General features: G+C 70.4%; 51 protein-coding genes and 1 riboswitch (1 of these 52 cut by a window edge). Of the genes, 14 read left to right on the forward strand and 37 right to left on the reverse strand.

Annotated elements, in window-relative coordinates; all coding sequences use genetic code 11:
• Positions 1-83: 83 nt before the first annotated feature.
• The 9 genes from ABD366_RS30230 to ABD366_RS30270 form a co-directional block, all read right to left on the reverse strand.
• Positions 84-845, reverse strand: coding sequence for a DUF3159 domain-containing protein (locus tag ABD366_RS30230; protein ID WP_324769178.1), 762 nt, complete (start codon positions 843-845; stop codon positions 84-86).
• 3 nt (positions 846-848) lie between these two features.
• Positions 849-1259: an OB-fold nucleic acid binding domain-containing protein gene (locus tag ABD366_RS30235; RefSeq protein WP_324769177.1), complete on the reverse strand. Its 411-nt coding sequence runs from the start codon at positions 1257-1259 to the stop codon at positions 849-851.
• Positions 1260-1334: 75 nt separating this feature from the next.
• Entirely contained in the window at positions 1335-2018 is a 684-nt protein-coding gene (locus ABD366_RS30240; RefSeq protein ID WP_324769175.1) for a response regulator, read from the reverse strand.
• The gene (locus ABD366_RS30245; protein ID WP_324769174.1) at positions 2015-4627 is read right to left on the reverse strand and encodes a sensor histidine kinase KdpD; all 2613 of its coding nucleotides are present in this window, start codon (positions 4625-4627) and stop codon (positions 2015-2017) included. Before ABD366_RS30245 ends, ABD366_RS30240 begins: the two co-directional genes overlap by 4 nt.
• A gap of 92 nt (positions 4628-4719) precedes the next feature.
• Positions 4720-5448 (reverse strand): ABC transporter ATP-binding protein, encoded by a 729-nt coding sequence (locus ABD366_RS30250; RefSeq protein WP_324769173.1) that lies wholly within the window; start codon positions 5446-5448, stop codon positions 4720-4722.
• Between the two features lie 89 nt (positions 5449-5537).
• Positions 5538-6758 (reverse strand): alginate lyase family protein, encoded by a 1221-nt coding sequence (locus ABD366_RS30255; RefSeq protein ID WP_324769171.1) that lies wholly within the window; start codon positions 6756-6758, stop codon positions 5538-5540.
• 215 nt (positions 6759-6973) lie between these two features.
• Complete coding sequence (locus tag ABD366_RS30260; RefSeq protein ID WP_324769170.1) at positions 6974-7756, reverse strand: DUF3710 domain-containing protein; 783 nt, start codon at positions 7754-7756, stop codon at positions 6974-6976.
• A 1-nt stretch (position 7757) separates the two neighbouring features.
• Positions 7758-8276, reverse strand: coding sequence for a dUTP diphosphatase (gene dut / locus ABD366_RS30265; protein ID WP_324769169.1), 519 nt, complete (start codon positions 8274-8276; stop codon positions 7758-7760).
• Entirely contained in the window at positions 8273-8857 is a 585-nt protein-coding gene (locus ABD366_RS30270; RefSeq protein WP_324769168.1) for a PaaI family thioesterase, read from the reverse strand. The genes dut and ABD366_RS30270 overlap by 4 nt, the downstream gene beginning before the upstream one ends.
• Before the next feature lie 113 nt (positions 8858-8970).
• Between ABD366_RS30270 and ABD366_RS30275 the strand changes: the two genes are divergently transcribed.
• A complete protein-coding gene (locus ABD366_RS30275; RefSeq protein WP_324769167.1) occupies positions 8971-9417 on the forward strand; it encodes a DUF3093 domain-containing protein in 447 nt (148 codons plus the stop codon).
• A gap of 51 nt (positions 9418-9468) precedes the next feature.
• Here the strand turns inward: ABD366_RS30275 and ABD366_RS30280 are convergent, their stop codons facing one another.
• From ABD366_RS30280 to ABD366_RS30295, 4 genes are all read right to left on the reverse strand, one after another.
• Complete coding sequence (locus ABD366_RS30280; protein WP_324769165.1) at positions 9469-10494, reverse strand: hypothetical protein; 1026 nt, start codon at positions 10492-10494, stop codon at positions 9469-9471.
• A 13-nt stretch (positions 10495-10507) separates the two neighbouring features.
• Complete coding sequence (locus tag ABD366_RS30285) at positions 10508-10804, reverse strand: DUF4193 domain-containing protein (RefSeq protein ID WP_018535993.1); 297 nt, start codon at positions 10802-10804, stop codon at positions 10508-10510.
• A gap of 427 nt (positions 10805-11231) precedes the next feature.
• Positions 11232-12467: a sensor histidine kinase gene (locus ABD366_RS30290; RefSeq protein WP_324769163.1), complete on the reverse strand. Its 1236-nt coding sequence runs from the start codon at positions 12465-12467 to the stop codon at positions 11232-11234.
• Between the two features lie 7 nt (positions 12468-12474).
• Positions 12475-13128, reverse strand: coding sequence for a response regulator transcription factor (locus ABD366_RS30295; RefSeq protein WP_018535991.1), 654 nt, complete (start codon positions 13126-13128; stop codon positions 12475-12477).
• Between the two features lie 326 nt (positions 13129-13454).
• On the opposite strand from ABD366_RS30295, the gene ABD366_RS30300 reads away from it, so the two are divergent.
• Complete coding sequence (locus ABD366_RS30300) at positions 13455-13628, forward strand: hypothetical protein (RefSeq protein ID WP_324769162.1); 174 nt, start codon at positions 13455-13457, stop codon at positions 13626-13628.
• Positions 13629-13828: 200 nt separating this feature from the next.
• Here the strand turns inward: ABD366_RS30300 and ABD366_RS30305 are convergent, their stop codons facing one another.
• Entirely contained in the window at positions 13829-14626 is a 798-nt protein-coding gene (locus ABD366_RS30305) for an inositol monophosphatase family protein (RefSeq protein ID WP_324769161.1), read from the reverse strand.
• Between the two features lie 10 nt (positions 14627-14636).
• Positions 14637-15776 (reverse strand): ferrochelatase, encoded by a 1140-nt coding sequence (locus tag ABD366_RS30310; RefSeq protein ID WP_324769160.1) that lies wholly within the window; start codon positions 15774-15776, stop codon positions 14637-14639.
• Between the two features lie 133 nt (positions 15777-15909).
• Here ABD366_RS30310 and ABD366_RS30315 point away from each other — a divergent pair, with 133 nt between their 5' ends.
• Positions 15910-17166, forward strand: a complete 1257-nt coding sequence (locus tag ABD366_RS30315; RefSeq protein WP_324769159.1) for an MFS transporter — start codon at positions 15910-15912, stop codon at positions 17164-17166.
• Positions 17114-18445 (forward strand): D-arabinono-1,4-lactone oxidase, encoded by a 1332-nt coding sequence (locus ABD366_RS30320; protein ID WP_324769158.1) that lies wholly within the window; start codon positions 17114-17116, stop codon positions 18443-18445. The genes ABD366_RS30315 and ABD366_RS30320 overlap by 53 nt, the downstream gene beginning before the upstream one ends.
• Before the next feature lie 10 nt (positions 18446-18455).
• Here ABD366_RS30320 and ABD366_RS30325 read toward each other — a convergent pair whose 3' ends face one another.
• Positions 18456-19670: a hypothetical protein gene (locus ABD366_RS30325; RefSeq protein WP_324769157.1), complete on the reverse strand. Its 1215-nt coding sequence runs from the start codon at positions 19668-19670 to the stop codon at positions 18456-18458.
• A 529-nt stretch (positions 19671-20199) separates the two neighbouring features.
• On the opposite strand from ABD366_RS30325, the gene sepH reads away from it, so the two are divergent.
• The gene (gene sepH / locus ABD366_RS30330) at positions 20200-21297 is read left to right on the forward strand and encodes a septation protein SepH (RefSeq protein ID WP_324769156.1); all 1098 of its coding nucleotides are present in this window, start codon (positions 20200-20202) and stop codon (positions 21295-21297) included.
• Positions 21298-21366: 69 nt separating this feature from the next.
• Here sepH and ABD366_RS30335 read toward each other — a convergent pair whose 3' ends face one another.
• The gene (locus tag ABD366_RS30335; protein ID WP_324769155.1) at positions 21367-22224 is read right to left on the reverse strand and encodes a sulfurtransferase; all 858 of its coding nucleotides are present in this window, start codon (positions 22222-22224) and stop codon (positions 21367-21369) included.
• Positions 22225-22541: 317 nt separating this feature from the next.
• On the opposite strand from ABD366_RS30335, the gene ABD366_RS30340 reads away from it, so the two are divergent.
• Positions 22542-23318, forward strand: coding sequence for a VOC family protein (locus ABD366_RS30340; protein WP_324769154.1), 777 nt, complete (start codon positions 22542-22544; stop codon positions 23316-23318).
• Here ABD366_RS30340 and ABD366_RS30345 read toward each other — a convergent pair whose 3' ends face one another.
• The 4 genes from ABD366_RS30345 to ABD366_RS30360 form a co-directional block, all read right to left on the reverse strand.
• Entirely contained in the window at positions 23319-23963 is a 645-nt protein-coding gene (locus ABD366_RS30345) for a thymidine kinase (protein ID WP_324769153.1), read from the reverse strand.
• Positions 23964-24012: 49 nt separating this feature from the next.
• A complete protein-coding gene (locus ABD366_RS30350; protein ID WP_324769152.1) occupies positions 24013-25200 on the reverse strand; it encodes an alkaline phosphatase family protein in 1188 nt (395 codons plus the stop codon).
• Positions 25200-25787 (reverse strand): DUF5998 family protein, encoded by a 588-nt coding sequence (locus tag ABD366_RS30355; RefSeq protein ID WP_324769151.1) that lies wholly within the window; start codon positions 25785-25787, stop codon positions 25200-25202. Before ABD366_RS30355 ends, ABD366_RS30350 begins: the two co-directional genes overlap by 1 nt.
• Before the next feature lie 81 nt (positions 25788-25868).
• Positions 25869-28697, reverse strand: a complete 2829-nt coding sequence (locus ABD366_RS30360; protein WP_324769150.1) for a bifunctional acetate--CoA ligase family protein/GNAT family N-acetyltransferase — start codon at positions 28695-28697, stop codon at positions 25869-25871.
• 179 nt (positions 28698-28876) lie between these two features.
• Here ABD366_RS30360 and ABD366_RS30365 point away from each other — a divergent pair, with 179 nt between their 5' ends.
• Entirely contained in the window at positions 28877-29158 is a 282-nt protein-coding gene (locus tag ABD366_RS30365; RefSeq protein ID WP_324769149.1) for an HPr family phosphocarrier protein, read from the forward strand.
• A 206-nt stretch (positions 29159-29364) separates the two neighbouring features.
• Here ABD366_RS30365 and ABD366_RS30370 read toward each other — a convergent pair whose 3' ends face one another.
• The 4 genes from ABD366_RS30370 to ABD366_RS30385 all read right to left on the reverse strand — a co-directional run bounded on the left by ABD366_RS30370 (position 29365) and on the right by ABD366_RS30385 (position 34218).
• Positions 29365-30051 (reverse strand): GntR family transcriptional regulator, encoded by a 687-nt coding sequence (locus tag ABD366_RS30370; protein WP_324769148.1) that lies wholly within the window; start codon positions 30049-30051, stop codon positions 29365-29367.
• Between the two features lie 220 nt (positions 30052-30271).
• Positions 30272-31063 carry a M23 family metallopeptidase gene (locus ABD366_RS30375; protein WP_324769147.1) on the reverse strand — a complete coding sequence of 264 codons (792 nt, stop codon included), beginning with the start codon at positions 31061-31063 and terminating at the stop codon, positions 30272-30274.
• Between the two features lie 12 nt (positions 31064-31075).
• A riboswitch (cyclic di-AMP (ydaO/yuaA leader) is annotated at positions 31076-31240 on the reverse strand.
• Between the two features lie 237 nt (positions 31241-31477).
• On the reverse strand, positions 31478-32845 hold the full coding sequence (locus ABD366_RS30380) for a M16 family metallopeptidase (protein ID WP_324769263.1): 1368 nt from the start codon (positions 32843-32845) through the stop codon (positions 31478-31480).
• 17 nt (positions 32846-32862) lie between these two features.
• On the reverse strand, positions 32863-34218 hold the full coding sequence (locus ABD366_RS30385; RefSeq protein ID WP_324769146.1) for a M16 family metallopeptidase: 1356 nt from the start codon (positions 34216-34218) through the stop codon (positions 32863-32865).
• A 316-nt stretch (positions 34219-34534) separates the two neighbouring features.
• Between ABD366_RS30385 and ABD366_RS30390 the strand changes: the two genes are divergently transcribed.
• The gene (locus ABD366_RS30390) at positions 34535-36991 is read left to right on the forward strand and encodes a DNA gyrase/topoisomerase IV subunit A (RefSeq protein WP_324769145.1); all 2457 of its coding nucleotides are present in this window, start codon (positions 34535-34537) and stop codon (positions 36989-36991) included.
• Here the strand turns inward: ABD366_RS30390 and ABD366_RS30395 are convergent.
• A complete protein-coding gene (locus tag ABD366_RS30395) occupies positions 36988-38157 on the reverse strand; it encodes a CobW family GTP-binding protein (RefSeq protein ID WP_324769143.1) in 1170 nt (389 codons plus the stop codon). The two genes, ABD366_RS30390 and ABD366_RS30395, sit on opposite strands and share 4 nt — an antisense overlap.
• 351 nt (positions 38158-38508) lie before the next feature.
• Here ABD366_RS30395 and ABD366_RS30400 point away from each other — a divergent pair, with 351 nt between their 5' ends.
• The 5 genes from ABD366_RS30400 (at position 38509) to ABD366_RS30420 (ending at position 42980) form a co-directional block, all read left to right on the forward strand.
• Complete coding sequence (locus ABD366_RS30400) at positions 38509-39006, forward strand: DUF6082 family protein (RefSeq protein ID WP_324769142.1); 498 nt, start codon at positions 38509-38511, stop codon at positions 39004-39006.
• 147 nt (positions 39007-39153) lie between these two features.
• Positions 39154-39390, forward strand: coding sequence for a hypothetical protein (locus tag ABD366_RS30405; protein ID WP_324769141.1), 237 nt, complete (start codon positions 39154-39156; stop codon positions 39388-39390).
• A 181-nt stretch (positions 39391-39571) separates the two neighbouring features.
• Positions 39572-40492, forward strand: a complete 921-nt coding sequence (locus ABD366_RS30410) for a ferredoxin family protein (RefSeq protein ID WP_324769140.1) — start codon at positions 39572-39574, stop codon at positions 40490-40492.
• Positions 40493-40620: 128 nt separating this feature from the next.
• Positions 40621-42306, forward strand: coding sequence for a sensor histidine kinase (locus ABD366_RS30415; protein ID WP_324769138.1), 1686 nt, complete (start codon positions 40621-40623; stop codon positions 42304-42306).
• On the forward strand, positions 42303-42980 hold the full coding sequence (locus tag ABD366_RS30420) for a response regulator (RefSeq protein ID WP_324769137.1): 678 nt from the start codon (positions 42303-42305) through the stop codon (positions 42978-42980). Before ABD366_RS30415 ends, ABD366_RS30420 begins: the two co-directional genes overlap by 4 nt.
• An 82-nt stretch (positions 42981-43062) precedes the next feature.
• Here the strand turns inward: ABD366_RS30420 and ABD366_RS30425 are convergent, their stop codons facing one another.
• From ABD366_RS30425 to ABD366_RS30450, 6 genes are all read right to left on the reverse strand, one after another.
• Positions 43063-44655 carry a solute symporter family protein gene (locus ABD366_RS30425; RefSeq protein WP_324769136.1) on the reverse strand — a complete coding sequence of 531 codons (1593 nt, stop codon included), beginning with the start codon at positions 44653-44655 and terminating at the stop codon, positions 43063-43065.
• Positions 44652-45185, reverse strand: coding sequence for a DUF485 domain-containing protein (locus ABD366_RS30430; RefSeq protein ID WP_324769135.1), 534 nt, complete (start codon positions 45183-45185; stop codon positions 44652-44654). Before ABD366_RS30430 ends, ABD366_RS30425 begins: the two co-directional genes overlap by 4 nt.
• 203 nt (positions 45186-45388) lie before the next feature.
• Positions 45389-46102 carry a response regulator transcription factor gene (locus ABD366_RS30435; RefSeq protein ID WP_324769134.1) on the reverse strand — a complete coding sequence of 238 codons (714 nt, stop codon included), beginning with the start codon at positions 46100-46102 and terminating at the stop codon, positions 45389-45391.
• Complete coding sequence (locus ABD366_RS30440) at positions 46099-47256, reverse strand: sensor histidine kinase (protein WP_324769133.1); 1158 nt, start codon at positions 47254-47256, stop codon at positions 46099-46101. Before ABD366_RS30440 ends, ABD366_RS30435 begins: the two co-directional genes overlap by 4 nt.
• On the reverse strand, positions 47253-47759 hold the full coding sequence (locus ABD366_RS30445) for a DUF1453 domain-containing protein (RefSeq protein WP_324769131.1): 507 nt from the start codon (positions 47757-47759) through the stop codon (positions 47253-47255). Before ABD366_RS30445 ends, ABD366_RS30440 begins: the two co-directional genes overlap by 4 nt.
• Before the next feature lie 138 nt (positions 47760-47897).
• Positions 47898-50021, reverse strand: coding sequence for a DNA gyrase/topoisomerase IV subunit B (locus tag ABD366_RS30450; RefSeq protein ID WP_324769130.1), 2124 nt, complete (start codon positions 50019-50021; stop codon positions 47898-47900).
• A 441-nt stretch (positions 50022-50462) separates the two neighbouring features.
• On the opposite strand from ABD366_RS30450, the gene ABD366_RS30455 reads away from it, so the two are divergent.
• Positions 50463-50693 (forward strand): DUF7455 domain-containing protein, encoded by a 231-nt coding sequence (locus tag ABD366_RS30455; RefSeq protein WP_324769128.1) that lies wholly within the window; start codon positions 50463-50465, stop codon positions 50691-50693.
• Between the two features lie 95 nt (positions 50694-50788).
• Here the strand turns inward: ABD366_RS30455 and ABD366_RS30460 are convergent, their stop codons facing one another.
• From ABD366_RS30460 to ABD366_RS30480, 5 genes are all read right to left on the reverse strand, one after another.
• The gene (locus ABD366_RS30460) at positions 50789-51619 is read right to left on the reverse strand and encodes a serine protease (RefSeq protein WP_324769127.1); all 831 of its coding nucleotides are present in this window, start codon (positions 51617-51619) and stop codon (positions 50789-50791) included.
• Positions 51620-51779: 160 nt separating this feature from the next.
• The gene (locus ABD366_RS30465) at positions 51780-53315 is read right to left on the reverse strand and encodes an RNA polymerase sigma factor (RefSeq protein WP_324769126.1); all 1536 of its coding nucleotides are present in this window, start codon (positions 53313-53315) and stop codon (positions 51780-51782) included.
• A gap of 456 nt (positions 53316-53771) precedes the next feature.
• Positions 53772-54656, reverse strand: coding sequence for a FadR/GntR family transcriptional regulator (locus ABD366_RS30470; RefSeq protein WP_324769125.1), 885 nt, complete (start codon positions 54654-54656; stop codon positions 53772-53774).
• A 163-nt stretch (positions 54657-54819) separates the two neighbouring features.
• Positions 54820-56868 carry an ABC transporter ATP-binding protein gene (locus ABD366_RS30475; RefSeq protein WP_324769123.1) on the reverse strand — a complete coding sequence of 683 codons (2049 nt, stop codon included), beginning with the start codon at positions 56866-56868 and terminating at the stop codon, positions 54820-54822.
• Between the two features lie 343 nt (positions 56869-57211).
• A protein-coding gene (locus ABD366_RS30480) for an NUDIX hydrolase (RefSeq protein WP_324769121.1) crosses the window boundary here: on the reverse strand, positions 57212-57671 show its 3' portion. The gene runs 302 nt beyond the window's last position; 460 of the gene's 762 nt are visible here — the last part of the coding sequence; its start codon lies beyond the right edge, outside the window — the gene reads right to left on this strand; the stop codon is at positions 57212-57214.

The following is a 57671-nucleotide window of genomic DNA, read 5'->3' on the forward strand; positions in this document are numbered from 1 at the left end:
AGCTCGCCGGGCCACCCTTTTGCCTTCAGGGGCGCGGGGAACTGCGCGCTCAGCCCCCACCGACCGGCGGCCGCGCCACGACCTCAGGCCTCTCGCCGATGCCGCGCACCGTCACCGGAGGCAGCCTCGGCCTCCGCCTTCTCGGCCGCTTCCATCTCGGCAAACACGTCAATAGGCGCGGGCGCCTTCGCCAGGAACACCCACGTCAGCCACACCGCCAGCAGGAACGGCGGGATCTTCAACGCGATCAGCACCCAGCTGAACTGCGTCGTGGCCGAGTCCGTGTCCGCCCAGAAGTACAGCGGGAACAGAATGGCGCACTTGGCGAGGAGGATGAGCCCCCAAGCCCAACTCGCCTTCGCATAGGCCTTCTTGCGCCCCGGGTTACGCGTCCGCCACGACAGGTTCTCCTTGAACACCGGCCCGAGGATGAGCCCGATCAGGGGAACCCCGCACAGCGTCGTCACGATGTACGCGAGCGCGAGCCCCAGCGTGTAGAGCATGCCCGGCAGGTAGAAGTCCTTGGCGTTGCCCGTGAACATCGCGAAGACGACACCGAACGCGACACCGAAGACGCCGCTGAAGGCGTGCTTGACGGTGTCCTTCATGACCAGCCGCACCACGACCAGGACCAGGGACACGGCGAGGGCCGCGATGGCCGCCACGTGCAGGTCCTTGTTGATCGTGAAGATGGTCACGAAGAGGAGGCCGGGCACGACGGTCTCCACCATGCCCCGCACGCCGCCGAAGGCGTCGAAGAGCGCGGCCTCGGTCACCGCCTTCGAAGCGGTGGAGCCCTGGTCGGCTTCCTGTTCGCGGTCGGTCGGCTTGTCGAGGGACGTCACCGGCTACTCCCGTCCGAGCGGTCTGAGTTCGTACTTCGGGTTGAAGAGCACCCTACGGCCCCGGCTCATCGAGATCCGCCCCGAAGCGATCAACTTGCGGCCGGGTTCGATTCCGAGGATCGAACGCCTGCCGAGCCACACCACGTCGAGCGCGGCCGAGCCGTCGAACAACTCCGCCTCCAGGGCCGGAACTCCGGCGCGTGGTCGCAGGGTTACCGTGCGCAACGTACCAGTTACCTGAACGACCTGTCGGTCCTGGCAGTCACCGATGCGTGTACAGCCCGTGGTCTCCGAGTCCTCGCGCAGCTCCTCCGACTCCAGGTCCTCCTGGGACGTGGACAGTCGGTCGAGCATGCGCCGGAATCGGCCCGCCGGCTTCTCGGACGCCCTGTCGGAACGAGGAACAGCACTCATATAGGAAGCGTACCCGTGGCCGGTGACTCGGTCGTGTCTCGGTCGTACTCGCTGGTGTACCCCGTTTCCGGGCCCTTATTTCTCGAAGCGGTAACCCATGCCGGGCTCCGTGATGAAGTGCCGGGGGTGCGAGGGGTCGGTCTCCAGCTTGCGGCGCAGCTGTGCCATGTACACGCGCAGGTAGTTGGTCTCCGTGCCGTACGAGGGGCCCCACACCTCCTGAAGCAGCTGCTTCTGGCTGACCAGGCGTCCCGTGTTGCGCACGAGCACCTCGAGGAGGTGCCACTCGGTGGGGGTGAGCCGCACGTCGCGTCCGCCCCGGTGGACCTTCTTGGCGGCCATGTCGACGGTGAAGTCGTCGGTCTCCACGATCCCTTCGTCCTCGGTGCCACCGGTGGGCTCGGCGCGCCGCACGGCCGCCCGCAGCCGCGCGAGCAGCTCGTCCATGCCGAAGGGTTTCGTCACGTAGTCGTCGGCGCCCGCGTCGAGCGCCTCGACCTTCTCGTCCGAGGAGTGCCGGGCGGACAGGACGAGGATGGGTACGCGGGTCCAGCCGCGCAGCCCCTTGATCACCTCGACGCCGTCCATGTCGGGCAGACCGAGGTCGAGGACGACCACGTCGGGGTGGCGGGCGGCGGCGAGTTGCAGCGCCTGCGCACCGTCGGCGGCGGCGTCCACCTCGTACTTGCGCGCCTTCAGGTTGATGACGAGGGCGCGGACGATTCCCGGCTCGTCGTCGACCACGAGCACCCTGGTCATGCGTGCCTGCCTCTCTGCGGTACTGCGTTGTCGGCTGATGCTGCTTCCGGTCCGGCTGCTGCCGGTGCCGTACGGGTCGACGGCCGGCCCGGTGGTCCGGGCGCCGGGCCCGCCGCCCGCAGGGTGAGCACCATCGTGAGCCCGCCCCCAGGAGTGTCCTCCGCACCGAGTGTGCCGCCCATGGCTTCGACGAAGCCGCGCGCCACGGCGAGGCCGAGCCCCACGCCCGCGCCCCGCGGCGCGTCGCCGTAGCGCTGGAAGGGGGCGAAGATGCGCTCCTTGGCCTCGTCCGGCACGCCGGGGCCGCGGTCCACCACGCGCAGTTCGACGCGTTCGCCGAGCGTGCTGGCGGAGACCAGGACGGGTTCGTCGGGCGGGCTGTACTTGACGGCGTTCTCGACGATGTTCGCGACGGCCCGCTCGAGGAGGCCCTTGTCGACGGTCACCATCGGCAGCGACTCGGGGATGTCCAGGTCGACGCTGAGGTCCGGGTCCGGTACGCCGACCAGCGCCATCGGCACCACCTCGTCGAGGTCGATCTCCCGGATGAGCGGGGTGACGGTGCCGGTCTGGAGGCGGGACATGTCGAGCAGGTTCCCCACGAGGTGGTCGAGCCGGTCGGCGCCCGCCTCGATCCCGGCGAGCAGTTCCGCCTGGTCCTCGGGCGACCAGTCGACGTCCTCGGAGCGCAGGGAGGAGACGGCGGCCTTGATGCCGGCGAGTGGGGTGCGCAGGTCGTGGCTGACGGCGGCGAGCAGCGCGGTGCGGATGCGGTTGCCCTCGGCGAGGGTGCGGGCCTGCTCGGCCTGCGACTGAAGCCGCCTGCGGTCCACGACGACGGCGGCCTGCGCGCCGAAGGCTGCCAGCACCCGGCGGTCCTCGGCGGGCAGGACGCGCCCGGTCAGGGCGAGCGCCATGTGGTCGCCCACGGGCACGTCCACGTCGGCGTCCTCGGGCCGTCCGTCGGGGTGCGGCCCGACGCTGCCCGCGCAGGTCCACGGGGAGGTGTCGCTCTCCCTTTCGAGCAGCGCCACGGACTCCATCGCGAAGGTCTCCCGTACGCGTTCGAGCAGCGCTTCCAGGCTGGTGTCGCCGCGCAGCACGCTGCCCGCGAGGAAGGAGAGGATCTCGGACTCGGCGCGCAGGCGTGCGGCCTGGTGGGTGCGGCGGGCGGCCAGGTCGACGACCGAGGCGACCGAGACGGCGACGCCGAAGAAGATGACGATGGCGACGAGGTTCTTGGGGTCGGCGACCGTGAACAGGTGCCGCGGCGGGGTGAAGTAGTAGTTCAGGAGCAGCGAGCCGAACGCCGCCGCGGCGAGCGCCGGAAGCAGGCCGCCGACCAGTGCCGCCGCCACGGTGAGCGTCAGGAACAGCAGCATGTCGTTGGCGAGGCCGAGGTCGGAGTCGACGTGGGTGAGCAGGAGTGCGAGGAGCGCCGGTCCGCCGACGCCGACGAGCCAGCCGCCGAGGATCCGGGAGCGGCCGAGCCGGGCCCCGCGGGCGACGGGCAGGCCGCGCCCCTTGGCCGCCTCCTCGTGCGTGACGATGTGGACGTCGAGGTCGGGCCCGGACTCGCGGGCGACGGTGGCGCCGACGCCGGGTCCGAAGATGTACTGCCAGGTCTTGCGGCGGGAGGAGCCGAGGACGATCTGGGTGGCGTTGACGCCGCGGGCGAACTCCAGGAGCGCCGAGGGGACGTCGTCGCCGATGACGTGGTGGAAGGTGCCGCCGAGGTCCTCGACCAGGGTGCGCTGGACAGCCAGTTCCTTGGGCGAGGCGGCGGTCAGTCCGTCGCTGCGGGCGATGTAGACCGCGAGGACCTCGCCGCCGGCGCCCTTCTCCGCGAGCCGCGCCGCGCGCCTGATCAACGTACGGCCTTCGGGACCGCCGGTGAGGCCGACGACGATGCGTTCGCGGGCTTGCCAGGTGGAGCGGATGTTGTGCTCGCCGCGGTACTGCTGGAGGTACTCGTCCGCGCGGTCGGCGACCCACAGGAGGGCCAGTTCACGCAGGGCGGTGAGGTTCCCGGGGCGGAAGTAGTTGGAGAGGGCCGCGTCGACCTTGTCCGGTTTGTAGATGTTGCCGTGGGCCATGCGGCGGCGCAGCGCCTGGGGCGACATGTCGACCAGCTCGATCTGGTCCGCGCGGCGCACGACCTCGTCGGGCACGGTTTCCCGCTGGCGCACGCCGGTGATCGCCTCGACCACGTCACCGAGGGATTCGAGGTGCTGGATGTTGACGGTCGAGACGACGTCGATGCCCGCGGCGAGCAGGTCCTCGACGTCCTGCCAGCGCTTGGCGTGGCGCGAGCCCGGCACGTTCGTGTGCGCCAGCTCGTCGACGAGGGCGACGGCCGGGGCCCGGGTGAGGACCGCGTCGACGTCCATCTCCTGGAAGACGGACCCGCGGTACTCGATCTCCCCCCGCGGGACCTGCTCCAGGCCGTGCAGCATGACCTCGGTCCGCGGCCGCTTGTGGTGTTCGACGAACGCGACCACGCAGTCGGTGCCGCGCTCGATGCGGCGGTGCGCTTCGGCCAGCATCGCGTACGTCTTGCCGACGCCCGGTGCGGAACCGAGATAGATCCGAAGCTTGCCGCGTCCCATGGCGTCGACCTTACGGTCAGGAAGTCCGGCAAAGGGGCCACGGGCCTGGTGAGCGGGCGTCTTTGACAGAACCCTGATGCGCTGCGGGCGGCTCAGCGCTGCTCGACGATCTCGCCGTCGCTGAGTTCCAGGACCCGGTCGGCGAGGTCGAGGAGCGCCGGGTCGTGCGTGGCGACCAGCGCGGTGACGTGCTCGCTGCGGACGACGGCGCGCAGCAGTTCCATCACGGCGAGGCCGGTCTCCGCGTCGAGCTGCCCGGTAGGTTCGTCGGCGATGAGCAGGGCCGGCTTGTTGGCGAGGGCGCGGGCGATGGCGACGCGCTGCTGCTGGCCGCCGGAGAGCTCGCCGGGCCGCTGCTTGGCGTGCCCTTCCAGGCCGACGAGGCCCAGCAGCAGTTCGACGCGCGCCTCGCGTTCGCGCACCGGCGTCCTGCGCAGCCGCATCGGCACGCCGACGTTCTCGGCGGCGGAGAGGATCCGGATGAGCCCGAAGGACTGGAAGATGAAGCCGATCCGGTCCCGGCGAAGCTCCAGGAGCCCGTTCTCACCGAGGTCCGCGAGGCCGAGTCCGTCGACCTCGATCCGCCCGCTGTCCGGTTCGTCGAGGCCGCCCACCAGGTTGAGCAGGGTCGTTTTGCCGGATCCCGAGCGTCCCTTGAGGGCGACGAGTTCGCCGCGCGGCACCTCGAAGGAGACCCCGCGCAGGGCGTGGACGGCGGCGGCGCCGCTGCCGTAGGAGCGGTGCAGGTCCCGCACGGCGACCATCGGCCCGCCGCCGTCCTGGTCGAGGACGGCGGTCCCCGCCTCGGTGCTCTCGGTCATGCCCCGCGCTCCCCCGTACGTACGTTCCCGGCCGGGCGCCAGTATGGTCACGTGGCGCCCGGCCGGGCAATGGCCGGGCGGGTCGCCCGTCAGCTCGGGTTCTCGGCGTGGGTCAGGGTCTCCCAGGCGACGAAGAGGTTGTTGGAGGCGGCCGGGCGCTGCTGCTCGGTGAGCTTCTGGGTGCTGGTCATGGCGGTGCCGAGGCGGGTGTGCAGGGCGTTGTAGCCGACCTCGGTGACGGGGCCGAGCCCGCGCGTGACGCTGCCGCCGCACAGCCAGCTCGGCGGCGCCTCGCCGAGCTGGTACTTGGCGTGGAAGCCGAGTGCCTGCCGCAGCCGCTCGCCGACGTCCGTGCCGTACAGGTCCTGGCCCTGGATGCGGCTGGTCTCGGCGATGTGCGAGATGGCGGAGATGCCGTAGCCGGTGTGCGTGAAGTCCCGGCAGGTCTCCTGCGTCAGACCGGTCACGAACGTGGACTGGCCCTGCCAGTAGTTGACGATCTTGGCCTTGGTGTCCAGGTTCTGGCTCGGCACGGTCTTGGGCAGCGCGCCGTCCGAGGACAGATAGACGTACGCGGCCGTACGCGTCCGGAACTTCGCCATCGCCTTGTCGTACGACGCCTTGTCCTCCAGGAAGACGGAGATGCCGACGGCGGCCTCCATCATCGACAGCTCCCAGTTCCCGTTGGAGTTGGAGCCGTTGATGATCTTCGGCAGGTACACATCGCGCAGCATGGTCCGGAACCGGCCCTCGTTCGCCCAGCCGCCGCTGTACGTGTACTTGATGATCTCGGCTGCCTTGGGCCAGGAGGAGCCGGCCCAGCCGGTCTGGAGGGGCCCGTTGCTGTTCGTGTGCTCCTTGATGGTCCCGGACCAGGCGTCCATGAGCGCGATCGACTTCTTCGCGTACCGCTCGTCGCGCGTGAAGTACCAGGCGAGCGCGGAGGTGTAGGCGGCTATCGCGTCCTCGCGCTCGTCCGTGCAGCCGTAGTTGGGGTTGGAGTACGAGCCGCACTCGACGGTGGCGCGGGGCTTGGGCGTGCGGTTCAGATCGGCGTACTTGCTGGCGATCATCTGGTCGAAGGCGCCCTTCCAGGGGCTCGCCCCGGCGTCGACCTTGGCCTTGGCGAAGTCCAGTTGCCCCTTGGAGACGGTGACTCCGGGGTGGGCGAACGTGGCGGGCGCGGCCTCGGCGCGGTCGGTCGCGGGCCAGGCGACGACGCCGGCGACCAACGCCGTGACGGCGGTGGCGAGGGTGGCAAGCAGGGCGGGACGCGATCTTCTGTGACGAGCCTGCATGGTGGGGGCCATCCGTTCTCGTATGTGAACGTGAGGCGCTGATGTGAACCACAGCGCTGGCCGGTGACCCTAGGTACGGACCAGCCTTCCGTCAAGTACTGAGAAAAGAACGGCAGTTGAGAGGCGCGACCCCGACGGGCTCGGCAGGCGTGCGTACGCACGACAAAGGCCGGGGCCGCGCACCCCTGAGGGATGCGCGGCCCCGGCCTACGGTCGAGCCGGTTCGGTCAACGGACCTCGGTGATCTCCGGACCACGGGCCAGCTGACCCATGCCGCCGGAGAAGCGCGAGCCGTCCGCGGCATCCTGACCGGCGCCCTCGGCGACCATCTGCGCGTCGTCCGGAAGCTTCAGGACGATCGGGTCGCGCGGGGCCATCGGACCGTCACCGCGGACCACGACGGTGTCCCGGAAGATCTGCTCGAGCAGCCCGGCCGCCTGCGGCGCCACCGCGCCCTGGCCCGAGATGACACCGCGCAGGAACCAGCGCGGGCCGTCCACGCCGATGAAGCGCACGACCTGGAAACCACCCGTGCCGTCCGGCAGCTGCACCGGCACCTGGGCCCGCAGCTCCCAGCCGAGCGGCCCCTCGACCTCGTCGATCACGCCACCCTGCTGAGTGATACCCGTGGCGATCTCCTCGCGGACCTCGCCCCAGATGCCCTCCTTCCGGGGAGCGGCGAAAGCCTGGAGCTGGACCGCGCTGTCCTGGAGGACGACGGTCGCCGCGACGATCGCGTCACCCGCGACCTCCACCCGCAGCTCCATGCCCTCCACACCGGGGACGAAGAGTCCGCCCAGGTCGACACGGCCCTCGCCGGGCTCGCGCACCTCTGCGGAGTCCCAGGGGCCGTCGGGACGCGGCTCCGGCTCGAGCCGGACGCGATCCGACTTTCCCTCGGCGTCCGTGCCGGCACTGTCGACACCGTCGACACCGTCGACCTGCTCGGCCTCGCCCGCCGCGTCCACTGCGTCTTCAGCGGAGCTGTTCTTCTTGCGACGTCCGAACACGTCACTGTCCTTCCCGGTCGGATACGACCGATGCGTATCGATTCCCACCCTGTTGACCGTCCGGACCCACGGAGGCATGCCCTCCCGTGGACCCGAAGCCCCCCTCGGCCCGCGCGGAGTCGGGAAGCTGCGCCACCTCGTGGAAGCGCACCCTCTCGACCTGCTGGACGACCAGTTGGGCAATCCGGTCGAAGCGCTCGAACCGCACCTTCTCGCGCGGGTCGAGATTCACCACGATCACCTTGATCTCCCCACGGTACCCGGCATCCACCGTCCCCGGGGCATTCACCAGAGCGACACCGCAGCGCGCTGCGAGCCCGGATCGCGGGTGCACGAAGGCCGCGTACCCCTCGGGCAGCGCGACAGACACTCCGGTGGGCAGTACGACGCGCTCGCCCGGGGCGAGTGTGCACGCTTCGGTGGTCCGCAGATCGGCGCCCGCGTCGCCCGGGTGCTCGTACGCGGGCAGCGGTACGTCGGGGTCGACACGCCGGATGAGCACGTCCAGCGGCTGGTTCACGGGTTCACCTCGAAAGCACGGGCGCGCCGGACCTGGTCCGGGTCGCTCATGGCCGCCTCGATCTCCGCCGGGCGGCCGTTGTCGATGAAGTGGTCGACCTTGACCTCGATGAAGAGAGCGTCGGCCCGGACGGCGACGGGCCCGTCGGGGCCGCCGATCCGGCCGGTCGCGGTCGAGTAGATCTTGCGCCCGGCGACGGCCGTGACCTCGGCGGACAGATGCAGCACGGTGTCCACGGGGACGGGGCGCACGAAGTCCGTCTCGAGCCGGCCGGTCACGGCGATGACGCGCAGCAGCCAGTTCAGCGAACCGAGCGTCTCGTCGAGAGCGGTGGCGAGGATGCCGCCGTGCGCGAGGCCGGGCGCCCCCTGATGGGCGGCGCGCACGGTGAACTCGGCGGTGACGCTCACGCCGTCACCGGCCCGCGCCTCCAGGTGCAGTCCGTGCGGCTGCTCGCCGCCACAGCCGAAACAGTGGCCGTAGTGCGCGCCGAGAAGCTCCCCGGGGGCGGGAGCGTCGGGGTGCCGTACCGGCGTTATGGCGTCGGCGGGGGGCGTCAGAGCTGCTGAAGTACCACTCACAGGCGCAGACCTTACCCGCCCGCCCGTCACCCACCGCCACCCTGCCGGACAGTGCTGCGCACTGGCTGCCCCCGTTCCCCTGTGCAGTCATGCATCGTGCCAAGCTTGGCCCCATGGAGCTCTCGACGACGCCTTACGAAGAACGCCTCACCGCACCCCGCTCGTGGTGGCTCGTCACCTTCCTCGTGGGGGTCGCCTGCGGCCTCACCCTGCTGCCCTTCGGCACGCTCCCGCTGCTCGGCGGGTTCGTCGGCGGCCTGCTGGTGGCGGCCGTGATCACCAGCCAGTACGGCTCGGTCCGGATCCGTGTCGTGGCGGACTCGCTGGTCGCGGGGGACGCGAGGATCCCGCTGTCGGCACTGGGTGCCGTGGAGATCCTGGACGCGGAGGAGGCGCTTGCCTGGCGCACGTACAAGGCGGACCCGCGCGCCTTCATGCTCCTGCGCAGTTACGTCCGTACGGCGGTCCGCGCGGAGATCACGGACCCCTCGGACCCGACGCCGTACGTCTACCTGTCGACGCGCGAACCCGAAACTCTGGCTAAGGCCCTGGGTGCCTGACGCGTCCTGACCCGGTTCGGTCGGGCCGGCTCGGCCCGGCCCGGCCCGGGCTCAGTCCTCGATCTGCAGGGCGTCCTCGGGCGTGGCCAGCGGCGGCAGCTCCGGCAGCGCGTCCCACGGCACCTGGAAGCGGCGCAGGTCGGTACGGACCCGCTCGGCCAGCTTCTTCGTGTCCCGGCGGTTCATGGCCGCCCCGACCGCCGCGCCGACCAAAAACGGCATCAGAGTCGGAAGATTGCGGACTGTCCGCTTCATGATCTGCTGTCGCAGCTCGCGCTTCATCTGACCGCCGAGCGCCACGTTCATGGTCGACGGCTTCGAGACGTCGATCCCTCGCTCCTGCGACCACGAGGTCAGATAGGCGCTGCTGCGGTCCTTCAGGCCGCCCGCGGGGCGGACCCCGTAGACCTCGTGCAGTTCGGCGATGAGCTTCAGCTCGATCGCCGCGACGCCGGTGACCTCCGCGGCCAGTTCGGTGGTCATCGCGGGCGGTACCGGCAGCATCGCCGCCGCTCCGACTCCGGCGCCCACCGTGGACGAGGCGGCCGCCGCACCGGCGACCAGCTTGTCCGCGAGCTGCTCGGGCCCGAGGCCGGGGAAGTGTGCGCGCAGGGTCGCGAGGTCCCGGACGGGCACGCGCGGTGCGATGTCGATGATCCGGTCGGCGAGATAGCCGACCGCGGCCCTGGCGGCGCTGCCGCCCTTGGCCATACCTGTTCTCGCGGCGCTGCCGCCCTTGACGAGTCCGGTTCTCGCGGCGCTGCCGCCCTTCACCATTCCCGTTCTGGCGACGCTGCCGCTCTTGCGGACGCCGTCCTTCATGGCGTCCGTCCGGCGTCGGGCCTGCTGCACCTCGGCGCCCGGCGCCTCGACTGCGTCGGCGTCGTGTCGTTCCACGACGCCGGCCGCCGTCGGGTCGCCCGTCACTTCGCTCCTGTGCGCCGCTTCGAGCGAGGCGTCTTCACTGGTGGAAGAGCCCCGCCCGTCGTCGTCACGCACGGCCTCTGACGGGCCTTCTGCCGCATCCCAGCGCTTGATGCGGATGCGGCGCTTCCAGGGCGGGGTCGAGCCACTCATGCCCGACCCCACCTCAGTCGCAGTCGCGGCAGATCGGCTGGCCGTTCTTCTCCCGCGCGAGCTGGCTGCGGTGGTGCACCAGGAAGCAGCTCATGCAGGTGAACTCGTCCTGCTGCTTGGGCAGGACACGGACGGCCAGCTCCTCGTTCGAGAGGTCGGCGCCCGGAAGTTCCAGACCCTCGGCCGCCTCGAACTCGTCCACGTCGACGTTGGACGCGGACTTGTCGTTCCTCCGGGACTTCAGCTCTTCGATGCTGTCCTCGTTGAGGTCGTCATCGGTCTTGCGTGGGGTGTCGTAATCCGTTGCCATGTCGCGCTCTCCCCCTCTGGGTGTATGCGGTGTCTCAGCGCACGTAACGCATGAGAGGCCGGACTTGTGCCCGACCTGAGGCGGAGATTTTGCCTCACATCAAGGTCTGTTACTCAATCGACACCCAACCGGACCCCTCTTGAGTGATCGGCTTGGGTGGCGAACGGGACCGTACACGGTCCGATTTCGCACCGCACGGGCGCCACCCCGTGTACTTCCCGTGATCAAGCTGCCCGAAAACTCGGATTTTCCGGCTTTCTGGCAGCTTTTGCGATCACGGAGAGTAGGAGACGGGGAATTCGCCCTTGTGATCGATCACACACGACCTTCTCGGGCGCAGGTCCCGAAAATTCCGCTATAAGCGAACTCCTCCAGCGCGTCGGCGGAAGCATGTCAGATCCCTCCGCGTATCGCACGTCGAACCGGCTCAGATCGGCAGGGTGACGCGCATCACGAGACCACCGCCTTCGCGGGGTACGGCAGTGATCCGGCCACCGTGGGCACGCGCCACCGACCGGGCGATGGAGAGGCCGAGACCCACGCCCTTGTCGCTGCCGGTGCGCTCGGTGCGCAGCCGCCGGAACGGTTCGAAGAGGTTGTCGATCTCGTACGCGGGGACCACAGGGCCCGTGTTGGCGACGAGCAGAACGGCCTGGCCGTGCTGCGCCTCGGTGTGCACCTCGACCCAGCCGCCCTCCGCCACGTTGTACCGGATCGCGTTCTGTACGAGGTTCAGCGCGATGCGCTCCAGGAGGACGCCGTTGCCCTGGACGACCGCCTCCTTGCGCTCGCCACGGATCTCCACGCCCTTGTCGTCGGCCTCGGATCTGGCCTGATCGAGCGCCTGGCCGGCGACCTCGGCCAGGTCCACGGGCTTGCGCTCCACGATCTGGTTGTCGCTGCGGGCGAGCAGCAGCAGACCCTCCACGAGCTGCTCGCTGCGCTCGTTCGTGGCGAGCAGTGTCTTGCCGAGCTGCTGCAACTCCACCGGGGCGCCCGGATCCGAGAGGTGGACCTCCAGGAGGGTGCGGTTGATGGCGAGCGGGGTGCGCAGTTCGTGCGAGGCGTTGCCCACGAAACGCTGCTGCGCCGTGAACGCCCGCTCCAGGCGGTCGAGCATCTCGTCGAAGGTGTCCGACAGCTCCTTGAGCTCGTCGTCCGGGCCGTCCAGCTCGATACGGCGCGTCAGGTCCGAGCCGGCCACGCGGCGCGCGGTGCGCGTGATGCGGCCGAGCGGGGACAGGACGCGGCCCGCCATCGCGTAACCGAAGGCGAAGGCGATGATCGCCAGGCCGAGCAGCGCCATGAGGGAGCGGCTCAGCAGGACGTCCAGGGCGTGCTGGCGCTGCCGGTTGACGCAGTCGTTCAGGGCGTCGTTGAGCTGGTTGTCCGTCGGGTCGGACGGGAAGGTGCAGACGGAGCTGACGAGGTTGTGGTTGATGATCTTGAAGGGCAGCTCGCTGCCCACGTTGAGCGCCTGCGCCGCGAGCATGTAGATGATCGACAGCAGCAGGATGCCCGCGATGAGGAACATGCCGCCGTACAGCAGCGTGAGCCGTATGCGGATGGTGGGGCGGAGCCAGGGGAAGGGCGGTTCGACCTTCGCGCCGGGCTTCCAGGTCGGTTTCGGCGGCGCGGTGGGGGGCGCTGGGGCGGCGGCCATGGAGGGATCAGATCCGGTAGCCGGAGCCGGGCACGGTGACGATGACCGCGGGTTCGCCCAGCTTGCGGCGCAGGGTCATCACGGTGACGCGCACGACGTTCGTGAACGGGTCCGTGTTCTCGTCCCAGGCCTTCTCCAGGAGCTGCTCGGCGGAGACGACGGCGCCCTCGCTGCGCAGCAGCACCTCGAGGACGGCGAACTCCTTGGGCGCGAGCTGGATCTCCTTGCCGTCCCGGAACACCTCGCGCCGGTTCGGGTCGAGTTTGATCCCGGCGCGCTCCAGGACGGGCGGCAGGGGCACGCTCGTACGGCGTCCGAGGGCGCGGACGCGGGCCGTCAGCTCGCTGAACGCGAAGGGCTTGGGGAGGTAGTCGTCGGCGCCCAGCTCCAGGCCCTCGACGCGGTCGCTGACGTCGCCGGAGGCGGTCAGCATCAGGATGCGGGTGGGCATGCCCAGCTCGACGATCTTGCGGGCGACGTCGTCACCGTGCACGAGCGGGAGGTCCCGGTCGAGCACGACCACGTCGTAGTCGTTGACGCCGATGCGCTCGAGGGCGGCCGCACCGTCGTACACGACGTCGACGGCCATGGCCTCCCGGCGCAGTCCGGTGGCCACCGCATCGGCGAGCAGTTGCTCGTCCTCGACGACGAGTACGCGCACGTCGCTGTCCTTCCTCTGGCCACCCGCGGGCAGGTTCGAGCGCACGCGGGCAGGGTCCGTTTCATGGGATGTGAGCCTCCATCCTGCCCCTTTCGGCCATAAACCGGCTGTAAGGCGGCGGGGCGGAGGGGGAATGCCGGTTTTTCTCCGGGGGTTGAGGTTTCCGCGGAAGGGAGCGGGGGGAGGACGGGTTTACACCCGCGATCACGCTTTGTATGTGGCGTGCCACGAGCTGCTTATCCAGGGCGGCTCGAGTCGTGATCGCCCCTTCCACAGGGCACACCCCCGTGCCACCGACCCACGACCCAGGACGAGGGGGCGCAACCATGGACGCTTTCACCGCAGGACTGCTGCAGCGCATAAAGGCGGCCGAGTCCGACCTGACGCTGGCGCGCGAGACCGGCGACGACTTCCTTGCCGAGGTCGAGCAAGGCGAGCTGGACGACCTTCACCGTCTCGCCGCCGAGCACGGCGTGGAGATTCACGCCACGAGCGCCTGACCACGGCCTGACCACCGCCTGACGGCCGTCAGACGGCCCTGTGCCCGCCGTCCGGCACCGTCCGGCATCCGTTCCACATCCGCCCGGCGTTCGTCCGGCATCCGTCCGAACAGACACAGCGAAGGGCCCCGGCGCCTGGTCCGATCCAGGCAGGCGCCGGGGCCCTTCGTCGTGTGCGGGCGGGCGGGGGCGGGGCCCCGTCAGTCGTGCCAGGCGCCAAGCTCTTCGAGCCAGTTCTGCAGTGGCTCGAAGAGGCCGGGCGGCGCGGCGATCGTCAGCTCCGGCGACACGGGCTCGCCCGGGCGGCCTCCGGTCAGGGCGCCCGCCTCACGCGCGATGAGGTCGCCGGCCGCGTAGTCCCAGGGGTTCAGGCCGCGTTCGTAATACGCGTCCAGGCGGCCGAGCGCGACGTCACAGAGGTCGATCGCGGCCGAGCCCCCGCGCCGGATGTCACGCACCCGGGGCACCAACTCCCGTACGACATCGGCCTGATGGGCCCGCCGCGTCTCCAGGTAGCCGAAGCCGGTGCCGACCAGGGCCTGCGCGAAGGGGGGTGCCACGCGCGCGTGGGTGGGCCGGTCGTTCACGTGGGCGCCCTCCCCCAGGACGGCGCGGTAGGTCTCGCCGCGCATCGGCGCCGCGACGACGCCGATCAGCGTCTCGCCGTCCTTGCGGGCCGCGATGGAGACGGACCAATCGGGGCGCCCGTACAGGTAGTTCACGGTCCCGTCGATGGGGTCGATCACCCACTGGACGCCGCTGGTGCCCTCGCTGGACGCGCCTTCCTCACCGAGCACGCCGTCGTCCGGGCGGCGCTCGGCCAGGAAGTCCGTGATGAGCTTCTCGGACGCGATGTCCATCTCGGTGACCACGTCGACCGCGCTGGTCTTGGTGGCGGCGACGCCGAGGTCGGCGGGGCGCCCGTCGCGCAGGAAGGCGCCCGCGCGGGCGGCCGCTTCCAGGGCGACTTCGAGGAGTTCGGCCTTGAGGTCGGTCACGTCAACGTCCTTACGCGTACGGGCTGTCGGCGCCCGCGGCGGCGGGCTTGGGGGCACGGGCCGGGCAGCAGCCCACCGGACACAGGTCGTGGCTCGGGCCGAGCGCTCCCAGGGCGCACGGCGTGACGTTCCTGCCGCTCTCATCTGCGGCTCGCTCCAGGATCAACTCCCTTACGGCGGCGGCGAAGCGCGGGTCCGCGCCCACGGTCGCCGAGCGGCGTACCGGCAGGCCAAGCTCCGCCGCCTTGTCCGTGGCCTCGGTGTCGAGGTCGTACAGGACCTCCATGTGGTCCGAGACGAACCCGATGGGGGCCATGACGACTGCGGGCACCCCGGCGGCGTGCCGCTCCTCCAGGTGGTCGCAGATGTCGGGCTCCAGCCACGGGATGTGCGGGGCGCCGGAGCGCGACTGGTAGACGAGCTGCCAGGGGTGGTCGACGCCGGTCTCCTCACGCACGGCGTCGGCGATCAGCCGGGCCACGTCCAGGTGCTGCTTCACGTACGCGCCACCGTCGCCGTGGTCCTCCAGGGGGCCCGAGGTGTCGGCCGCCGTGGTCGGGATGGAGTGCGTGCTGAACGCGATGTGGGCGCCGTCCCGTACGTCCTCGGGGAGGTCGGCGAGGGACTTCAGGACCCCGTCGACCATGGGCCGGACGAAGCCGGGGTGGTTGAAGTAGTGGCGCAGCTTGTCGATCTTCGGCAGCTCCAGGCCCTCGGCCGCGAGGGCGGCCAGCGACTCCGCGAGGTTCTCGCGGTACTGGCGGCAGCCCGAGTACGAGGCGTACGCGCTGGTGGCGAGTACGAGGATGCGGCGGTGCCCGTCGGTGACCATCTCGCGCAGGGTGTCGGTCAGGTACGGCGCCCAGTTCCTGTTGCCCCAGTAGACCGGCAGGTCCAGGCCGTGCTCGGCGAAATCCTTGCGCAGGGCGTCGAGCAGCGCACGGTTCTGGTCGTTGATCGGGCTGACCCCGCCGAACAGGAAGTAGTGCTGACCGACTTCCTTGAGCCGCTCCTTGGGGATGCCGCGGCCCCGCGTCACGTTCTCCAGGAACGGGACGACGTCGTCGGGCCCCTCGGGGCCGCCGAAGGAGAGCAGCAGCAGGGCGTCGTAGGGGTGGGCATCAAGGCTGGCAGCGTGCGCGTCTGGCATGTGTTCGATCCTGCCACCCGCCACTGACAGGCGGAAAACTGCCATGCCGACCGACTCATGACACGCGTAAGCTGTATCGGTCGCATATGCGACTTACCCCTTACGTCTGCCTTTCACGTCCGCCGGAGTCCCGTTGCCCAGCCCCTACCGCGCCATATTCGCCCTGCCCGGCACCAAGAGCTTCTCGGTGGCCGGGTTCCTGGGCCGGATGCCCCTGTCGATGATGGGCATCGGGATCGTCACCATGGTCTCGCAACTGACCGGGCGCTATGGGCTCGCGGGCGCCCTGTCGGCGACGGTGGCCCTGTCCGCCGCGGCGATCGGGCCGCAGATCTCCCGCCTGGTCGACCGGTACGGCCAGCGGCGGGTGCTGCGTCCGGCCACGCTGGTCTCGCTCGCCGCGGTCAGCGGGATGCTGCTGTGCGCGAAGTACGAGGCCGCGGACTGGACGCTGTTCCTGTGTGCCGCGTTCATCGGGTGCGTGCCGAGCGTCGGTTCGATGATCCGCGCGCGGTGGGCGGTCCTGTACCGGGACACCCCTCGGCAGTTGCACACGGCGTACTCGTTCGAGTCCGTGATCGACGAGGTGTGCTTCATCTTCGGGCCGATCATCTCGATCGGTCTGTCCACGGCATGGTTCCCGGAGGCCGGGCCCCTCCTTGCGGGCTGTTTCCTCGCGGTGGGCGTCTTCTGGCTGACCGGACAGCGGGCCACCGAACCGGCGCCGCACTCGCGTGAGCAGCACGGCGGCGGGTCGGCGCTCCGCGCGCGTGGGTTGCAGGTTCTGGTGGCCACGTTCGTGGCGACGGGCGCGATCTTCGGGGCGGTCGACGTGGTGACGGTGGCCTTCGCGGAGGACCAGGGGCACAAGTCCCTGGCCAGTGTGGTGCTCGCCGTGTACGCGTCCGGGTCCTGTGTCGCGGGCGCCGTGTTCGGCCTGCTGCACTTCAAGGGGGCGCCCGCGCGCAGGTGGCTGGTGGGGGTCGTCGCGATGGGCCTGAGTATGATCCCCCTCCAACTGGTCGGGAACCTGTCGTTTCTGGCCGTGGCGCTCTTCGTTGCGGGCCTGTCCATCGCACCGACGATGATCACGACGATGGCCCTCGTCGAGCAGCACGTACCACGCGCGAAACTGACCGAGGGCATGACCTGGGTGAGCACCGGACTCGCGGTCGGGGTCGCGCTCGGCTCCTCCGTGGCCGGCTGGGTGATCGACGCCGCCGGTGCGAAGGCCGGGTACGGGGTGCCGGGAGTCGCCGGCGCCGTCGCGGTCGTGGTCGCGTTCCTCGGCTACCGCCGGCTGAAGCAGCCGGTTCCGCGGCGGGGAGGAACTACCGATGAGCACGGCGCAGACGGCCACCGGCACGAAGAGCGGCGAAGCGTGGCGTAACTGGGCGGGGAACGTCACCGCACGTCCCGTACGGGAGGTGACGCCCGCCTCCGTGGAGGAGCTGTCCGCGGCCGTACGCAAAGCGGCGGAGGACGGCCTGAAGGTGAAGGCCGTCGGCACGGGCCACTCCTTCACGGCGGCCGCCGCCACCGACGGTGTGCTGATACGTCCTCAGCTGCTGACCGGCATCCGGGACATCGACCGCGCCAACGGGACGGTCACGGTGGAGGCCGGCACCCCGCTCAAGCGGCTCAACCTGGCTCTGGCCCGTGAGGGTCTGTCGCTCACGAACATGGGCGACATCATGGAGCAGACCGTCTCCGGCGCCACCAGCACCGGCACGCACGGCACGGGCCGCGACTCCGCCTCCATCGCCGCGCAGATCAAGGGCCTCGAGCTGGTGACGGCGAGCGGCGAGCTCCTCACGTGCTCCGAGAAGGAGAACCCGGAGGTCTTCGCGGCCGCCCGTATCGGCCTGGGCGCGCTCGGCGTCATCACGGCCCTCACCTTCGCCGTGGAGCCGCTCTTCCTGCTCACCGCGCGGGAGGAGCCGATGAGCTTCGACCGGGTCACCGCCGACTTCGACGAGCTGTACGCCGAGAACGAGCACTTCGAGTTCTACTGGTTCCCGCACACCGGCAACTGCAACACCAAGCGCAACAACCGCAGCGCCGGGCCCGAGGCCCCGGTGTCCCGGTTCAGCGGCTTCGTCGACGACGAGGTGCTCTCCAACGGCCTGTTCCAGGTGGTCAATACGCTCGGCCGGGCGGTGCCCGCCACGATCCCGGCGATCGCCAAGATCTCCAGCAAGGCGCTGTCCGCACGGACGTACACCGACATCCCCTACAAGGTCTTCACATCTCCGCGCCGGGTCCGCTTCGTAGAAATGGAGTACGCCGTTCCGCGCGCGGCTCTCGTGGAGACGCTGCGCGAGCTGAAGGCCATGGTGGACCGCTCGAACCTGCGCATCAGCTTCCCGGTGGAGGTCCGCACCGCCCCCGCCGACGACATCACGCTGTCCACGGCGTCCGGCCGCGACAGCGCCTACATCGCGGTCCACATGTACAAGGGCACCCCGTACCAGCGGTACTTCACGGCCGCCGAGCAGATCTTCACCGCCCACGAGGGGCGTCCGCACTGGGGCAAGGTGCACACGCGCGACGCCGAGTACTTCGCGGCGGCCTATCCGCGCTTCGGTGAGTTCACGCGGCTGCGCGACCGCCTGGACCCGGACCGGCTCTTCGGCAACGCCTATCTGCGGCGGATCCTCGGCGACTGATCACGGCTGCTCACGGCTGTTCGGTGGGGCTCTGCCGGCCGGAGTCGGCGCCCGACCCGGTTCCCGCGCCCGAGCTTCCCGAGGGGGTCGGCGTGGGCGTCGGGGTCGGCGTCGTCTTGCCGTCGCCCGTATCCGAACCGCTGTCCGAGCCGTTGTCCGCGTCCGAGTCGGAGCCGGTGTCCGAACCGGTGTCCGACCCGTTGCTGTCGCTCGGCGTCGGGCTGGGCGTCGTATTCCCGTCCGTGGACGAGTCGTCGCCGTTCTGCCGCGAGTCGCTGTCGGACGCGGTGCTGCTGTCGTCGGAGGGCTCCGGCGTGCTGGGGGCGGGGTCGCTGTCGCCGGAGGATTTGTGGCCGCTGAAGGCGTCCCGGAACGTGGTGCTGCCGCTGTCACCGCTGAAGCTGTGCCCGGCGACGATCTCGTAGGTCGTGATGCCGCCCATGGTCACGCCGAAGACGACGGCGGCGGCGATCAGCGGCCGTTTCCAGCGCTTGACGCGGGCCCTGTGCACGGTCCCGTCGGTGAAGTCCTCCTCGCCCCCCTCCGCCGGCGCCGGCTGGTGCGGCAGCTCCGTCGCGGGCCGCAGCATCCGGGTGGCGTCGTCGACCGCGCCGGCCCTGAGCAGCTGCGTCTTCTCCGGATCGGCCGTGCCGAGAAGCTGGGTCTCGGCGGCTTCGTCCGGCCATAGATCGGCGACCGCGCCGGTGTCCAGCACCTGGGTCATGTCGTCGTCGGCCGGGCTCTGCGGCAGCACCGTCGTCGCCTCGGCGTCGGCCGCCGACGGCGTCCCCCACGTCGTGGTCGTCGGCAGCGCGCCTACGGCCTTCGTGACGCCCGCGATCTTTGTGACGCCCAGGGTCCCTGTGGCCCGCGCGCCCGTGGTGGCGTCCATGGACTCGTCCGAGCGGAAGGTGCGCGGTACGGGACGGCCCTCAGCCGTGACCGGTATTCGCCGCCCCTTCGGCTTCGTCTGCACCGCGGCGTCACGTATCTGCTCACCGGTACGGCTGAAGAAGTGCTGGAAGACGGTGCCGCCGCAGGTGGCGATGGCGCTGACCACGCCCGCGCCCAGGATCGTCCCGTAGACGCCGAAACTGGAGGCGAGCTTCGCGGCCACGACAGCGGCGACGGCGCTGCCCGCCACCTGAGGCACGCTCAGATCCACCCGCTTCTTCCCCTTGGGCCTGCTCTGCTCGTCCTGGGAGTTGTCCGGCGTCACGCCCATTTCCGTTCCTTACCTGCCTTTCCCACCTTCTCGGCATATCAGCCATTTCACGGCGAAGCTCCCGAGGCTACGCGAACTTCCTGTGCCGCATGAGAAAGGGACGTATGGCCGAAGCCTCTAGTTCCACTTCTGGAGATTCCGTGAAGCACGCCACGCGCATCCATCGCGAATCGGGCACGCGCCGGGGGCGCTCCGCGCTCAACTCCCGCCCCCCGTGAGAAGTTCGGTGGCGAGCCGATCCACGTGGGTGGCCCGAATGGAGTACTGTTGCGAGCCCTGGGTCCGGTCTCCCGCCAGGGGTGTCCGGGGCCTTCCAGGACCGCCGAGAGGGGGCTCGTTGCACAGGGTGACGACTTCGGTCACTTAGCGTTGCGAACAGGTAACCGTGCCATAACGGCGCTCTCGGGTCGTTGCCCGACACGCCGGGCAACTCGGCAAGGTTGTGGCAGGCTGCACCCGGGCAGGCCACACTCGACTAGCGGAAGCAGCGACGCACGTGACGTCGGCAGGCACCACCCGGGAGGTCCCCATGCCCGAACTGCGTGTCGTGGCCGTCTCTAACGACGGCACACGGCTGGTGCTGAAGGCTGCGGACAGCACGGAGTACACGCTTCCGATCGACGAGCGCCTCCGGGCCGCCGTGCGCGGCGATCGTCCGCGTCTCGGCCAGATCGAGATCGAGGTGGAGAGCCACCTCCGCCCTCGCGACATCCAGGCGCGTATACGGGCAGGCGCCTCCGCCGAGGAGGTCGCCCAGTTCGCGGGCATCCCGGTGGACCGGGTGCGCCGCTTCGAGGGCCCCGTGCTCGCGGAGCGCGCCTTCATGGCCGAGCGGGCCAGGAAGACCCCCGTGCGCCGCCCCGGCGAGAACGCCGGGCCGCAGCTCGGTGAAGCGGTGCAGGAGCGGCTCCTGCTGCGCGGCGCCGACAAGGAAACCGTCCAATGGGACTCCTGGCGCCGCGACGACGGCACCTGGGAAGTCCTGCTCGTCTACCGGGTCGCGGGCGAACCGCACTCGGCGAGCTGGACGTACGACCCGCCCCGCAGGCTCGTCCAGGCCGTCGACGACGAGGCGCGCTCGCTGATCGGCGAGTCCGACGACATCGGTACGCCCGAACCCACGTTCCCCTTCGTGCCGCGCATCGCCCGGCTACCCAGGGACCGTCCGCTCGATCGCGCCCTCGACCGCCCGCTGGACCGCGCCCTGGACCGGCAGTTGGAGCGCCCGGTGCCGCCGCCGGAGCCGCCCGCCGAGGAGAACCTGCCGGCGATCGCGTCCTCCTCGGAGCGCGACTCGCTGACCAGCCTCCTGGAGGCCGTGCCCAGCTACCGCGGCGACATCGTGGTGCCCGACCGTCCGACGACGGCGCCCGAACCGCCGCAGGAGGAGCCGGAGCCGCTCGTCGCCGCCGAGCTGGAGGAGCCCCAGGCGCCCGCCGCGTCGGCCGGGGCCGGATCCGCGTACGCGGACGTCCTCATGCCACGCAGCGTCGCGGGCCACCGGGACCGTCTCACGGGCACCACCGACCGTCAGGCCGAGGCCGACGGGGTGCGTCCCGGGCGCCGGGCCGCGGTGCCGAGCTGGGACGAGATCGTCTTCGGCACGCGCCGCAAGAAGCAGGACTGAGCACCGCTCCTACGTGAAGGGGCCCGCGCCGATCCGTCGGCGCGGGCCCCTTCACGTACAGGCGAGCGGTTACTGCGGGTCCGGTCCCGTCGCCACCGGGCGGGACTCGTCCGCGGACCACTCCGACCACGAGCCGACGTACAGCTGCGCGTCGATGCCTGCCACCGCGAGCGCCAGGACCTCGTGGGCGCCGGAGACGCCCGAGCCGCAGTAGACACCGACCTGGCCCGGATCGCCGGTCGCGCCAAGGGATGTGAAACGCCCGGCGAGTTCGGCGGCCGGACGGAAGCGGCCGTCCGCGGCGACGTTCTCCGTGGTCGGCGCGGAGACGGCACCCGGGATGTGGCCGCCGACGCGGTCGATGGGCTCCACATCGCCGCGATAGCGCTCGGCGGCGCGCGCGTCCAGGAGAAGGCCGGACCGGGCCAGAGCGGCGGCGGCAGAGGCGTCCAGGAGGCCCGTGGCACCCGGTGCAGGGGTGAAGGTGCCGGGTTCCGGCGTGACGGCACCGGTCTCGAGGGGGCCGTCCCAGGTGGCGAGGCCGCCGTCGAGGACCCGCACGGACGGGTGCCCCGTCCAGCGCAGCAGCCACCAGGCGCGCGCCGCGGCCCAGCCCTGTCCGCCGTCGTACACGACGACGTCGCGGTCGGCCGAGACGCCCGCCGCGCGCATCGCCGCACCGAAATCGGCCAGATCGGGCATGGGGTGCCGGCCGCCGCCCGCACCCGCGTGGCCCGCGAGTTCCGCGTCGAGGTCGACGAAGACCGCGCCGGGGAGATGGCCCGCGACGTACTCGGCACGGCCGTCGAACGCGGGTTCCCCCGCGGACTTCGCGGTGCTGAGCTGCCAGCGGATGTCGAGCAGCACGGGCGGCTCCTGGCCCGCCAGCTCGCTCGCGAGTTCAGATGCGGTGATGATGGCATTCATGAGGGTCATCCTTGCTCATGGTCTGGCCCGAGGGCCCACGTTCGGATAGCGTGCTCGATCGACTACCGAGCGTCATCCGGCCGGACACGGGCGGGTCGTGGCGCGGAAACGCCCCAGAAACACCGTTTCGGGCATCCTCTGTGCGGAGCCCGACGGATTCGGCGCGGCCAGGGAGCGCCGCGCGGCACGGAGTGCCACCATCAGCACGAGCGTGGTGCGACACGTGGGTTCCCGACACGTGAGTTCCGACATGTGGGTTTTCGACATGTGGTTCCGATCGCGGGCCCTGAGGGGTCCGCTCCGAGGAGAGAGTGACGATGACCGAGGCAGCAGCCGGGCGCGCGCCGGGAACACCCTGCTGGGTGAGCCTGATGGTGCACGACATGGCCGCGACCCAGGAGTTCTACGGAGCACTGTTCGGCTGGGAGTTCAGGCCGGGGCCGGGGCAGCTCGGCCCGTACGCGCGGGCGCTCCTCGACGGCAAGGAGGTGGCCGGCATCGGCCTGCTGCCGTCCGAGCGTCAACTGCCGATCGCCTGGACCCCCTATCTGGCCTCGGACGATGTGGACGCGACGGCCGCTACGGTGCGGCACTGCGGCGGCACGGTGGGCGTCGGCCCGCTGGACGCCGGAGAGGCGGGAAGGATGGCCATCGGCTCCGATCCGTCGGGCGCGGTGTTCGGCGTCTGGCAGGCGGCGGAGCATCTGGGCATGGCGGTGACCGGCGTACCGGGGGCGGTGGCGTGGAACGAGCTGGTGACGCGGGAGACCGCGAGCGTCGCGAAGTTCTACCAGATGGTCTTCGGCTACACCGAGGAGGCCGTCGTCTCCGCGGATTTCGACTGCCTGACGCTGCTCCTCGAGAACCGTCCGGTGGCTTCCGTGCACGGCGTCGGGCACGCGCTGCCGCCCGACCGGGGATCGCACTGGATGACGTACTTCGAGGTCACGGACGTGGACGAGGCCGTGGAGCGGGTTGCCGACCTGGGCGGTCACGCCGTCAAGGCCGCACGGGACGGCGCCCGGGGCCGGGTGGCGACGGTGGCGGATCCCGAAGGGGCTCAGTTCGCGCTGGTGACGTCGGCGCCGTCGTGACTACGCGACGGGAAGCACATCGGGTGACAGGGTCCCGGCGTGCGCCGTCGCACTGGTCGTGCGCTTGCGGTGATGCCGCCTGCACAACACCTCGTAGCCGATCTCGTCCTCGGCGTGGTTGACGTCGCCGACGACGACCTGGGCGCCCTCGACGACCATCTCGCCGTTGATGGTGCGCGCGTTGTGCGTGGCGCGCGCACCGCACCAGCACAACGCCTCGACCTGCAACACCTCGACGCGGTCCGCGAGTTCGACCAGACGCTGTGAGCCGGGGAACAGCTTGGAGCGGAAGTCGGTGGTGATGCCGAAGGCGAAGACGTCGAGGTCGAGGTCGTCGACGACACGCGCGAGCTGGTCGATCTGCCCGGGCGCGAGGAACTGTGCCTCGTCCGCGATCACGTAGTCCACCTTGCCGCCCTGCGAGAGACGGTCGACGACATACGCGTACACGTCGAGGTCGTCGGCGACCTCCACGGCGTCGGTGACCAGGCCGAGGCGCGAGGAGAGCTTTCCGGCGCCCGCCCGGTCGTCCCGGGTGAAGATCATCCCCTGTAGTCCGCGGGCCGAGCGGTTGTGCTCGATCTGCAGAGCCAGGGTGCTCTTTCCGCAGTCCATGGTTCCGGAGAAGAACACCAGCTCGGGCATGGGGAGTCGAGCACCTTTCGCGTGACGGGAGGAGGAAGGGGACGCGGTCTCAGGAGCGTACTTCGAGAAGCGGTACGAGCTGTTCCGCCGGGGTCATGGAGCCGTGGTTGCCGACCATCAGGGACTCCTTCGGCTCGCTGCGCGAAGCGGTGATCAGCACGTCGTCGCGGGCGGCGGCGATGACGTCCCCGAGCCGGTCGCGGACCCGCTGATCGACCTGGGGGCCGAACCAGCCCGCGTCGATCGCCTCGTCGCGGCTCGCGATCCAGAACTGCTCACCGAGGACCTCACGCCACACGGCCAGAACATCGCCCTGCGCGCCCGGCACCGCGTAGACGTGGCGCGCGCGGCCTTCGCCGCCCAGGAGGGCAACGCCCGCGCTCAGTTCCCAGTCGTCGTCGAAGTCGATACGGGACTGCTCGTCGAAGGGGATGTCGAGCATGCCGTGGTCGGCGGTCACGTACAGGGCGCTGCGCGGCGGCAGTTGCTCTGCGAGGCGCTGGGCGAGCCGGTCGACGTACATGAGCTGGCCGCGCCAGGGGTCGGAGTCGACGCCGAAGCGGTGCCCCTTGCCGTCGACCTCGCTGTAGTACGTGTACACCAGCGACCGGTCGCCGCCGGCCAGCTGAGCGGCGGCGAGGTCCATACGGTCCTCGCCGGAGAGGCGGCCGTGGAAGGTGCCACCGCTGAGGGCGATCTTGGTGAGGGGCGTCGACTGGAAGGCGGGGGCGGAAACCTGCGCCGTGTGCACACCCGCCTCGTGCGCGCGCTGGAAGATCGTCGGGTACGGCTGCCAGGTCCCCGGCTTCGTCCACGGGATCCAGCGGAGCTGGTTCATCAGCTCGCCGGTGGCGGGGTTGCGCACCGTGTAACCCGGCAGGCCGTGGGCGCCGGGCGGCAGGCCCGTGCCGACCGAGGCGAGGGAGGTCGCGGTGGTGGCCGGGTATCCGGCGGTGATGGGGCGGCCGGTGCCGCCGCGCGAGGAGGCTATGAGCGAGCTCAGGAAGGGCGCCTCGTCCGGGTGGGCCTTCAACTGCTCCCAGCCGAGGCCGTCGATGAGGAAGACACAGGCGCGGTCCACGGGTGCGAGCTCCGGGATCGCGGCCTCGCAGCCGGGAACGCCCAGGTGGGCGCCGAGGGTGGGCAGCAGATCGGCCAGCGATCCGGTGCCGTACGCCGGGACGGGCGCGGAGTGGACGGGCAGCGGCTCTACGTCGTCCCAGGCGGCCTGCGTCATCAGCGTCCCGCGTCCGCGGTTGCCTCGGAGAGGGACTGGGCGAAGGCGAGGGCCTGGCGCACGGTCTCGGGTCCGTCGCCCGCCTCGCTGACGCGCAGGCTCAGGTCGTCCGCGGTCGAGCTGCCCGTGTACCCGTGGTCCGCCTCGCAGTTGGGGTCGCCGCAGGCGGCGGGCTCCAGGTCGATACGGGCGACGGCGCCCCAGCCGATGGTGAGCACGACCTCGCGGGGCAGCGTGCCCGGGACGTACTTCTCCGGATTGGCGACGACGCGGCTGAGCACGACCGAGGAGATCCGGTCGAGCTTCACGGACTCCGTGGACGTCGTGGCGTACGGCGTCGGGGAGGTGGTGTCGGCCGCCTGCTCGTCCGTGTGGCTGACGATGAAGCGGGTGCCGGTCAGGACCAGGACGGTGACATGACGACGGACCTCGTTCGCGTCGAACGTGGTCTCCTGGTGCACGAGGTACGACGCGATGGGCTCTCCGCCGACCGCGGCCTCCACCGCCTCGGCCACGAGGGCCGGGTAGTAGCCGCTGCGCTCGATCGCCGCTCGCAGCCCTTGGGTCGTCGTACTGGTCTTGGCCATGGGGTCCATCCTAAGGCCGGGAAGAGACTGCCGTTGCGCCTGTGGATAACCCTCCGTGAGGGCGTTTCCCAGGGGTGTCCGTCAGTACGCGGCGGGCAGTGTGCGGGGTCCGAGATCATCGCGGACGGGGGGCGGAGCGAGCCGGACGGAGGCGCCGAGCACGGTCAGTCCGTGCTGGGCGACGACGACCGGTTCGAGGGTGACGCCGACCACCTCGGGGTGATCGTCGACGAGGCGGGACACGCGCTGGAGCAGCTCCTCCAGAGCAGGCGTGTCGACGGGGGCGGCACCGCGCCAGCCGAACAGGATCGGCGACGTCTTGATCGAGCGGACGACCGCGCCGGCGTCCTGGTCGGTGACCGGGATCAGGCGGTGTGCGGTGTCGCCGAGCAGCTCGGAGGGAGCGCCGGCCAGACCGAAGGAGAGCACCGCCCCGGCCGCCGGGTCGATGACGGCCCGGACGACCGTGTCGACGCCGCGCGGCGCCATCGACTGCACGACGGGACGCAGCTCGGCCGGTCTGCCGAGCTGCTCGGCCAGCTCTTCGTAGGCGCGCCGCAGGTCCGTCTCGTCGGCGAGGTCCAGTCGTACGCCGCCGAGGTCGGCGCGGTGGCGCAGGTGCGGGGCGGTCGTCTTGAGGGCGACGGGATAGCCGAGAGAGCGCGCGGCGTCGGCGGCGCTGTCGGCGTCGGGCGCGGGCAGCGTCTGCCGTACGGCGATGCCGTAGCGGGCGAGCAGATCGCGGGTGTCGTCCGCCGCGAGGTCGACGCCGCGCGGGTCGTCGTCCTTGGCGAGCAGTTCGGTGATGAGGGCGGCGGCCGCGGGCTCGTCGATGTCCTCGTACTCGGGCACCTTGCCGGGCTCGGCCGCGTCGCGCCGCCACTGGGCGTACTTCACGACCTCGGAGAGGGCACGGACGGCGCGCTCGGCGGCAGGGTAGGCGGGGATGAGGCGCGGAGTGTCCTCCGGGCTCCCGGCGGTCGCGGGGGCCGGCCGGGGCGTCTGGGTGTCGGGGGCGCCCGGGGCGTTGGGCCCGGTGCTCGTCGCGGCGGAGAGTGCCTCGGCGAGGCCGCCCAGCTCGACGTGGACGACGAGCACGGGCTTGGTGGGCGCGGCCGCGGCGGCAGCGCTCAGGGCGGCCGCAAGCTCCGCGTCCTCGGTCGGTCCCTCCCCCACGGCCGGCATCGCGGTGACGACGACGGCGTCGGTCTTGTCGTCGGCGAGCGCCTCGTCCAGGGCGGTACGGAAGTCGGCCGCGGAGGCCGCTGTGGTCAGGTCCCGGGGCGGTTTGGGGCGCAGCCCCTCGGCGAGGCACACGTCGTAGGTGAGCAGGCCGAGCGATTCGGAGTTGCCGAGGATGGCGACGCGCGGACCGGCGGGCAGCGGCTGGCGGGCCAACAGGAGGCCCGTGTCGACGAGTTCGGTGATCGTGTCCACCCGGATGACACCGGCTTGGCGCAACAGCGCGGAGACCGTGGCATACGGGAGGCGTGTGGCGCGTACGGCGTGCCCGGTCGGTGCGATGCCGCTGTGCCGGGCGCCCTGTACGACGACAAGAGGTTTGGCCTCGGCGGTGCGGCGGGCGAGGCGGGTGAACTTGCGCGGGTTGCCGATGGTTTCGAGGTACATGAGGGCGACGTCCGTGTCCGGGTCGTCGTACCAGTACTGAAGGACGTCGTTCCCGGAGACGTCGACGCGGTTGCCCGCGGAGACGAAGGTCGAGATGCCGGTGGCCCCGGTGACTCCCCCGCCCCTGCGGTGCAGGCGTGCGAGGAGGGCGATGCCGATGGCACCGGACTGGGCGAACAGGCCGATGCGGCCGGGGCGTGGCATCTCGGGGGCGAGCGAGGCGTTGAGCCGTACGTCCAGGGCCGTGTTGACGACTCCGAAGGCGTTCGGTCCGATGATGCGCATCCCGTAAGTGCGGGCCTGCCGGATCAGTTCCCGCTGGCGCTCGCGGCCTTCGGCGCCGCTCTCCGCGTATCCGGCGGAGACCACGATCAGTCCCTGTACGTCGCGGGCACCGCATTCGGCGACGACATCGGGTACGTCGGTCGCGGGTACGGCGACGACGGCCAGGTCCACGTGGTGGGCCGGGTCGATGTCGCGTACGCAGCGATGGGCGGGGACGCCGTCGATCTCGGTCAGGTCCGCGGGGAACGCCTTGTTGACCGCATACAGGCGACCTGTGTACCCCGCGTCCTTGAGGTTGTCGAGAACGCTGCGGCCGACCCCTCCCGGCGCCCGCCCCACGCCGATCACGGCTACGGAGCCGGGGGCGAGGAGCCGCTGCACGGAGCGGGCCTCGGCGCGCTGCTCCCGGGCGCGCTGCACCGCGAGGGAGGCCTCGGTGGGCTCCAGGCCGAACTCCAGACGGACCACGCCGTCCTCGAAGCTGCGCTTCTGTGTGTACCCGGCGTCCGTGAACACCTTGATCATCTTGGTGTTGGCGGGCAGCACCTCGGCGGCGAACCGGCGGATGCCGCGCTCCCGGGCGACGGCGGCGATGTGCTCGAGAAGAGCGGACGCCACGCCTCGCCCCTGATGGGCGTCCTGGACGAGGAAGGCGACCTCGGCCTCGTCGGCGGGCGCGGAGGCGGGCCGTCCGTGCGGATCGATCCGGTCGTAGCGGACGGTCGCGATGAACTCGCCGCCGACCGTGGCGGCGAGGCCGACGCGGTCCACGTAGTCGTGATGGGTGAAGCGGTGGACGTCTTTGTCGGACAGGCGTGGGTAGGGCGCGAAGAAGCGGTAGTACTTCGACTCGTCCGAGACCTGTTCGTAGAAGCTGGTCAGGCGCTCGGCGTCCGCGGTGGTGATCGGCCTGATCCGGGCGGTGCCGCCGTCGCGCAGCACCACGTCGGCCTCCCAGTGGGCGGGGTAGGCGTGCCGGTCCGACGGGGTCTCCATGCCGCAAGGGTAGAGCCGGGCGCCGACAGTCGTACGGGTCGCGTCCCGCGCGCGTGGGAGGCAGGCTATGGAAGGCCGCGGGGCGGTGCGTTCTCGGGACTCGGGTCCACGTCGAGCGCCGTGCCACGGTATGTGAGAATGGTCTAGACAACTTTGAGACACCTGAAGGGCAGCATCACATGGCTGAGCGCCGCGTCAACGTCGGCTGGGCCGAGGGCCTTCACGCCCGCCCCGCCTCCATCTTCGTCCGCGCGGCCACGGCTGCCGGCGTCCCCGTGACGATCGCCAAGGCCGACGGCAACCCCGTCAACGCCGCCTCCATGCTCGCGGTGCTCGGTCTGGGCGCCCAGGGTGGCGAGGAGATCGTCCTGGCTTCCGACGCCGAGGGTGCGGACGCCGCGCTCGACCGTCTGGCGAAGCTGGTCTCCGAGGGTCTCGACGAGCTTCCCGAGACCGTCTGACCCAATTCGTTCCGACGGAGCCGCGCGTTTCCCTCAGGGGGCGCGCGGCTTCGTCGTTTCCAGCTCCGGGGCAATCAATTCTCCGCGACGCATTCACGGAGCGACTGATTCACGCAGCGCCCCATTCACCGAGCGCTCCATTCACCGAGCGACCCTTCACGAAATTCCGCAACACTTCCCGAAGCTCTTTGTATACGGGGCTTTTGTTAATGCCGGAGCCCTGCCGTGTTTACGGCATGTTGCGAAGTCCTCACACGATCGCCCGCGCGCGGGACCCGCAGCCGGTGGGCCGCCACGGCGCGCTCGGCGTGCAGCACGGTCAGGGCGCGGGCCCGCTCGGCGTCACCGCGCGCCACCGCGTCCACGATGGCGCCGTGCTCGGCCCAGGACTCGGCCGGCCTGGCCGGGGACTCGACGGCGTACATCCAGGCGATCTTGTGCCGGAGCTGGGTGAGCAGGGTGATCAGTCCGGGGCTGCCGGAGGCCTGCGCGAGGGTCTCGTGGAACCAGCCGCCCAGGGAGCGCAGATCCTCGTACTGGCCCCGACCGGCGCGCTCCTGACCCATCCTGACCAGGCCCCGCAGGACTTTGAGGTGGGCCTCGGTGCGGCGCTGCGCGGCGCGCGCGGCGCTCAGCGGCTCGAGCAGCATCCGGACCTCCAGGAGGTCGGCGGCCTCTTGACCGGTGGGCTCCGCCACGCACGCGCCCGCGTGCCGGCGCGTGACGACGAAGCCCTCGGCCTCCAGGGTGCGCAGCGCCTCGCGGACCGGCACGCGCGAGACTCCGTAGCGGCGCGCGAGCACTTCCTCGGTGAGCCTGCCGCCGCGCTCGTAGACACCCGCGACGATGTCGTCGCGGATCGCCGTGCATACCGAATGCGCGGGAATGCGCATGACCCGACCTCCGCCTTAATCCCCGCGATACGCGGTCGATCGACGCTTGTGCAAGCGCATAACACCCCTTGACCGCGCCTGCCCGGTGACTCTATTCCACCGTCCCCGAATTTCCGACGCCGGACCGGAATCCATGGATATTTTTTGGCCAGGAACGCCTTGCGCACGCGAAAGCCCCGGCTCGTTCGAGCCGGGGCTTTCGCGTGGTGCCTTGGAGGCGTCAGACGTTCACGCCGTGCGAGCGCAGGTACGCGACGGGGTCCATGTCCGAGCCGTAGTCGGGGCTCGTGCGGGCCTCGAAGTGAAGGTGCGGGCCCGTGACGTTGCCGGTGGCGCCGGAGAGGGCGATCTGCTGGCCGGGGGTGACGGCCTGGCCGACGGAGACGCCGATGGACGAGAGGTGACCGTACTGGGTGTACGTGCCGTCGTTCATCTTGATCACGATGTTGTTGCCGTACGCGCCGCCCCAGCCGGCCTCGACGACGGTGCCGGAGCCCACGGCGTGCACGGAAGTGCCGCTCGCCGCATGGAAGTCGATGCCGGTGTGGCTGCCGGAGGACCACAGGCCGCTACTCGCCTTGTAGGCGGTGGAGACGTAGGAGCCGGAGATCGGCGCCACGAAGCTGTTGAGGAGGCGCTTGCGCTCGGCCTCGCGGGCGGCGCGCTCCTTCTCCTCACGCTCCTTGGCGGCCTTCGCCTCGGCCTCGCGCTTGGCTTCCTCGGCCCGCTTCTTGGCCTCGGCCTCGGCCTCGGCCTTGGCGGCGGCCGCGTCGGCGGCCTTCTTCTGGGCGGTGGCCTGCGCCTCGATCTGGGCGGCCAGGGAGTCGCCGATGGCGATGGCCTGGGTCAGGCCGTTCTGGTCGGCGGCCGCGGTGTCCGCGGCGAGGGCGGGGGCGGCGAGGCCCCCGATGACACCGGTCGTGGTGAGCGCCGCGACACCCGCAACCTGTGCGGTGGTACGCGTGAGACGACTCGGACGACGGTGCTTCCCGGTGGCACGGGTGAACGCCATGCGGTGGCTGGTCCTTTCCTTCCCTCTCGCCTACCGGGTTAGCTGACGGGTTCGGAGCAGGAAGGTCTCCTACGGACTCCCTCCCCGTACGGGAAGAGTGTCCGATTCACCCCAGGGACTGCGGTGGGTCCCCGGCTCCCCTGGCTCGCGCCATGGGGGACTCGGCGATGACTGTCCGGTGTCGCGGGCGCGACGCATGTCTGGCGGACAGCCGGACCGACGCTAAGCGGGACATCTTTAGTACGACAAACGGATCCCGGCTTTTGTAGCGCATGCCACAGAGCAGACGGGCAACCTCCGTGCCAAATCGGACATTTGTGATCGATGGCCGATCACGGACGGACGTGAGCGGCGCCACGAAGCCCCGGGGCCGTGGTGGCCTCCGGGGCTTCGTGTGACGTACGGGACCGGGAGTCAGCCCGCGACGACGGTCACCTCGCCGATGCCGAGGGCCTTGACGGGCTCCTCGATCTGCGCGGCGTCGCCCACCAGGATCGTCACCAGCCGGTCCGCCGGGAAGGCGCTCACGACGGCCGCGGTGGCCTCCACGGTGCCCGTCTCGGCGAGCTGCCGGTACAGCCGGGCCTGGAAGTCGTCCGGCAGGTGCTGCTCGACCTGGTCCGCGAGGGTGCCCGCGACGGCGGCCGCGGTCTCGTACTTAAGCGGCGCCACGCCCACCAGGTTCTGCACGGCCGTGTCCCGTTCGGCGTCCGTGAGGCCGCCTTCGGCCAGCGTACGCAGCACCTTCCAGAGGTCCTCGAGCGCGGGCCCGGTGTTCGGGGTGTCCACGGAGCCGCTGATGGCGAGCATCGCGGCGCCCGTCCCGTCGGGCGCGGACCGCAGCACCTGGGCGAAGGACCGCACACCGTAGGTGTAGCCCTTCTCCTCGCGCAGGACACGGTCCAGACGCGAGGTGAGCGTGCCGCCGAGGCAGTACGTGCCGAGGATCTGCGCGGCCCATACGCGGTCGTGCCGGTCGGGGCCGATCCGGCCGATGAGGAGCTGCGTCTGGACCGCTCCCGGGCGGTCCACGACGATGACGCGGCCGGTGTCGTCGGCGGTGACCGGCGGGACCGGGCGGGGCTCCGCCGTGTTGCCGGTCCAGGCGCCGAGCGTGTCCGCTAGGAGGGCGTCGAGGTCGGTGCCGGTCAGATCGCCCACCACGACGACCGTGCCGGTGGCGGGGCGTACGTGCTTCTCGTAGAAGGCGCGTACGGCCGCCGCGTCGATGGCGGAGACGGTCTCCTCGGTGCCCTGCCGCGGGCGCGACATGCGCGAGTCGGCCGGGAAGAGCTGCTTGGAGAGCTCCTTGGCGGCGCGCCGGGCCGGGTTGGCGCTCTCGTGCGGGATCTCGTCCAGGCGGTTGCGGACGAGGCGCTCGATCTCGCTGTCCGCGAAGGCGGGTGCCCGCAGGGCGTCGGCCAGCAGGGCGAGGCCCTTGGGGAGGCGGGAGACCGGCACTTCGAGGGAGACGCGGACGCCGGGGTGGTCGGCGTGCGCGTCCAACGTGGCGCCGCAGCGCTCCAGTTCCGCCGCGAACTCCTCCGCGGAGTGCTTGTCGGTGCCCTCGTTGAAGGCACGCGCCATGATCGTGGCGACGCCGTCGAGCCCCGCCGGTTCGGCCTCCAGCGGCGCGTCGAGGTTGATCTCCACGGCCACGACCTGCTGGCCGGGACGGTGACAGCGCAGCACGGTCAGGCCGTTGGCCAGCTCACCGCGCTCGGGGGCGGGGAACGCCCACGGCTTGGCCGTGCCCGCCTGGGGCCGGGGGTGGAAGTCCATGGTCGCGAGCTGCTCGGTCACCGGCCCGCCTCCTCGTCGCTCGGGTCGCTCTCGTCATCGGTGTCGGCGGGGGCCGTGGGCTCGTACACGAGGACCGAGCGGTTGTCGGGGCGCAGACGCGCCTTGGCCACCTCCTGGACCTCGTCGGCGGTCACGGCGAGGACGCGCTGGACGGCGGTCAGGGCGAGCTGCGGGTCGCCGAACAGCACCGCGTAGCGGCACAGTTCGTCGGCGCGGCCCGCCACGGTGCTGAGCCGGTCCAGCCACTCGCGCTCCAACTGGGCCTGGGCGCGCTCCATCTCCTCGGGCGTCGGGCCCTCCTCGGCGAACCGGGCGAGCTCCTCGTCGACGGCGGCCTCGATGACGGGCACCTCGACGTCTCCGGAGGTCTTCACGTCGAGCCAGCCGAGGGAGGGCGCGCCGGCCAGGCGCAGCAGGCCGAAGCCCGCGGCCACCGCGGTGCGGTCACGGCGCACGAGGCGGTTGTAGAGCCGCGACGACTCGCCGCCGCCGAGGACCGTCAGGGCCAGGTCTGCGGCGTCGCACGCGCGCGTGCCGTCCTCGGGGAGCCGGTAGGCCGCCATGAGGGCGCGCGCCGGGACCTCCTCCTCGACGACCTCGCGGAGCTCTCCGCCGATCACGTCGGGCAGGGAGCCGTCGCGCGGCGCGGGCTTGCCGTCGTGGCCGGCGATCGAGCCGAAGTACTTCTCGACCCAGGCGAGCGTCTCCTGGGGGTCGATGTCGCCCACGATGGAGAGCACGGCGTTGTTGGGCGCGTAGTAGGTGCGGAAGAAGCTCCGCGCGTCCTCCAGGGTGGCCGCGTCCAGGTCGGCCATGGAGCCGATGGGCGTGTGGTGGTACGGGTGGCCCTCCGGGTACATGAGGGCCGTCAGCTTCTCGAACGCGGTGCCGTAGGGGACGTTGTCGTAGCGCTGACGGCGCTCGTTCTTGACGACGTCCCGCTGGTTCTCCATCGACTCCTCGTCGAGGGCCGCCAGCAGGGAGCCCATACGGTCGGCCTCCAGCCACAGCGCGAGCTCCAGCTGGTGGGCGGGCATGGTCTCGAAGTAATTCGTGCGTTCGAAGCTCGTCGTGCCGTTGAGCGAGCCGCCGGCACCCTGGACGAGCTCGAAGTGACCGTTGCCGTGCACCTGCTTCGAGCCCTGGAACATCAGGTGCTCGAAAAGGTGAGCCAGGCCCGTACGGCCCTTGACCTCGTGGCGCGAGCCGACGTCGTACCAGAGGCAGACCGCCGCGACCGGGGTCAGGTGATCCTCGGAGAGCACTACACGCAGGCCGTTGGCCAGCCGGTGCTCGGTCGCTTTCAGGCCGCCGGAGCCGGCCTCGGCGGTGGCCGTGTGACCCATGGGCATGTACGTCCCTTCGATCGCGGGGGAACGGAGAACATCGGAAATACTGGGAACGCTGAGAAACTCTGAGTACGCGGACAACACTCTGAACGCGTACAACACTGTGAACACAAAACTGCTGCCAGTCCTGCCACTGTATGCAAGCGTGCAGGCCCCTGGCGAAGTTCCCGTCCGGGCTACGCCGTGAGCGAGCACGACGGCCCCTCGGCGGGCCGCCGGCCACCCGCTTCGGACGGGTCGCGATCAGCGTTGTCAGTGGGGCGGTCCACAATGGTCCGCGACAGTTCCCGTAGATGTTGGTGAAGGAGCCGCAGCAGCGATGGCCCGCCGCAGCACGAAGACCCCGCCGCCCGACGATTTCGAGGAGAGGATCCTCGACATCGATGTGGTCGACGAAATGCAGGGCTCCTACCTGGAGTACGCGTACTCGGTCATCTACTCGCGCGCCCTGCCCGACGCACGAGACGGGATGAAGCCCGTCCACCGTCGGATCGTCTACCAGATGAACGAGATGGGCTTGCGCCCCGACCGCGGCTATGTGAAGTGCGCCCGCGTCGTCGGCGAGGTCATGGGTAAGTTGCACCCCCATGGCGACGCGTCGATCTACGACGCCCTGGTGCGCCTGGCCCAGCCGTTCTCGATGCGCGTACCGCTGGTGGACGGGCACGGGAACTTCGGTTCACTGGGCAACGACGACCGCCCGGCCGCCATGAGGTACACCGAGTGCCGGATGGATCCGGCGGCGAGCCTGATGACGGAGTCGATCGAAGAGAACACGGTCGACTTCGCGCCGAACTACGACGGGCAGGAGCAGGAGCCCCTCGTCCTCCCAGCGGCGTACCCGAACCTGCTGGTGAACGGCGCGTCGGGGATCGCGGTCGGTATGGCGACCAACATGGCGCCGCACAACCTGGGCGAAGTGATCGCCGCGGCGCGGCACTTGATCAGGCACCCGGGCGCCGACCTCGAGACGCTCATGAGGTTCGTACCGGGGCCCGACCTGCCCACGGGCGGCCGGATCGTCGGCCTGTCCGGCATCAAGGACGCGTACGAGTCCGGCCGTGGCACCTTCAAGATCCGTGCGACGGTCTCGGTGGACACCGTGACGGCGCGCCGCAAGGGCCTCGTCGTCACCGAACTCCCGTTCGCGGTGGGCCCCGAGAAGGTCATCGCGAAGATCAAGGAGCTCGTCGGTTCGAAGAAGCTCCAGGGCATCGCCGACGTGAAGGACCTCACGGACCGCGAGCACGGCCTGCGCCTGGTCATCGAGATCAAGAACGGCTTCGTACCGGAGGCCGTCCTGGAGCAGCTCTACAAGCTGACGCCGATGGAGGAGTCCTTCGGTATCAACAATGTGGCCCTCGTGGACGGCCAGCCGCTCACGCTCGGCCTCAAGGAGCTGCTCGAGGTCTACCTGGACCACCGCTTCGAGGTGGTGCGCCGCCGCAGCGAGTTCCGTCGCACCAAGAAGAAGGACCGGCTGCACCTCGTCGAGGGGCTCCTCGTCGCGCTCCTCGACATCGACGAGGTCATCCGCCTCATCCGCTCCAGCGAGAACAGCGCGCAGGCCAAGGAGCGCCTCATCGAGCGCTTCTCGCTGAGCGACATCCAGACGCAGTACATCCTGGACACGCCGCTGCGCCGCCTCACCAAGTTCGACCGCATCGAGCTGGAGTCGGAGCGCGACAAGCTCAACGGCGAGATCGACGAGCTGACCGGCATCCTCGACTCCGACTCGGAGCTGCGCAAGCTCGTCTCCGCGGAACTGGCGGCGGTCGCCAAGAAGTTCGGTACCGACCGGCGTACGGTGCTGCTCGAGTCGTCGGGCCCGGCGGTGGCCACGGTGCCGCTCCAGGTGGCCGACGACCCGTGCCGGGTGCTGCTCTCCTCGACCGGCCTGCTGGCCCGTACGGCGAACGGGGAGCCGTTCGCAGCGGACGAGGACGGCAAGCGCGCCAAGCACGACGTGATCGTCTCCGCAGTGCCGGCCACGGCCCGCGGTGAGATCGGTGTGGTCACTTCCGAAGGCCGGCTGTTGCGCCTGAACGTCGTCGATCTGCCGCAGCTCCCGGACACGGCGTCCGCGCCGAACCTCTCCGGCGGCGCCCCGATCTCCGAGTTCCTCTCCTCCCTGGAGGCGGACGAGGCGGTCGTCTGTCTGACGACGCTGGACGAGTCGTCACCGGGCATCGCCCTCGGCACCGAGCAGGGCGTCGTGAAGCGCGTGACGCCCGACTACCCCTCCCACAAGGAGGAGCTGGAGGTCATCACCCTCAAGGACGGTGACCGGATCGTGGGCGCGGTCGAGCTGCGGACCGGCGAGGAGGACCTGGTCTTCATCACCGACGACGCACAACTGCTGCGTTACCAGGCCTCCATGGTGCGGCCGCAGGGCCGTCCCGCGGGCGGCATGGCCGGCATCAAGCTGGCGACCGGCGCGAAGGTCATCTCCTTCACCGCGGTCGACCCGGCGGCCGACGCCGTCGTCTTCACGGTGGCGGGTTCGCGCGGCACGCTCGACGATTCGGTGCAGACGACGGCCAAGCTCACGCCGTTCGACCAGTACCCCCGTAAGGGGCGCGCGACCGGTGGCGTACGCTGCCAGCGGTTCCTGAAGGGCGAGGACTGCCTGAGCCTCGGCTGGGCGGGCCCGGCGCCCGCGCGCGCGGCGCAGAAGAACGGCACGCCGGCCGAGCTGACCCAGATGGACCCGCGCCGCGACGGCTCGGGCATCTCCCTGCCGAAGACGGTGGCGGTGGTGGCCGGACCGGTCTAGGCGGGCCCGGGGCCGCCGGCGAAGTCCTCGACCTCGTCGGCGTCGCCCTTGTCCTGTACGTAGCGGAGAACGCCCCACATGCCGTGCTGGTCGACGGTGTGCGGGGCGTCGCTCGTGGCCCCGCTCCTACAGGCGTCGAGCCCCTTGCGGAGCGCCTCCGTGTCGATGCCCGCCCCGATGAGAACAAGCTGGGTGAGGCGTTCCTCACCGGTCGGCCACGGCTCGGGATAGAACCTCAGGAACCGCCCGACGGCGTGCACGGCGTACCGGTTGAGCGCATCGGCCGCACCGAAGTCCACGTACCCCTTGATGCGGTAGAGGCCTTCGGGACGGCTGTCGAAGAAGTCCATCAACGCGCGCGGCTCCATGGGCACCTCAGAGACGAACGCGAGGCTTTCGTAGGCGGCGTGCAGATGCCCGTCGTGCGCCCCTCCTCGGTGCGGGTCGTCGCCCCGGTCCAGGTCGTCACCCCGGTACAGGTCGTCGAAGGACAGCTGCCCGATCCGCTCCCGCGTGGGCCGGCAGTCGAAGAGCAGCTCGGGGTCGATCCGTCCGTACGACGCGTGGACGACGGCAGCCCGTTCGGCCGCCGCCCGCACGGCGCCCAGGACGCGCTCCCGCTCGGCATCGGGGACCCGGTCGCTCTTGTTCACCACGACGAGGTCCGCGATCCCCAGATGCCGGTCCACCTCGGGATGCTTCTCCCGGGTCGCGTCGAACTCGGCCGCGTCGACGACCTCGATCAGCCCTCCGTAGACGATCCGCGGATTCTCACTGGCCAGCACCATCCGCACCAGTTCCTGCGGTTCCGCGATGCCGCTCGCCTCGATGACGATGACGTCCATGGCGTGACCGTCCTGGGTGGCACGCGTCAACTTGTCCAGATAGACGTCGAGTTCACTGGCGTCCACGGCGCAACACAGGCACCCGTTGCCGAGCGAGACCGTCGAGTCGCCCAACTGGCCCGCCACGGCCATCGCGTCGATCTCGATCGCCCCGAAGTCATTGACGATCGCACCGATCCGCGAACCGCCGCTGTGGTGCAGCAGGTGGTTCAGCAGCGTGGTCTTCCCCGAACCGAGAAAGCCCGCGAGGACGACGACGGGAATCTGCGGGCCCACCTTGCTCGACGTGGCGTCTCCGCTCAACGCGGTGTCTCCGCTCAACGTGACCTCTCCACTCAATGTGACCTCTCCAACAGCAACGACAGCGACGACACCAGTACCCGCATGCCGCGTCAGAATAGGCGCGCATAAAGGCGGCCGAGTGAACGATTGTCAGCACCACGCGCGGGCAGATGTGGGACATGGTGCCGGTTTTCGCGACCCAATGTGCTTCCGTGCGCCTCCTCTCCGCCTCCCAGCCGATCGAAGCCGCTCGGCACCCTGGGAAACGTCAAGCGCGCCGCCCTTCGCTCGCCGGTCCCCTGCCCGTCGACCCGCGCCCGATCGACCGGCGGACGGTCGCCTGAATCGGGGGTTGACATGGCCACACAAAACGTAAGGACGTGGCGATCAGTGGTCGCCGCAACGATTGCCGGCGGGCTCGCGGGCACGGCCACAGCGCACCTGTGGCAGCTGTACGGCCCGAGCCGGACGGGAACCACGGCACAGTGGCGACGACAGGCTCGCGCCCACCAGCAGCGCATGCACTGGGAGCTCCTGAGCAAGGCGATCGACGACCCTGCCCTGGCCGTCGTGATCGACAACTACGGACTGGATCTCTCACCGGAGAAACGACGGCAGTACCTCTACGCCAACCTCTGGTACATCAACGCCTTCCACCTCTACGAATCCGGCGTACTGGACCGGCGTCAACTCCGCGGCCATCTGCGCGAACTCTTCCAGAGTGCGCACATCCGGGAGTACTGGGAGGCCACGCGGCCGCACCGCGCCTCACTCGACCCAGCGTCGACGGAAGCGGAGGTCGGACACATCGCCGAGGCCCTGCTACAGGAACGGGACGAGTCGGACACGGACGAATGGTGGGTAGTGGGCGAGCCGCCGCCACTCTGATGCCCGCCCCGCACCCGTACGCGGGTCACTCGTACCGGTGAAGTTATCGGCCAACTCCCCCTGGATTAGCGCCTTTAGGTACTATCCAGCCCAGCCGGGAGCACTACTGTGGCGCCCTAACGTCGCCCTCCAGAAGGACCGGTTGTCTTGAAGATCGTACGCCGCATCGGGGTGCCCCCGAGCGCTCGCGGAAGTGCCTCTGGCGCCACCTGCCCCGATGTTTTCGAACTCAGCGACGGGAACTTCGCCGTGATCGGCACGGAGGCCACCGCCGAGCTCAAGAAGGAACTGCCGGCGGACGCGGGGGTCGCCGACTACGAGCGCATCGTCATCGTGAACCGGGAGACCTTGCTGCGCGCCAAAAGCGACATTCCTGACGCGTGAGGTCTTCGGGTGCGTCGGGCGGTGCCGGGCCGGGCTCCTGCCGGGTGCATGGTGCATGGCGGCCGTAGACGGGTCCTCCCGTCGGCGGCCGCCGCGCCGCAGGGCCGCTCGGTGCCGGGGGCGGCGGCAGGGCAAGGAGTGACTCCGCGAGTGACCGCGCACGCAGGTTAGGCTCACCTGCGTGAGTACGTGCGCGACCTCCTCGCTGGACCTTGACGAACCTCTCGCGGGGACCGCGGCCACCGCCCGGACCTGGCTGTTGATCGAGCAGCCCGGCCCCTGGGGAGCGAAGGCCCTGACCTCCAGCCATCTCGACCCCGAGGTCGGCCGTGCCCTAAAGGCAGCCGCTGAGAACACCGGGGTGCGGGTCGCGCTCGTGCGGCGCCCCGGCCGGCACGCCGACCGTCACACCCCGGCGCACCACCAGGTGTACGTCGCACACACCGTCCCCGGACGTACATGGCTGCGCGGCACCACCGTGAAGACGCCCGGGGAACTGCTGCGGCTCGACTTCTCCGCTCTGGGAGCCGGCGATCACGGCGGCTTCGGCGAACCGCACGAGGGCGCTCCCCTCGCACTCGTCTGCACCAACGGGAAACGGGACCGCTGCTGCGCCGTGCTCGGTCGGCCGTTGGCCTCCGAACTCGCCCTCTCCGCCGAGGACAACGTCTGGGAGGTCACCCACCTCGGTGGCCACCGCTTTTCCCCCACCCTTCTGGTGCTGCCCTACGGATACGCCTACGGAAGGGCCACAGCGACGGCCGTGAAAGACATCCTGGAGGCCGTACGCGCCGACCGGATCGTCGTCGACGGCTGCCGCGGGAACTCCGCCTGGGACCGCCCGGGCCAGGCCGCGGAACTGGCCGTGCGCCGCGCCGCCCACGAATACGGGGCCGACGTCCTGCACATCGTACGGACGGACGCCGTCCCCGCTACGCGCTGGGAGGTGACCGTCGCACACTCCGACGGCCGCCGGTGGCTCGTGACGGTCGAGCAGGGCGCATCGTCCCCTCCGCGCGCGGAGAGCTGCGGCGGCGCGCTCGGATCACCGGCCCGTATGGATGTCGTGGCTGTCCGTGAGATCCCCGCGGCGCTCGACTGACCCGGCGCTCGACACTCGACTGACCCGGCGCTCGACCGGCGTTCGAGCGACCCGGTCGTCGGCGACGTACGAGATCCGCGCCACAAGGGCTTCGATCGGGGGCGGAAGGGCCCGTACCGTTCGTCAGCATGAGCCCGACCTCCCCCGCCCGCCGTCTGCGCTTCGGTCTGCCGAGGCGGGTGTTCGCGCAGGTGCTGCTCATGCAGGTGGCGATCGCGGCGGGGGTGGCCGTGCTGGCGACCGGGCTGTTCCTGGCTCCGCTGAGCGATCAGCTGGACGACCAGGCCATGCGGCGCGCCCTCGCCATCGCGCAGACCACGGCGGCGCAGCCGCGGATCGCCGAGGAACTGCGGTCCTCGCGGCCCGTCACGGACGGCCCCGTGCAGGCCGACGCGGAGCGGATCCGGCGGGCCAGCGGCGCCGAGTACGTCGTGATCATGAACAAGAAGGGGGTCCGCTGGTCGCACACCGACCGCGGTCAGATCGGCAGGGTCGTCTCGACGGACCCCAGCGACGCTCTGGCGGGCCGTGAGGTGATGGAGATAGACGACGGCACCCTCGGGCGCTCCGCGCGCGGCAAAGTGCCCTTGAGGGGCGCTGACGGGGCCATCGTGGGCGCGGTGTCGGTCGGCATCGAGTACGACAGCGTCCGCGCGCGCCTCATCCACGCCATTCCGGGCCTGTTCGCCTACGCGGGCGGAGCCCTGGCGGTGGGGGCGCTCGCCGCGTACCTGATCTCGCGGCGGGTGCAGCGGCAGACACGCGATCTGGCGTTCTCCGACATCTCCGCGCTGTTGGCCGAGCGGGAGGCGATGCTGCACGGCATCCGTGAGGGCGTCGTCGCCTTGGACCGCACCGGCCGGATCCGGCTGCTGAACGACGAGGCGCAGCGTCTGCTCGGCCTCGACAGCGCGGCGATCGGACGGCCCCTGGACGACGCGCTCGGCGCGGGACGGACGACGGACGTGCTCGCGGGCCACGTCACCGGTACGGATCTGCTGACGGTCCGGGGCCGGCGCGTCCTGGTGGCCAACCGGATGCCCACCGACGACGGCGGCGCCGTCGCGACCCTGCGGGACCGCACGGAACTGGAGGAACTGGGCCGCGAGCTCGACTCCACGCGCGGCCTCATCGACGCCCTGCGCGCCCAGGACCACGAGCACGCCAACCGCATGCATACGTTGCTGGGGCTGCTGGAGCTGGAGATGTACGAGGAGGCCGCCGAGTTCGTCGGCGAGGTGGCGGGCGCCCACCGGGTCACCGCGGAACAGATCACCGAGAAGATTCAGGATCCGCTGCTCGCGGCCCTGCTGGTGGGCAAGGCCACGGTCGCCGCGGAGCGCGGTGTCGCTCTCGGCGTCTCACGCGACACCGAACTGCCGGACCGGCTCGTCGATCCGCGCGGGCTCGTCACGATCGTCGGCAACCTGGTGGACAACGCCCTGGACGCGGCAGCCGGCTCGAGTCGGCACGCGCGCGTGGAGGTGGCTCTGCGAGCGGACGGCCCTACAGCGGTCCTACGGGTGCGCGACACAGGGCCGGGGGTCCCCGCGGAGCAGCGGGAGAGCGTCTTCGAGGAAGGCTGGTCCACGAAGGAGCCGCCGGAGTACGGCAAGCGCGGCATCGGGCTCGCCCTGGTGCGGCGGCTCGCCGAGCGGCAGGGCGGCACGGCCGAGGTGACGGCGTCGCCGGCCGGGGGCGCCGAGTTCGTCGTCGTACTACCGGAAGCCTTCGCCGTCCCGAACGAGACCATGCCGAGGGGACCCGTGCCGAGCGAAAGCGTCCCGAGCGCCGCCGATGAGGAGGTCCGATGATCGAGGTACTGGTCGTGGACGACGACACCCGCGTCGCCGACGTGAACGCCGCCTACGTGGCGAAGGTGCCCGGTTTCCGCGTGGCCGCCAAGGCCCACAGCGCTGCCGAGGCCTTGGAGCGCATCGACGCCCTCGAGGTCGATCTGGTCCTCCTCGACCACTACCTGCCGGACGAGACGGGCCTCGACGTCGCCCGGACGGTGCGCGAACGCGGTCTGCAGATCGACGTGATCATGGTGACGGCGGCGCGGGATGTGGCGACCGTGCAGGCCGCGATGCGCCAGGGAGCGCTGCAGTACCTGGTCAAGCCTTTCTCGTTCGCGGGGCTGCGCGGCAAGCTGGAGGCGTACGCGACGCTGCGCCGCACCCTCGACGGCGGCGGTGAGGCCGAGCAGGCGGAGGTGGACCAGATCTTCGGCGCCCTGTCGGCCACACCCGCGCCCGAGCTGCCGAAGGGGCACTCCCCCACCACGGCGGAACTCGTCCGCAGAGCCATGATGAACGCCGAGGGGCCCCTCTCCGCGCAGGAGTTGGCCGACCGGACCCGGCTCAGCCGCCAGACCGCCCAGCGCTACCTGAAGCTGCTGGAGCGCACGGGGCGGGTGCGGCTGAGCCTGAAGTACGGCGACACGGGGCGGCCCGAGCACCGGTACGAATGGGCCGCCAGCCGCTGAGCCGGCCTCCGAACCGCCCCAGATCTCGCCGCCCGGCTCAGACAACTCCGGCTCAGACCACTTCGGCTCAGACGGCTCCGGCTCAGACGGCTCCGGCGCCGGTCAGCGCGCGCACCTCGGTCTCCGCGTGCTTGGCCTCGTCCGGGGGTTCGTCGGAGGTCATGGTGCCCAGCCAGCCGGCCAGGAAGCCGAGCGGGATGGAGACGAGCCCGGGGTTCTCCAGCGGGAAGAACTGGAAGTCCACCCCGGGGAACAGGGATGTCGGGCTCCCCGAGACCACCGGCGACAGCACGACCAGGACGAGCGCGGGAACGAGCCCGCCGTACACCGACCACACCGCTCCGCGCGTGGTGAAGTTCCGCCAGAACAGCGAGTACAGCAGCACGGGCAGGTTGGCGGACGCGGCGACGGCGAAGGCCAGGCCCACGAGGAACGCCACGTTGAGATCGCGGGCGAGCAGCCCGAGCGCGATCGCGAGTACGCCGATCCCGGCCGCGGCGATCCGCGCCACCGCGACCTCGCTGTGCTGCTTCCCGCCCGGTCTGCGCAGCGAGGCGTACAGGTCGTGCGCCACCGATGCCGAGGAGGCGAGCGTGATGCCGGCGACGACGGCGAGGATGGTGGCGAAGGCGACCGCGGCGACGATCGCGAACAGCACCGTGCCGCCCGTCGAGTCCGCGCCGCCGCCCAGGTGGAGGGCGAGCAGCGGAACCGCCGTGTTCCCCGCCGCATTCGAGCCTCGTACGGCTTCGGGTCCCACGAGGGCGGCCGCGCCGAACCCGAGCACGATCGTCATGAGATAGAAGCTGCCGATGAGTCCGATGGACCAGACGACGGAGCGCCGGGCGGCCCGGGCGGTCGGCACGGTGTAGAAGCGCGACAGGATGTGCGGAAGGCCCGCCGTGCCCAGGACGAGCGCGAGGCCCAGGCTGATGAAGTCGAAGCGCGCGGTCCAGCTCCCGCCGTACTTCAGGCCGGGCACGAGGAAGTCGGAGCCGTGCCCGCTGCGCGCCGCGGCCGCGCGCAGCAGTTGGTCGAAGTCACCGTGGAATCGCGCCAGAACAAGCACGGTCAGGGTGATCGTCCCGCCCATGAGCAGGACCGCTTTGACGATCTGGATCCACGTGGTGGCCCGCATCCCTCCCATCGACACATAGATCACCATGAGCGCGCCCACGCCGACGACGGTCCATGCCTGCGCCGCTCCGCTCTTCCCACCCAGCAGCAGCGCGACCAGGCTGCCCGCGCCCACCATCTGCGCCACCAGATAGAGAACGGACACGGTGACCGAAGAAGTTCCCGCCGCGATGCGCACCGGACGCTCCCGCATCCGGGACGCCACGACGTCGGCCATCGTGAACCGCCCGCAGTTGCGCACCAGTTCGGCGACGAGGAAGAGCACGACGAGCCAGGCGACGAGGAAGCCCACGGAGTAGAGCAGTCCGTCGTACCCGAAGAGGGCGATCAGCCCCGAGATACCGAGGAACGACGCGGCCGACATGTAGTCCCCGGCGATGGCGAATCCGTTCTCCATCGGCGAGAAGAGGCGTCCGCCCGCGTAGAACTCCTCGGCCGAACCCTGCCGGTGGCGTCCCACCCAGGTCGTGATGGCGAGCGTGACCGCCACGAACGCGCTGAACAGGACCAGCGCCCAGGTCTGATGCGCCCCCGTCATCGCCGCCCGCTCTCGCTCTGCGCGGAACCGTTCATGCGGACGGAATCGTCGATGCTTCGCGTCATCTCCTGCGTGTCCCACCGCAGTTCGAGCGCGGGACGGTCACGGCGGAGCCGCGCGTGGCGCGCGTACAGCCACGTCAGCAGGAACGTACTGGCGAACTGGCCGAGCCCGGCCACCATCGCCACGTTCACGGATCCCGCGACCGGGCGGGCCATCAGCGCGGGCGCGCTCGTGGCGGCCACGACGTACGCGAGGTACCAGGCGAAGAACAGCACGGTCGCGGGGACGACGAACCTCCGGTAGCGCCCGCGTACTTCCTGGAAGGCGGCGCTGCGCTGCACCTCCAGATAGACCCCCGCCGCGCTCCGCTCCCGGCGCGCGGGCTGGGCGGGCACGGTGGGCGCCGGTGCGCCCGTGCCGTCCCACTCGCCCCACCCCGAGGCCGGCGCGTCGTACCAGGGGTCGCCCAGGCCCCCGCGATCGCCGGCCCGGGGCTGCGCCGTCTCGCGCCCGTCGTGCTTCTCCACCGAACTCTCCTTGTCCGCGGCCCACTGCGACCGCGTGCCCAAGGATGGACAGACCGGGAAGATCCCGGACTCTCCTCGCAAGTCCTTCACCCCATTAGGTGATGGACCGAGCCATGGACCGGGGCAGGCGCCGGAGCAGGGCCAGGGGCAGGGACCGGGGCGTGGACGGGCGAGGAACCAACCGGGGCGTGGACGGGTGAGGACTAGGTGAGCGATGCTCCCGGCGGCTTCGCGAGTCCGTGCCGGTACGCGTAACGGACCGCCTGAGCGCGATCCTTGAGCCCCGTCTTCGCGAACAGGTTGTTGATGTGGGTCTTCACCGTCGCCGTGGAGACCTGGAGCGCCCGGGCGATCTCCTGGTTGCTCAGCCCGTCGGCGATCAGCGCCAGGACTTCGGCCTCCCGGGCGGTGAGCCCGTCCGGCGGCTCCTTCGGCTCCTTCGCCACGGAGGGCTCGGACTGCGACAGTCTCTCCAGGAGCCGCCGCTGGATCCGGGGCGAGAGTCCCGCGTCGCCGGACAGCACGTCCTCGACGGCCCGGACGATCTCGTCCCCGCCCGCGTCCTTCGTCAGGTAGCCCCGCGCTCCCGCCTTGAGCGCGGGGAACAGTGACTCGTCGTCGGCATACGTGGTCAGGACGACGATCTGGGTACCCGGGTGCTCCGCGCGGATCCGGCGTGTCGCCTCGACGCCGTCGCAGCGCGGCATGCGCAGGTCCATCAGGACGACGTCCGGGTCCAGTTCGGCCACGAGCGTGAGCGCCTGCTCCCCGTCTCCCCCGGCACCGACGACCTCGATCCCGGGCAGCAGCCCGAGCAGCATCACGATGCCTTCGCGCACCACCGTCTGATCGTCGACCACCACGACGCGGGCCGGGGGCCGCCCCGCGTCGGACTCCGCCCCGCGCACCCCGCTCACAGGGGAACCTTCAACGTGACCACAAACCCCTCCTCGTACGGCCCTGCGTCCAGCGTGCCGCCCAGCAGCTCGGCGCGCTCCCGCATCCCCAACAGACCGTAACCGGAGCCACTGACAGCGAGGTCTTCCCGCGGTCGGGACGCCCCCGAGTCCCGTATTTCCAGGGCCACTTCGTGCCGCCCGTACTCCAGCCGCATCACGGCCTTCGCCCCGGGCGCATGCTTGCGTACGTTCGTCAGCGCCTCCTGCGCGACTCTGCGCACCGCCTGTGAGGCCTCCGCGGACATCGGCCCGGGTTCGCCCGAGACGGCCAGGGAGGCTCCGTCGCAGGACGCGACCAGCTCTCGCAGGAAGTCCTCCAGCGGCGTCATCTCGCCGCGCAGCGCCGACAACGCCTGGCGGGTCTCGGCGAGTCCGTCGCGGGCCATGCCGCGCGCCGCGACGACCCGGTCCAGGATCTGGTCCCGGCCGGCTCCGCGCTCGATGAGGAGCCGGGCCGCCTCCAGGTGGACGAGTTGCGCGGAGAGGCTATGCGCGAGGACGTCGTGGATCTCGCGGGCGATGCGGGACCTCTCGGCGAGCGCCGCCGACTCGGCTTCCGCGGTCCGCGCCGCGCGTTCCTGCACGAGCAGCCGCTGAGCGTTGCCCCTGGCCTCGGCGTCGAGGCGCAACACGTACCCGGACAGGCAGAGTCCCACCGCGACGACGGCGGTGGTCAGCCAGGCGTCGTCGTTGACGAGCGCGAAGCCGGTGAGTGCGACGGCCGTGGCGGGCACGGCGGCGGCGAGCGGCATGCGTTCGAGCGCGGAGATCGCGCATCCGCACCACAGCACGACAGCCGGGCCGCGGAACCCGATCTGCTGGGCGCCCGTAGCGATCAGCAGCAGGACCGCGAGCAGTCCGAGCGAGGGCCACAGCCGGTGCTCGAGCGTGGTGCGGAAGAAACCCCGGGCGGTGGCCGCGCAGGCCAGCAACCCCACAGGCGCCGCCACGACGGCCCAGTCGGCGACGTTCCGCTGGGTGACCGCGGTCCACAGCAGGATCGCGAGCGCGGCCACCCGGACCGTTCCGGCCAGTATCCGGCGGGCTCGCGTCAGTCCCGCGCGCGAGAGCGCCTCGCGCGAGGGCCACGTGATCCAGGGGCTCTGCCTCACCTGCGGTCCTCCCAGGCCGGCTGCGCGAAAGCACCAACGTACGCCGACCGCAGGCTGCCGGCCCGCCACATCAGAAGGCCGGAGCGGACCAGGAGCGAGAGGGCGAAGCCCAGCATGAGCGCGGAGCTGCCGAGGTGGATGCCCAGGGCCATGCCGATGCCGACGACAGCGGCGCGGGCGGCGATGCCGCCGAGCCAGGTCCCGGCCGTCGCCACCGTGCCCTTGGTCCACACGTCGCCCTGTTCGTCGGACCAGACGTGCGTCGTGAACACCCATCCGACGCCGATGCCCAGGCTGACCAGCAACTCGACGACAAGGAGGGCGACCGAGCCCGGCAGGTGGTGGGCGTCCGTGAGGGAGCCGTTCCGCAGGGCGAAGAAGCCGAGGAGTGCGGGGAGCAGCCACCACTTGCGGTCCATCGACAGGCGCTCGGTCCTGAACTGGCGCGCCAGGACCAGTGCGGCAACTGCGACGATCACCAGGACATCGGTGAATCCGGACATGACGGCCTCCGTGGAGCGGTCGGGAGCGGAGTGTTCCAACGCCTTCGACGCTACGGAGAACAGCAGGTCAACAGATCGGAGCCGGGGTGGATCCCAGGTGGATCGTGCGGCTCCACCCAGGGGTGGAGCCGCACGGAGCTACGCGTCGATGCGCGAGCGGTCGAGCGTCGCCGCGGAGCTGCTGATGAACTCCTTGCGCGGCGCCACGTCGTTGCCCATCAGCAGGTCGAAGACCTGCTCGGCGGCGTCCAGCTCGCCGATGTTGATGCGGCGCAGTGTGCGGTGCCGCGGGTCCATCGTGGTCTCGGCCAGCTGGTCGGCGTCCATCTCGCCCAGCCCCTTGTAGCGCTGGATCGAGTCCTTGTAGCGCACGCCCTTGCGCTGGAGCTCCAGGATCGTCTCCCGCAGCTCGCGGTCCGAGTACGTGTACACGTACTTGTCCTGGCCCTTCTTCGGCTGGACCAGTTCGATGCGGTGCAGGGGCGGCACGGCGGCGAAGACGCGGCCGGCCTCGACCATGGGCCGCATGTAGCGCTGGAACAGCGTCAGCAGCAGGCAGCGGATGTGCGCACCGTCGACATCGGCGTCGACGAGCAGGATGATCTTTCCGTAACGCGCCGCGTCGAGGTCGAAGGTCCGGCCGGACCCGGCTCCTATGACCTGGATGATCGCGCCGCACTCGACGTTCTTCAGCATGTCCGAGACGGACGACTTCTGTACGTTGAGAATTTTTCCGCGGATCGGCAGGAGCGCCTGGAACTCGGAGTTGCGCGCGAGCTTGGCGGTGCCGAGCGCCGAGTCGCCCTCGACGATGAACAGCTCGCTGCGCTCCACGTCGTCGCTGCGGCAGTCCGCCAGCTTCGCGGGCAGCGACGACGACTCCAGGGCCGTCTTACGACGCTGCGCGTCCTTGTGCTGACGGGCCGCAATGCGCGTGCGCGCGGCAGCGACGGCCTTCTCCATGACGGCGCGGGCCTGGGCCTTGGCGTCGCGCTTGGTGGAGGTCAGGAAGCCCTTGAGCTCCTTGGCCAGGACGTTGGCCACGATCCGGTTGGCCGCCGAGGTACCGAGGACCTCCTTGGTCTGGCCCTCGAACTGCGGCTCCGCCAGGCGCACCGTGACGACGGCTGTGAGGCCCTCCAGGGCGTCGTCCTTGATGACGTCGTCCTCGGCGACCCGCAGCAGCTTCTGGGTGCGCAGGACCTCGTTCACCGTCTTTGTGAGCGAGCGCTCGAAGCCGGCGACGTGGGTGCCGCCCTTGGGGGTGGCGATGATGTTGACGAACGACTTGATGTTCGTGTCGTAGCCGGTGCCCCAGCGCATCGCGATGTCGACGCCGAGCTCACGGGTGACCTCGGTCGGCGTCATCTGGCCGTGCTCGTCGAGTACGGGGACGGTCTCCTTGAAGCTGCCCTGCCCCGTGAAGCGGAGGACGTCGCAGACCGGCTTGTCCTGGGCCAGGTACTCGCAGAACTCGCTGATGCCGCCGTCGAAGCGGAAGCTCTCCTCGCCCTTGCTGCCGCCCTCGCCGAGACCGAGCTCGTCCCGCACGACGATGGTCAGTCCCGGCACCAGGAAGGCGGTCTGGCGCGCACGCTGGTGCAGGTGCTCCAGCGAGAGCTTGGCGTCCTTGAGGAAGATCTGCCGGTCCGCCCAGTAGCGGATGCGGGTGCCGACGCGGTTCTTCGGGACCTTCTTGGTCTTGCTCAGCCGAGCGGAGGAGTCGAAGGGCGCGTCCGGCCCGGGCTTGGAGAACGCGCCGGGGACACCGCGCCGGAAGCTGATGGCGTGCACGTGCCCGCCACGGTCCACCTCCACGTCGAGACGCGCCGACAGCGCGTTCACCACGGAGGCGCCCACGCCGTGCAGACCGCCGGAGGCCGCGTACGAGCCGCCTCCGAACTTGCCGCCCGCGTGGAGCTTGGTCATGACGACCTCGACCCCGGAAAGGCCGGTTTTGGGCTCCACGTCCACGGGGATGCCGCGGCCGTTGTCCCGCACCTCCACGGAGCCGTCGTCGTGCAGGATCACATCGATGTGGTCACAGAATCCGCCGAGAGCCTCGTCGACAGAGTTGTCGATGATCTCCCAGAGGCAGTGCATCAGGCCACGGCTGTCGGTCGAGCCGATATACATGCCGGGACGCTTGCGTACGGCTTCGAGCCCCTCGAGGACGAGAAGGTGCCGCGCGGTGTAGTTGGAACCGTCCCGGTCTGCTCCGGTCAGCAACGCTGTGGACGGCACGGACGTGTCGGCGGTCACGCGGTTCGCTCCTCGCTGAATTTCAGATGAGGCCCTTGTGGGTAAAGGGCCGGCGTCGGTCACCCGTCAGAGGGTACCGAGGCCTGGTAGAGCCGTTGTACCGCCACCCTCACGTCTGACCAGACTAGTCCACCGTCGTATGCGTGTTCGATCGCTCGAAGGAGTGAAGCCCACATCACGTTCCCTTCCAGGCATGAACCATTTAGGCTCCGGGCACGTCCTCATGAACAACCGGCAAGCCAGCCGGGGACGACCGACCTGATGGATCGCGCGAACCCGTAAGACACGTAAGAGACGCAATACGGCACATTCGCCGCCACCCGGCAGCAGACAGCCGGTCTCGAAGAAAATTTTCGAGGAAAAGCCGCGAGCGGGAACGTTTTCGGCCTGGTTGGATGTTGACCCTGGTACGACAGCTCGTCGAGCTAGAGAAGAGGCGACGTGACTACTGTTCTGACCCCCGCGAGCCCGCTGACGGCGGCTGACCGCTGTGACCGTTGCGGCGCCCAGGCATACCTGCGCGTCGTTCTGATCAGCGGTGGTGAACTGCTCTTCTGCGCCCACCACGGACGCAAGTTCGAGCCGGAACTCAAGAAGATCGCCGCTGAGATACAGGACGAGACGGAGCGGCTCACCGCCGTTCCGGAAAGTGCTGAAACCGAGGAACGCTGACGCCTCGCATCCACGACGAGCCAGCTCCGGCATCAGGCCGGTGATCGGGCGGCCACCCCTCCACCAAGGGGTGACCGCCCGTCCTCGTATCCAGGTCAGCCGTGTTGCTGCAGCACCTTCACCACGTCCGAGACCCTCGTGTAGACGCCAGGGCTCTTCGGACGCCCGCAGCCGCTCCCCCAGGAGACGAGGCCGACCAGCTTCCCCTGGGCGACCAGCGGGCCGCCGCTGTCGCCCTGACAGGCGTCCTTGCCGCCGCCCAGCTCTCCCGCGCACAGCATCGTCTTCGCCATGTAGGTGCCGTCCGCGTTACCGGGATACGCCTGCTCACAGACTGCGTCGGCGAGCACCTGCACCTGTGCGGCGCGCAGCGTGTTCGGGTACTTGCCGGTGCCGGTCGTGTCACCCCATCCGTAGACGGACGCCTTGGTCCCCGCCTTGTAGGCCGGATCGCCCTCCTCGGCCATCGGGAGCACGTCACCGGCGGGCAGCGGTTTGGACAGTGTGAGGACCGCCACATCCCCTGAGTTCGTCCGGGAGTCGTAGTCCGGGTTGATCCACTCGCTGCTGGGCGGGATCTCGACGCCCTCCGTTGTCCGCAGATCGGTTCTGCCGGCGATCACCTTGAGGTCGCTCACCCTGTTGCGCGGCACCCCGAGCACCTCCTCGCTCATGCAGTGCGCCGCTGTGATGACCGTCGAGCGTGCGACGAGCACGCCGCCGCAGAACTGTCCGGAGCGCATTCCCCCGAACCGGTCACGGCTGCTCAGTGCCACCACCCATGGATGGTCGGACGTCTTGACGGCGCTGCCGCCGATGACGCCCTCGTCGGCGACCGCGGGAGCCGATGAGGCCAAGGGCAGCACGGCCGCCGCGACCAGCACGGCCAGCGGCACGGTCAGCGCTCTGGCGAATGGACGACGCATTCGAACTCCTCACTCTAGGTGGCCATGGAACACCCAGGGTGATTCAGTGACGCGCGCGACGCACCGCGAGAACGCGCGCTGCGCCACGCACGCCGAAGGCCCGGCCCCGCCCCGCGAACGGGGGCGTGCCGGGCCCTGGAGGAGCCGTACAGCGGCTCGCCTAGTCGAGGTAGTCGCGCAGGACCTGCGAGCGCGACGGGTGACGCAGCTTCGACATCGTCTTGGACTCGATCTGGCGGATGCGCTCACGCGTCACGCCGTACACCTTGCCGATCTCGTCGAGGGTCTTCGGCTGACCGTCGGTGAGACCGAACCGCATGGAGACGACGCCCGCTTCGCGCTCGGACAGCGTGTCGAGCACGGAGTGCAGCTGCTCCTGGAGGAGCGTGAAGCTGACGGCGTCGGCCGGGACCACGGCCTCGGAGTCCTCGATGAGGTCACCGAACTCGCTGTCACCGTCCTCGCCCAGCGGGGTGTGCAGGGAGATGGGCTCCCGGCCGTACTTCTGGACCTCGATGACCTTCTCAGGGGTCATGTCGAGCTCCTTGGCCAGCTCCTCCGGGGTGGGCTCGCGGCCCAGGTCCTGGAGCATCTGGCGCTGCACGCGCGCGAGCTTGTTGATGACCTCGACCATGTGCACCGGGATACGGATGGTGCGGGCCTGGTCGGCCATCGCGCGCGTGATCGCCTGACGGATCCACCAGGTGGCGTACGTGGAGAACTTGTAGCCCTTGGTGTAGTCGAACTTCTCGACCGCGCGGATCAGACCGAGGTTACCCTCCTGGATGAGGTCCAGGAAGAGCATGCCGCGGCCGGTGTAGCGCTTGGCCAGGGAGACCACCAGACGGAGGTTGGCCTCCAGCAGGTGGTTCTTGGCGCGGCGGCCGTCCTCGGCGATGATCTCCAGCTCGCGCTTGAGCTTGGGAGCGAGCTTGTCGGCGTTGGCCAGCTTGTCCTCGGCGAACAGACCGGCCTCGATGCGCTTGGCGAGCTCGACCTCCTGCTCGGCGTTGAGCAGCGGGACCTTACCGATCTGCTTGAGGTAGTCCTTGACGGGGTCGGCGGTGGCGCCGGCGGCCGCGACCTGCTGGGCGGGCGCGTCGTCCTCGTCGTCGTCGGACAGGACGAAACCGCCCTGGCCCTCCTCGGCGGGCTCGCCCTCCTTGCCCGTGGCGGGAGTTTCCTCGGTCGTCTCGTCCTCGGAGGCCTCGTCGTCCTTCTTGCCGCCCGCCTTCTTGGCAGCGGTCTTCTTGGCGACGGTCTTCTTTGCGGTGGCCTTCTTGGCGACCGTCTTCTTGGCTACGGTCTTCTTGGCCGGCTCGGTTTCCTCGGCGCCTGCCTCGGTGGCCGTCGGCTCGGGTGCGGTCGTGGCAGCGACCTTCTTGGCGGTGACCGTCTTGGCCGCAACAGTCTTGGTGGCGGTGCGCTTGACCGGACTCTTGGCCGCGACGCTCTTGCGAGGACGCTTGGGCTCAGCAGCACTGACCATCAGCGTCACACCCTCTTCCTCGAGGATCTGGTTGAGGCTGCGCAGAACGTTCTTCCACTGAGTGGCCGGAATCTGGTCGGCTTCGAACGCACGGCGTACGTCATCGCCGGCGATCTGGCCATCAGCCTTTCCCCGCTCAATGAGCGCCATGACAGAGACGGATTCGGCGATCTCCGGCGGGAGCGTACGGGATGTGCTGGCCGACACGAACAACCTCTCGGAACGTTGGAAAACGGCTTCCGGCCCCGTCCTGTGAGGACCGGAGCCGACGACCGTCGACTTGGGGATGGGTCAACGGCGCGGGCGGGGACCGGGAGAAGGACAGCGCCACGAACGGCTGCTGTATTCCCTCCTCGGCTGTCACCTCTTAGGTCATCGCGTTGCCCCGAGGAGCGTTACGCCCAATCTGCGTGGCCCGAGTCACACCCCGTATTCGGTCAAAAACTGACGGATACGGACGGAGTGGGTCATGACGGGAGTCGTCCCATCGATGGAGCGTCCCACCGATGGGGGACGCGCACGAGCCGGCCGCCCCGTACGAGCAACGCCTCCACGGCCACGTCGCCGGACGGCGCCCGTCCACATGTGCGCAGGGCACATGGAGGGGCGCCGTCCGGCGACACCAAATTCGTACTCCCTCGCTCCGCTACGGATGCGGGGCGGTCAGTGCTCGCGCGGCGCAGGCACCACGCGGTCCACCTCGGGGTGGACCATCAGCAGCTGCCGCATGGCCGTCTCGGCGCCGGAGCTGTCACCCGCGGCGAGCGCGTCGGCGATGCGGGCGTGATGCGCGATGGCCGTCTCGTTCGGCCGGTCGCAACCGGTGACGGGGCCGCCGGAGACCTGAAGGGCCGCGGAGACGATGCCGGAAAGGTGCTCCAGCATGCGGTTGCCGGCGAGCTGGATCAGCAGCGAGTGGAACTCCGCGTCGGCGCGCGAGAACGTGATCGAGTCCCCCTGACCGAGCGCGTGCCCCATGATCTCGACCATGTCGACGAGGCGCTGCTGCACGTCCTCACGGCCGTGTCCGGCGGCGAGGCGCGCGGCGAGCGGCTCGATCGTCCAGCGCATCTCGCTGAGCTCCCGACGCTGATCGTCACGCTGCGGCCCGAAGGCGCGCCACTCGATGATGTCGGGGTCCAACAGGTTCCAGTCACTCACCGGACGCACGCGCGTGCCCACGTTCGGCCGGGCGCTGACCAGGCCCTTCGCCTCCAGGACGCGGAGGGACTCACGGACGACGGTCCGGGACACCTCGAAGCGCTGGCCGATCTCCTCGGGCACCAGTGGGCGGTCCGCGCCCAAATCCCCGGAGACGATCATCTGCCCCAACTGCTGGACGAGTTGACCATGCAGACCGCGGCCCCGGCTGCCCGCCGGGCGCCGGCCCACACGGCCGAGGTCCTGGTCCGGGCCGTCCCAGACGGGGGCGCCGACGCGGTCGGCGGGCGACCCCGCGTAGGGGTAGCGGTCGAGTTCACCCGGTCCGGCGAGGCCTGAGTCGGCGGAGCGGGCGGCGGTCATCATGGTGTGCGCAAGGGTACTCACGGAATGTGTTGTCGGCTCCGGCCCCAACTCCCTTGAGGTCTTTGGTGAAAAGCACACGAAAGGGTGATCTCCCCCCTCGCTGCAATTGACGCCTTATCGGAAAGAAGTGGGCGCAACAGAGGGAGTTGTGGGCAGCGGAGGTCGCGAAGGTGCCGGATGGCCGTCATCGCAGCCTGGGACGCAGCACCAAGAGCAGATATACGCAGAGCAGAGCGGTGAGCGACAACATCATTGCCCCGCCCACAGGTTGGGTGATCATCCGCACTGCGGCGGCGACGAACCGCTCCGCACCGAACGGCCAGTGCACCAGGGCAAGATCACGCAGCCTGGCCGGAAGGCCCGCCGCCGTTCGCACTGAGGGACCCTCCAAGGCCTTCTGTACGAGCGGCACGATGACGATGGGGACGGCCACCACGGCCGCCAATCCGGCCGCGGTGGACCGGAACACTCCGGACGCGAGGACTCCGGCCCAGGCGCACGCCACGACGAGCGACAGCCAACTCGCGCTCTGCGGCAACCAGTCGGCAGGAACTTTCGTGAGTTCCGGTCCGTATACGAGGTGAAGCAGTGCGGCGCCGCAGCCGACGACAAGGACGGCCATGAGGACGGCGGTCGCCGCGCTGACGAGCAGTTTCGCGCCGAGGAGCCCCAGTCGGCGCGGAACGGTGCCACGGTCGGCGGCGAGTGCGGGATGGCGGAACTCGTCACCGAAGGCGAAGGCACCGAGCAGCCCTGCGCCGAGAGCGGCGGGCGGCAGGGGCAGTTCCTGCGGCCAGGCCGCGAGCAGGCGGGTCTGCGGAGTGTGCCCGACACGGGCCAGCAGCACGGAGAGGAGCGCGGACACGGCGAGCACGAGCGCGACGGTGAGGTATCCGGTGGCGATGCCGGTCGCGCGGCGCAGTTCATAGCGCAGGGGACGCAGCGGGCTGCGCGCAGAGCCGACGGTGATGGGGGGCGGCAGGAGGGAGGGGGCGGCTGACGCCTGCGGCCCGGCCGCGCCGTGCCGCAGGTGACCGTGGCTCTCGGCGCCGTGCCCGGACGCGGCGGCTGGGATTGTGGTCCGAGGGGCCGTCTCGACGACGGGCACGAACGTGCTGGTCGGGGCGAGGGCGTTGATGGACTCTGCGGCGCCCGCCGGGGCGGGGGTAGCGGCGGGGGTAGCGGCGGGCCCGACGGTGCTTGCCGCAGCGAAGGCGTCGGCGTGCTCGACGGCAGCCGGGGAGTCGTGGGTCTCTGGGCCGGTCATGTGGGTGTCCGTGCGGGGCGCGGATGCCTCGGGCGAAGTGGGTACGCGGGCGTCTGCGTTGTCACCCGGGGGGAGGGCCCGCGCCGTGGCGGGCCCCGCATCCCCGATCTCGTCGGCGAGTTGGTGCACCAGGATGTTGTGCCGGAACGCCGTCTCCCCCACGTCCGCGCAGGTGCTGCCGTACACAGAGAGGTGGCTGCCGCCCTCCGGAACCACTTCGACCGTGCGCCTGGCATTGCGGGCCTCCTTGGCCAGCAGGACTCCGAGGCGTGTGGCATGCGGGCTGCGCACGGCGACCCTGGGCCGCAGCCGAGTGCGGGCGAAGTCGGTGACCTCCTGGTCCGCGACCACCTGCCCCTCGGCGAGGGTGACGACACGGTCCGCGGTCCGCGCCGCTTCCTTGGGGTCGCCCGTGGTGAACAGGACCGTGCCGCCGAGGCTCGCGTGCGCGCGCAGAATGCCGTGCAGCCACTTGTTCTCACGGGTCGACAGTCCGTCCGCCGAGCCGTCGAGGACCAGCGTGTGCGGGTCCGGGAGCAGGGCACAGGCCAGGCCGAGCCGCCGGTCCATGCCTCGGGACAGGGTGCCGAGGCGCTGTTCTCGCAGGCTCACCAGACCCACGACCTCGAGAACTTCATCGGCACGCTGGACCGGCACCCCTGCGGCCGCGCACAGCATGCGCAAGTGGCCCCGGACCGTCCGGGCCGGGTGACCGGGCACATCGCCGAGCAGGACGCCCACTTCACGTGCGGGATGCGCGAGCCGGTGCAGGGGACGGCCCCTGAAGTAGGTGATCCCACGGCCGTGTTGGAGTTCGAGCATGAGCCGCACCACGGTCGTCTTGCCGGCTCCGTGGGCACCGAGCAGTGCCGTGACACGGCCCGCGTGCGCCTCGAAGGACACGTCGTCGACCGCGGGCGGGCACTCCTTACGGGCGTTGCTGGTCAGTCCGATGGCCTGGATCATCGCTTCTCTCACAGGATGGGCGACCGCCCGGCGGCCGGGCCCCGTCCACCGCTCGGGCGGCAGGCGAGTCCCGTGGGTACTCCAGCAACATAACGCTATATTTCTGCCTTTTCGGGCAGGGTGCGGCCATGGGTGTCCGCGAATTGGGGAGTCCAGGAGACAGCTGGTCCACTGCGGATACGGACTTCACCGAATACGGAGTTCACCGAATACGACGTTCGCTGAGTACAGCCCTACTGAATGCAAGACCGGAACACGCTGAGAATTACGGAGTCGCAACACGCCGACGACGCGGCTCACGGGCGTGGCTGCCACAGAACGCCCCCGCGCGTCGGTGAGCCGGTCAGACCTCCGGTCGCAGCATCGGCGGATTGAGCAGCGTGGCGCCACCCGCGCGAAAGAGCTGGGCGGGCCGACCACCTTGGCGCGTGGTGGTGCCACCGGTCGGCACCAGAAAGCCAGGCGTTCCGGTCACCTTGCGATGGAAATTGCGCGGATCCAAGGCGACTCCCCAGACCGCCTCGTACACGCGGCGCAGCTCACCGACCGTGAACTCCGGCGGGCAGAATGCCGTGGCGAGCGAGGAGTATTCGATCTTCGATCGGGCCCGCTCGACGCCGTCCGCCAGGATCTGCGCGTGGTCGAAGGCGAGCGGTGCGGCCAGCTCGTCCTCCCGCCCGTACCCGCCCTGATGGAGCAGGGCCTCGACCGGGGCCCACCGGGCGCTGTGCGCATCGCCACCCGCGCGCGGCGCCGGCAAGTCGGGGGCGAGCGCGAGGTGGGCGACGCTCACGACGCGCATC

It is taken from the genome of Streptomyces kunmingensis, from assembly GCF_039533535.1.
Classification (GTDB): Bacteria; Actinomycetota; Actinomycetes; order Streptomycetales; family Streptomycetaceae; genus Streptomyces; species Streptomyces kunmingensis.

What these genes read in the sequence shown, in the direction of transcription:
- ABD366_RS30390 (WP_324769145.1), top strand. Translation starts at nt 34,535, where the DNA reads ATGGCCCGCCGCAGCACGAAGACCCCGCCGCCCGACGATTTCGAGGAG.
- ABD366_RS30235 (WP_324769177.1), bottom strand. Translation starts at nt 1,259, where the DNA reads ATGAGTGCTGTTCCTCGTTCCGACAGGGCGTCCGAGAAGCCGGCGGGC.
- ABD366_RS30445 (WP_324769131.1), bottom strand. Translation starts at nt 47,759, where the DNA reads ATGTCCGGATTCACCGATGTCCTGGTGATCGTCGCAGTTGCCGCACTG.
- ABD366_RS30475 (WP_324769123.1), bottom strand. Translation starts at nt 56,868, where the DNA reads ATGATCCAGGCCATCGGACTGACCAGCAACGCCCGTAAGGAGTGCCCG.
- ABD366_RS30340 (WP_324769154.1), top strand. Translation starts at nt 22,542, where the DNA reads ATGACCGAGGCAGCAGCCGGGCGCGCGCCGGGAACACCCTGCTGGGTG.
- ABD366_RS30255 (WP_324769171.1), bottom strand. Translation starts at nt 6,758, where the DNA reads ATGGCCCCCACCATGCAGGCTCGTCACAGAAGATCGCGTCCCGCCCTG.
- ABD366_RS30460 (WP_324769127.1), bottom strand. Translation starts at nt 51,619, where the DNA reads ATGCGTCGTCCATTCGCCAGAGCGCTGACCGTGCCGCTGGCCGTGCTG.
- ABD366_RS30370 (WP_324769148.1), bottom strand. Translation starts at nt 30,051, where the DNA reads ATGCGCATTCCCGCGCATTCGGTATGCACGGCGATCCGCGACGACATC.
- sepH (WP_324769156.1), top strand. Translation starts at nt 20,200, where the DNA reads ATGCCCGAACTGCGTGTCGTGGCCGTCTCTAACGACGGCACACGGCTG.
- ABD366_RS30425 (WP_324769136.1), bottom strand. Translation starts at nt 44,655, where the DNA reads ATGACGGGGGCGCATCAGACCTGGGCGCTGGTCCTGTTCAGCGCGTTC.
- ABD366_RS30350 (WP_324769152.1), bottom strand. Translation starts at nt 25,200, where the DNA reads ATGACGCAGGCCGCCTGGGACGACGTAGAGCCGCTGCCCGTCCACTCC.
- ABD366_RS30360 (WP_324769150.1), bottom strand. Translation starts at nt 28,697, where the DNA reads ATGGAGACCCCGTCGGACCGGCACGCCTACCCCGCCCACTGGGAGGCC.
- ABD366_RS30290 (WP_324769163.1), bottom strand. Translation starts at nt 12,467, where the DNA reads ATGGCCGCCGCCCCAGCGCCCCCCACCGCGCCGCCGAAACCGACCTGG.
- ABD366_RS30420 (WP_324769137.1), top strand. Translation starts at nt 42,303, where the DNA reads ATGATCGAGGTACTGGTCGTGGACGACGACACCCGCGTCGCCGACGTG.
- ABD366_RS30300 (WP_324769162.1), top strand. Translation starts at nt 13,455, where the DNA reads ATGGACGCTTTCACCGCAGGACTGCTGCAGCGCATAAAGGCGGCCGAG.
- ABD366_RS30250 (WP_324769173.1), bottom strand. Translation starts at nt 5,448, where the DNA reads ATGACCGAGAGCACCGAGGCGGGGACCGCCGTCCTCGACCAGGACGGC.
- ABD366_RS30240 (WP_324769175.1), bottom strand. Translation starts at nt 2,018, where the DNA reads ATGACCAGGGTGCTCGTGGTCGACGACGAGCCGGGAATCGTCCGCGCC.
- ABD366_RS30320 (WP_324769158.1), top strand. Translation starts at nt 17,114, where the DNA reads ATGAGCACGGCGCAGACGGCCACCGGCACGAAGAGCGGCGAAGCGTGG.
- ABD366_RS30345 (WP_324769153.1), bottom strand. Translation starts at nt 23,963, where the DNA reads ATGCCCGAGCTGGTGTTCTTCTCCGGAACCATGGACTGCGGAAAGAGC.
- ABD366_RS30355 (WP_324769151.1), bottom strand. Translation starts at nt 25,787, where the DNA reads ATGGCCAAGACCAGTACGACGACCCAAGGGCTGCGAGCGGCGATCGAG.
- ABD366_RS30415 (WP_324769138.1), top strand. Translation starts at nt 40,621, where the DNA reads ATGAGCCCGACCTCCCCCGCCCGCCGTCTGCGCTTCGGTCTGCCGAGG.
- ABD366_RS30310 (WP_324769160.1), bottom strand. Translation starts at nt 15,776, where the DNA reads ATGCCAGACGCGCACGCTGCCAGCCTTGATGCCCACCCCTACGACGCC.
- ABD366_RS30385 (WP_324769146.1), bottom strand. Translation starts at nt 34,218, where the DNA reads ATGCCCATGGGTCACACGGCCACCGCCGAGGCCGGCTCCGGCGGCCTG.
- ABD366_RS30275 (WP_324769167.1), top strand. Translation starts at nt 8,971, where the DNA reads ATGGAGCTCTCGACGACGCCTTACGAAGAACGCCTCACCGCACCCCGC.
- ABD366_RS30365 (WP_324769149.1), top strand. Translation starts at nt 28,877, where the DNA reads ATGGCTGAGCGCCGCGTCAACGTCGGCTGGGCCGAGGGCCTTCACGCC.
- ABD366_RS30335 (WP_324769155.1), bottom strand. Translation starts at nt 22,224, where the DNA reads ATGAATGCCATCATCACCGCATCTGAACTCGCGAGCGAGCTGGCGGGC.
- ABD366_RS30245 (WP_324769174.1), bottom strand. Translation starts at nt 4,627, where the DNA reads ATGGGACGCGGCAAGCTTCGGATCTATCTCGGTTCCGCACCGGGCGTC.
- ABD366_RS30285 (WP_018535993.1), bottom strand. Translation starts at nt 10,804, where the DNA reads ATGGCAACGGATTACGACACCCCACGCAAGACCGATGACGACCTCAAC.
- ABD366_RS30375 (WP_324769147.1), bottom strand. Translation starts at nt 31,063, where the DNA reads ATGGCGTTCACCCGTGCCACCGGGAAGCACCGTCGTCCGAGTCGTCTC.
- ABD366_RS30380 (WP_324769263.1), bottom strand. Translation starts at nt 32,845, where the DNA reads ATGGACTTCCACCCCCGGCCCCAGGCGGGCACGGCCAAGCCGTGGGCG.
- ABD366_RS30280 (WP_324769165.1), bottom strand. Translation starts at nt 10,494, where the DNA reads ATGAGTGGCTCGACCCCGCCCTGGAAGCGCCGCATCCGCATCAAGCGC.
- ABD366_RS30325 (WP_324769157.1), bottom strand. Translation starts at nt 19,670, where the DNA reads ATGGGCGTGACGCCGGACAACTCCCAGGACGAGCAGAGCAGGCCCAAG.